The sequence below is a fragment of the Paenibacillus sp. Soil766 genome (assembly GCF_001428105.1).
GTDB lineage: Bacteria > Bacillota > Bacilli > Paenibacillales > NBRC-103111 > Paenibacillus_E.
Genome location: NZ_LMSJ01000058.1, coordinates 121,904 through 179,574, shown reverse-complemented (window position 1 = coordinate 179,574; position 57,671 = coordinate 121,904). Strand labels below are relative to the sequence as shown.

Sequence of the window (57,671 nt, the reverse complement as noted above, 5' to 3'; positions counted from 1 at the left end):
TGCCGAAAATGGACGGATTAGAGCTCTGTAGAATCATTCATGAGGAATTCCCGCAAATCAAAACGGTTGTGATATCCGGATACAGTGATTTTGAATATGCGCAAAAAAGTGTCAATTATGGTGTTCGTCATTATATGTTGAAACCCGTCACGACAGCGGATGTCCATGACATGCTGAATCAGTTAATCAAAGAGCCTTCCCGCGGCTACATGCCGCCATCGCGCTATATTGAGTGGATTGATCAGATGGAGCAGCAAATATGGGCTTTGCAAATGGAGGAGTTAGGCAGCTTAATCGACCGTTGGCGTGATTATTGTCTCTCCGTGCATCTCTCGTTGGCTGGGCTTAAAGAACTATTAGATGATTGCCATGCCCTGCTAGTCAAACGGTTCCAAGCGCGCAACTACTCACCTTCCATAACGCAAGCCTATCTGCAGGCAGATAGTGTGAAGGAAGCTTTAGATATGTTTAATAGGGGATTAATTCAAATGGCCAAGGGATTGCAAGCTGTTCGAAGCGGGAGCTTTAAAGACCCGATGGAAGAGGCCAAGAGTTATATTGACAGTCGATTATCGGAAGACATTACGTTAGATCAAGTTGCTGCTATGGTCGGATTGACTCCGACGTATTTCAGCTCGCTTTTTAAAAAAGTCACACATGAGACCTTCGTCCAGTACCGGATTAACAAAAGAATGATGAAGGCGAAGGAAATGCTAGCCATTCCTTATGTTCGAATCGTGGATGTCGCTGCAGATGTAGGGTACGACGATTACCCGCATTTTACCAAAACGTTCAAAAAAATTGTCGGCGTATCCCCTTCTGAATATCGTGCAGGACTGGGGATCAAATGAAAATTAGAGGGTTAACGAAGAAAATATTCGTTTATTTCTTGATTGTTATTATCCTTTCACTTAGTAGTGTCGGCATCTTCTCCTACATGACTTCTTCTGGTGAGTTAGCCGAAATGGTGGAGAACCAGATGAACCAAATCGTCGGCAATGCGGTTCATCATACAGATTTGTATTTGAAAGATTATGAACGCTCCATTGTCTCTCTCTTGACGAATAGGCAGGTTATGGAGTTTATCGATCTGAAGGCCGATCGTGAGGAATATGACTATTACATTGCTCGCAAAACGATTCTCGAAATGAGTGTCGATCCGTTATTTATTCGTAATCCGAAGTTGGCTTCCGTCTATGTGATCAGCGATCAACTGAATGCAGTCTACTACTATAACGGTGTGAGTGAGCCATCTTTTAATACAGAGGATAAACGGAAGCAGCGTGAATATTTTCTCGCCAATACTGCAGCTAATGGGAAATTAAGTATTTTGAACCATACGATCATTGAAGGTCAAGAGAATCAAATGCTTACGTTGGTTCGCCGTTTTCGCGGTTTTACCTCGCCTGAATTGAGTGGCATTCTCGCCATTGAGATGCGCTCTGCTGATTTATCTGCGTTATGGAAGGGGATTGATCTAGGCAAATACGGCTACTTGTTTATCATCGATAACAAAGGACGATATGTGTATCACCCGGATGGCCAAAAACTCGGAGCTGATGTGCCAAAAGCATTTGTAGACAAGCTGGAAAAGGCAGGACATTCTTCCTTCGTCGATACAAGTGAAGGTGACGAGCGCATGTATGTGAGCCGGAAGTCCGATTATTCGGATTGGCAGCTTGTCGTATCTATGCCGCTGCGTGAGCTGCGCAAACCATTGGCGAACATTCGTTCGACAACGTTAATCGTTGGTTTGTTTACGTTGGTGCTGGCGATTTTACTTGCCTACCGATTCGGTAAGTCGATTACGAAGCCTATCCAAGTGTTAAAAAACGGGATGAGAGAGACAGAGAAAGGGAATTGGGCGACAATTCCGTTACCCCCTCACAAGGATGAGATCGTGGAGCTCATGGTGCGCTACAATTTGATGGTTAATCGGCTATCCGAAGCTGTTGACCGTGTCGTTCAGGTTGAAATCAGCAACTCTGAGATTCGTATGGAGCGTCAGCAAGCGGAGTTTCAATCCTTGCAGTTGCAGATTAATCCTCATTTTATGTACAACACACTCGAGACGATTGTTTGCTATGCCACGATCCAAGAATCCGAGGAGATATCGGAAATTGTAAAGGCGTTGGCTTACATGCTGCGCTACTCAGTTCAAACCAATCTCGAGGAGATTACCGTTGCTAACGAATTGAAGCATGTTTTGTATTATATTGTTGTTCTGAAGCACAGAATTGGCCGCGAATTCGAGATTGATGTGGCGATAAAGCCGGAATATTTGCTTCATGTCATGGTTCGTTTGACCCTCCAGCCTTTAGTCGAAAATGTGTTCCAACACGCATTCCCAGACGGTTTGGAAGATTATCACTTCGTTCGTATTGACGGAGGCATCGTCGACGATATTTTCTGGATCAGCGTTGAGGATAATGGTTCAGGAATGACGGAGGCCAAATTAACACAGCTCCAAGAGAAATTGAGTGCCAATCGACTGGCAGATATGGAAACAGATGAAGCGGGCAAAAAGGGTGGCATTGGCGTGCTTAACGTCCATCGACGTATTCAAATGGTCTATGGCGAGAGCTATGGACTGCGGATTGAAAGTGTGGCTGAACAGGGAACGAAAATGATCATGGTGATGCCAGCATCACCTAAACAAGGTGATAAACCATATGTTGGATAGGGGGCGTATTCTTGAACAATCGTGAGAAATTGTGGTATGTGCAGCCTGCTAAGGTGTGGGTGGAGGCACTTCCGATCGGGAATGGTCGGTTGGGCGGAATGATCTTCGGTCACGTACAGGAGGAGCGAATTCAGCTCAATGAAGATTCTATCTGGTACGGAGGTCCTAAGGATGGACTGAACCCTGATGGGCCCCGTTATTTGGAACAAATTCGGGAGCTTTTATTTGATGGGAAGGTGGAGGAGGCTACGCGGTTAACGCGATTGGCCCTTTTTTCCACGCCTAAATATTATAATCCGTATCAGCCTTTGGGAGATCTGAGGCTTTATTTTCATGGTCAAAAGGGTGAAGTGGAAGCGTATCGCCGAGAATTGGATATCAAATCTGCTGTTGCTCGTACGAGCTATAAGGTAGACGGAGTTACCTACCATCGTGTGATGTATGCCAGCTATCCCGATCAAGTGATCATCATGCGGCTTACATGTGATCAGCCTGGGCAGCTGAACTTCTCGGCGAACCTCAACCGCAGGCCTTTCGAGGGGGAAACAGGCAGACTATCGGCTGACAGCATCTGGATGAGCGGCGAATGCGGGAAGCACGGTGTCGAATATGCCTGTGTGTTGAAGGCGAAAGCAGAGGATGGTTCTGTCTCCGTCATTGGGGATTTCCTGACTGTGGAAGGAGCTAGTTCGGTGACGCTGCTGCTTGCCGCAGCGAGTACATTTCGAGAGTCGGATCCATTAGCTGCATGCCAGCAGCATATCGCGGCTGCGGAGCCGTTTAATGCGGAAGAGTTGGAGAGCAGGCATATCCATGATTATCAAACCTTGTACAATCGGGTGAGTCTGCAATTGACCAAACAAGATCCGTTAGATGATTTGGCAACCGATGCGCGATTAAAGCGTGTGCAAGAGTCACATGCGAATGTGGATATTGGATTGACAGAGCTTTACTTTCACTACGGCAGGTACTTGCTGATCGCCAGCTCCCGCCCAGGCTGCTTGCCAGCGAATCTTCAGGGGATCTGGAACGACAGCTTCACACCGCCATGGGAGTCCAAATACACGATTAATATCAACACGCAAATGAATTATTGGCCAGCGGAAGTATGCGGACTATCCGAGTGTCATGAGCCATTATTTGATCATATTGAACGCATGCAAGTGAGCGGTCGGCAAACCGCAAGGGAGCTGTATGGATGCTCCGGTTTTGTCGCTCACCATAATACGAACCTATGGGGAGAAACAAGACCCGAAGGTTTGTTTCCGACTTGTGTAATTTGGCCAATGGGAGCGGCATGGTTGAGCTTACATCTGTGGGAACAATTTCTGTTTACGGCAGATAAGGATTTTCTACGGGGGAGAGCCTATCCGATCTTGAAGGAAGCAGCGGCATTCTTCGTAGACTATTTGGTGGAATCACCGAATGGTCAGCTTGTGAGCGGTCCCTCTGTTTCCCCAGAAAATCTATACATATTGGCAGATGGAAATAAAGGGGCATTGACCATGGGACCAGCTATGGATTCCCAGATCATCCATGAGTTGTTCACTGCATGTATCCAGAGCTGCGATCAGCTGCAGGTGGATGGTGAGCTGAGGGGACAGCTCGCAGCGATGCTAGAGCGGCTGCCTAAGCCTCAGATTGGCAGACACGGTCAGATCATGGAATGGTTGGAGGATTACGCGGAAGAGGATCCTGGTCATCGTCATATTTCACAGTTGTTTGCTCTGCACCCAGGCACGCAAATAAGCCCGCACCGCACGCCGGAATTGGCTGCTGCCGCTGCGGCGACCCTTCAGCGCAGATTAGCAAACGGAGGCGGGCATACGGGCTGGAGCAGCGCGTGGATCGTCAATATGTATGCGAGACTTGAAGATGGCGAACAGTCGCATGCGCATCTGAGCCACATGTTGCGGAAATCAACATATCCCAACCTGTTTGATGCGCATCCTCCTTTTCAGATTGACGGTAATTTCGGGGCAACAGCTGCTATCGTGGAGATGCTGCTGCAGTCACATGCGGGTGAGTTATCCTTGCTGCCAGCTCTTCCTTCTGCATGGCCACAGGGGGCTGTGAGCGGCTTGAGAGGGCGCAATGGATATGTAATTGATCTTACGTGGTCCGATGGCCAATTATCGGAAGCGGTTATCCATGCAGCCGAGTCTGGAATATGCAGAGTCCGTACTCGCGAAGCCGTTCTGGTGCGCTGTGAAGGTGGAGACATCCCTGTGAACAGGGATCATACAGTTGTCGAATTTCGTGTTGAAGCGGGCTACAAGTATGAGATTTTCAGAAAATAGGGAACATTGACCCCGATTCCTAGTCATTTCCATTTTCAAAATTGATCTGAGAGAATTCCGTGACAATTAAAAATTTCGGGCAAGTTATCCCTCTTGGGTGCATAGGATTGTAGTACACAATTCACCATCACGAGCTGACCTATTGCCATTAAAGGCAGCAGTGAAAGGAGGTACCCATGGACATATTCAAAAGAATTTCAGAGCATCGTACGGAGAAGGATTCATTGAGCTGGACCGGTACGTTCGCGGAGTACATAGAATTGCTTCGCAGTAATCCTGGACTCGCGAGAACTGCGCATTCAAGGGTCTATGACATGATTGCTTCCCAGGGGATTAACGATCAGAGTGGCCACAAGTCCTACAAATTTTTCAACCAAGAGATTTTCGGTCTAGATCGTGCCGTTGAGAAGCTGGTGGAAGAATACTTCCATTCCGCCGCCCGTCGATTGGATGTTCGTAAACGTATTTTGTTGCTAATGGGTCCTGTAAGCGGTGGGAAATCCACAATTGTGACCATGCTGAAGCGAGGATTAGAGCAGTTTGCCAAGACGGATTTAGGGGCTGTCTACGCGATCAAAGGGTGTCCAATGCACGAAGAGCCGCTGCATTTAATTCCGATGGAGCTGCGACCAGAGATCGAGCGCGAGTTGAATGTGAAAATCGAAGGCAGCTTATGTCCATCGTGCCAAATGCGTCTGAAAACGGAGTATAACGGTTGCATTGAAGATGTGCATGTGGAGCGTGTTTTTGTCTCCGAAGAAGGCCGGGTGGGGATTGGTACCTTCAGTCCTTCAGATCCCAAATCGCAGGATATCGCAGACCTAACGGGAAGCATCGACTTTTCAACGATTACAGAGTTTGGATCTGAATCGGATCCGCGGGCGTATCGCTTCGATGGCGAGTTGAATAAGGCGAACAGGGGGATCATGGAGTTCCAGGAAATGCTGAAATGTGATGAGAAATTCCTCTGGAATCTACTCTCACTGACACAAGAGGGGAATTTCAAAGCAGGTCGCTTCGCTCTCATCAGTGCTGATGAGTTAATCGTCGCGCATACGAATGAAACGGAGTATAAGTCTTTTATCGCGAATAAGAAAAATGAGGCCTTGCAGTCTCGGATGATTGTTATGCCGATACCTTATAATTTGCGTGTATCCGATGAAGAAAAAATTTACACCAAGCTTATCGGACAGAGCGATATGTCACACATCCATATTGCACCGCATGCGCTTCGTGTGGCCGCAATCTTCTCGATTCTCACACGATTGAAGGAAACGAAGAAGCAAGGGATGGATTTGATCAAGAAAATGCGTATGTACGACGGTGAAGTTGTCGAGGGTTACAAAGAGGCGGATCTGAAGGAAATGCAAAATGAATATCAAGAAGAAGGCATGAGCGGAATTGATCCGCGGTATGTCATTAACCGAATTTCAAGTGCCTTGATCCGCCAGGATCTCCAATGTATTAATGCCTTAGATGTGCTGCGTGCATTGAAGGATGGGCTAGATCAGCATCCATCAATTACCAAGGATGAGAGGGAGCGCTTCCTCAATTTCATCTCCGTTGCTCGTAAGGAATACGACGATATTGCCAAGAAGGAAGTGCAGAAAGCGTTCGTCTACTCCTTTGAGGAGTCGGCTAGAACTATTTTTGACAACTACTTGGATAATATTGAAGCCTATTGCAACTGGGGTAAAATTAAAGATCCATTAACCGGCGAGGAGATGGATCCGGATGAGCGCCTCATGCGTTCCATTGAAGAGCAGATTGGTATTTCGGAAAATGCGAAAAAAGCATTCCGCGAAGAAATACTGATTCGCATCTCTTCCTACTCACGCAAAGGTAGAAAATTTGACTACAGCAGTCACGAACGGCTGCGTGAAGCGATTGAGAAGAAGCTATTCGCTGATTTGAAGGACATCGTGAAGATTACAACCTCAACGAAAACACCGGATGAGAAGCAGCTGAAGAAAATTAACGACGTTTCGAAACAGCTCATCGACGAGCATGGATATTGCCCGGTTTGTGCCAATGAATTACTGCGGTATGTCGGAAGCTTATTGAACAGATAGGCTGATAGGATTGAAGCCAAAGACCTGAGTGGGTGACGACCCCTTAGGTCTTTTTCTCCGTGCAAGGGGTGCCGATTGTCGCCTAACACGTAATCTATTAATCTCTCATATACTACTTTAGCTTCATAATAGAGGAGGTGTAGAAGATCATGGCAGGGAACACAATGAAAATAACAGGCGCGTGTATTTTAATCGTTGTAAGTATTCTAGCTATCATCTTGACATGGGAGGCAACGCTTTTGTCACCTTTGGGGGGGATTTTCATTGCTGGTGTAAGCTTCATAGGGGCCGTACTGATGTGGCAGGATGCAGTCGAATCAATGCAAGGAGTTGGCAAGGAGAATGTCAACCGAGCCAAAGCCGATCGCTGATAAACACGAAGATAAAGACAATACCCCCCAGAAGTCGAAGTCTGAAACCGGGAAGTGGAGTGATTTATTTGGATTTGGCAAAATGATGGACAAACTCCCACTCCACAAACTATCAGCAAGAATGGCTTATTGCATGTTTTTTGATTTGGTTTTATTGTTTTTTGTTCTCATTCTCCGTGCGACAGATACCACCATGAATGAGTTTCCGAATGCTTGGGATTTCAGACTAATCGTACTGACAACCATTGTTATTTTCTTCGTAGGACTGTGCGATTTGATGAAATTCAAGAAATAATTGGGATGATATCCATATGAAATGCCTCTTTTGTAAAAAAAATTGGGAAGAGGCTTATTTTTTATGAGAAACACTTCAGAGATTTGTAAACTTAAGTTTACAGAAAATTCAACGTTTTTGGTATTTGTTGGATGATGTCGAAAATAAGAGGAATCTTTATCGGTTTTTGTCGAACTAAGTAAAAAGATGTTGCTGAATATATATTTATAATATGAAATGTGACTAAAGCTCGAATTTCATGAAAAATTCGGATATTTTACAAATATGTATTTTTGATAAATATTATATAAGAATAGCGTGGTGGATTTACTTTCCTAGGTTTTTTGGGTAGGCAACAATTTACAAATATGCTATACTTTCGTAAGACTTTCATGCAGAAATATGCCATTAATCCTATTTTTATGTCGAATGGTACGAGCTAGTCCTAAGGATTGGGGTTTACTATGATTGAAATACATAGTCATATACTACCAGATTTAGATGATGGGGCATCTGATTTGGACCAAGCTGTTCATATGGCAAGGGAAGCTGTGGAACAGGGTATACATACGGTTATAGCCACCCCGCATCATGAGAATGGTAGATTTACGAATGACGCAAGCAGCGTAGAACTGCAGGTTAAAGCGTTTCAAGAGGAACTAAATAGAAGAAATATCCCTCTACACATACATGCTGGTCAAGAGATTCGAGTGTACCGGGATTTAATTGAAGACCTGGAAGCACAACGTTCAACCACCTTAGGTGGTTCTCGTTACATACTACTCGAATTCCCATCTGACCAAATATCTAAAGGTATGAATGAGATTGTGTATGAATTGCAACTAATGAAGCTTGTGCCGATTATTGCGCATCCTGAGCGTAATCGTGAGATCGTCGACAATCCGACGAAACTACTCGAGCTAGTGCAACTCGGGGCGCTGACACAAGTAACAGCTCATTCGTTGTTAGGCCATTTTGGTAAATCCATTCAGTCATTTACGTTGGATTTGTGTAGGAGTAACCTCGCCCACTTTGTATCGTCAGATGCACACAACACGACGAATAGAGGGTTCGCTCTTTCCGAAGCCTATGATGCTTTGCGAAATGAGCTAGGCGATCCATATGTGAGTACCTTTCAAAACAATGCCAACAGGGTCATACATAATCTATCTATTGAAACGCAATCACCTGTTTGGATGAAGCCGAAATGGTTTCAGTTTTGGAAATCTTAATAAAGCAATACAACTAATTTGAAGAGGTGAAAGTTAGCATGACGATGAAAAAGAAATTAACCGTAACAACGCTAGCAGCAAGCATGCTGTTTGCATCCATTGCAGGACTTCCATTAAGCGAGAAAGGTTTGGCTAGCAAACTAGGCGTTACAGCTGGAGTGGCATCTGCAGCAACTGTTCAAGATCAATTGAATGGCCTACGCACCGAACTTGCAAGAGATACACAAGGAATTGCTGATGTAAGAGCGACTAGAGATTATATTAAGACTAATACGGATACACCAACATTTAATTCAGCTAAGAAAATAGAGCTTCTAGGGAATATTTGGACCAAGTTAAATGCTAAATCACCTGCTACAATTGATTTAAATCCAGTATTTACACTTTTCAATGGATTAGACTTGTTCTATGACGAGTCAGGTGCAACGATTGATGCTTTAATTAACGAACCTGCTAATAGAACTGTCATTAATGATTTGTTTCTAAATGTTGGTTTACCTGGAATTAATGATCCGCAAGGGTTGACTAAACAAAGAGTGAATGATTTCCAACAAGCTGCTCTTGCAGCCTTGCAACATGCGGATAGCAAAACAGCGCTTAAAATTAGTATCGCTGCTGCATTTCTAAGCGATGGCAGCAATTCACAAGTTATCAAGGACGCAGTAAATAATATCGTGACGAATAAAGTGTTGAATCAACCTGTTGATAAGACGAATCCAGATCTTTTGATTAGCAATTTCCTAAATCTCTATGGCATCACCTTAGGCGATCTGAATGCTTTTCAAAACAATGTAGCTAATGAAATTGCACGAGTAAACGCACCAGCTGGTGTAAAAGCAATAGCTGCTAGAGCAGCTCTGGAATCTGCTGGAGTAAGATACCTGCTTGCAGGAGACATTCAGCCAGCACCAGTATCTAGTACAGCGACTTATCTACAACCAGGACTTAAAGTTTTCACACAATCCATCAATAGCTATGTTACTTGGACTTTACAAAGTGAAACAAATGTGAACTTGACTAATGGTGTATTATCACTTAACAGTGGATCAACTACGGGGTCAGGTATTATTCAAGCGCGTGACAACAAATTCGGACTACTTCTATACATTTCCAGCCCAGTGACGTTTACAGAGGAAACAACAACCCCAGTTATTGGCGGTGGTGGCGGCGGTGGCGGCGGCGCTCAAAGTGATGCAGACAAAGCAATCTCAGAAATTACAGATCTTTTCAAAGACATCGCTGGAGCATCTGCAGAGAAAAAAGAAGCAATTCTCAAAGAAGCTCAAGAGAAAGTCAATGCAGCAATTGAAAAACTGTCTACCCTGAATCTTGCTTCATTAGTTACTGTAGAGAACGGAACTGCTAAACCGAAGCTAGATGTTGCTGGATTAGTTAGCAAAGTGAAAGATATTGCAGCACAGGCTAAATTACTAAATGATAAATTAACAGCATTGAATCCAAATGCTAAAACCAATCCAGTTACACTTACACTTAATTTTGGCACAATTAGCGCCAAATCAACAGAAATTCCATTCCCTAAAGATTTGCTTGCTGCTGCAGTTGCCGCTGGCGTTGACAAAGTTGCAGTTGGATTAAATGGTCTTACACTTGCTGTAGATCCAGCTGAGTTTGGTGCTGACACAACGCTTAAAGTAACAAGTCAAGATGCAACAGTTGCTACTAGTGTAACTACACTTGCTGTAGCATCAGGGGTATATGAATTCGAGTTCACTTCGGGCGGTAACAAAGTTGAAAGCTTCAATACTCCTGTTGAAGTAAGCATCCCAGTTCCTAACGGCAAAAACTTCGATACAGAGTTACTTACACTTGCCAAAATCGTTGACGGGAAACTAGAATTCTACGGTGGTAAATTCGAAGGTGGTGTGCTGAATGGAGTGCGTAACTCCTTCTCAACTTACACTGTTGTTGAAAATAAAGTATCCTTCGGTGATACAGCTTCTGTTAAAGCATGGGCTGGAAGACAGATCGAAGTAGCAGCGGCGAAAGGTATTCTTGAAGGTCGCGCTGATCAAGCCTTCGAACCGAATGGATTAGTAACACGCGCTGAATTTGCTAAATTGATTGTGAAAACTTTTAATTTGGAAAATGCGAGTGCAACAGAAAGCTTCAGCGACGTCAATGATTCGGATTGGTTCAAATCCTATGTAGCAGCAGCTGTGAAAAGCGGAATCGTTAACGGGAAATCCGATGACGAATTTGATCCGAATGGACAAATTACACGTGCTGAGATGGCGGTTATGTCTTCAAGAGCATTGGCACTTAAAGGTGCATCCCTTGAAGTAAGTAAAATTGACGATGTTCTTAAAGGCTTCAAAGATGTAGATGCAATTAATTCTTCATTGAAAAATGGTGTTGCTCTCGCAGCAAACGAAGGTATTATCGTTGGAGAAGAAGGCAATCTATTCAATCCTAATGCTAACTCCACTCGCGCTCAAGCTGCTGTTGTGATTTATCGTTTATTGAATAAATAAGAATAGATTTTTATTAGGAGGAATCCTCCTCTCTTCATAAAGGGGGGGATTCCTTGTATTGTCTAAGATGACCAATTAAACAATCGATGACGATACTCGACATCATAGCTACGGAGGGAAAGTAATGGAACTTGAGTTAAAGGATTACTTGAAAATTTTACAAAAAAGGATGTGGATGATAATTGCAATAGTTGTACTGGCGACAGTAACAACAGGAATTATCAGTTACTTTTTTATTCAGCCAGTGTATGAAGCTTCAACGAAATTAATTGTAAATAAATCAAATGACCAAGTGGGCGTAAGTAAAGTTGATACCGAATCGATTAACTTCAATATCCGACTAATTGACACTTACAAAGAAATCATTAAGACGCCGAGAATTATGGATAAAGTTGTTGCCGATTACCCAGAATTGAAAATTAGTGCCGAGCAATTAGTCAATGCGGTCAAAGTTAGCTCGGTTAACAATACACAAGTTATGACCCTGATTGTTCAAGATCCCTCATATGAGCGAGCAGCGAGCATTGTGAATGCTGTGTCCTTAGTATTCCAAAGCGAGATCCCGAAGATTATGAAAGTGGATAATATCTCCTTGTTGAATGAGGCGAAGAATATCGAACTCCCAGTACCCGTTAAACCGAATAAAAATTTAAACGTTGCTATCAGTTTCGTTGTGTCTCTCATAATTGCATTGGGAATTGCTTTCTTGTTGGAATATTTGAATGATAAATTAAAGACGGAAGAAGAAGTCGAGCAGTACTTAGGTTTACCAACCTTAACCATGATTATGAAAATGAAGCCAGAAGATTTTCAACATCATAGCAAGCAACAGAAAGAACAAAGGGTAGGGGAACAATCACATGTTAAACTCAGTCAATAAGAGACCAATTATTACACATCAGAATCCCAAATCACCAATTTCTGAGGCATATCGGACGTTGAGAACGAACATTCAATTTTCTTCAATCGATGAAGAGTTGAGAGTTATTATGGTGACTTCGGCAGGACCTGGGGAAGGGAAGTCAACGACGTTGATCAACCTTGCAGTCGCCTATGCACAAACGGACAAGAAAGTTTTGGTTATAGATGGGGATCTTCGAAAACCTACTATGCATCATGCTTTACAAGTATCTAATCGCTTGGGTCTAACTAATCTATTAACGAATCAACTCACTATTACTGATGTATTGCAGGTCTCAAGTGTTCCCAATTTGCAAATTATCACTTCGGGACCGATTCCACCTAACCCATCAGAAATTCTTTCTTCCAAAAAAATGTTGAGTGTACTCGATGAGTTAAAGCAGCAATTTGATATTATTCTTATCGATGCTCCTCCGGCAATTGCCGTAACTGATGCTCAGATCATAGCTACCCGCTCAGATGGCGTTATACTTGTTGTTAATTCAGACAAGACGAAGAGAGATGTAGTGCTCAAAGCAAAGCAAAACCTGGAAAACGTGCGAGCTAGAATACTCGGGGTTGTTCTAAACAATGTAGATCGTAAAAATAAAGATGCCTACTACTATTATTATTATGGTGAGAGTCAGTAAGATAAATGACTAGCGGGGGATTCCGGTGAAATTTGGCAGCAGAAAGACGATACTTGTTCTATTCGATATGATTTTGATTTGGCTAAGTGTTGTTATTGCCTATCTATTAAGGTTTGACTTGCATATCCCACAATCCTATAAGATACAATTCTATGAATATGCGATTGTATCTATGATAATAGGATCAGCCAGTTTGTTCTATTTTAAATTGTATCGGCGTGTGTGGGAATACGCTAGTATTGGTGAAGGGATCTCGATTGTCAAAGCAGTTCTAGTCACCTGTACAACGTCTTATCTCTATATGATCTTAATGCATGACCACAGAGTGCCATTCTCGATCTACGTCCGAGTAATGGAGAACATGATTCTCATTATTGGAGCAAGTCGTTTTATTTGGAGAGTAATTAGAGATAAGTATTATAAGAAGAAAACTGATCAACGGAAAGCCTTAATTATTGGTGCTGGTGATTGCGGTATTCTAATAGCCAAAGAACTGAAATTTAATTCGAATTCTCCTGTGTACCCTGTTGCATTTGTTGATGATGATCCTTCCAAGTTTAAGCATTTGATCATGGGCGTCCCTGTTCTTGGTGACCGTAATGCAGTTGTTCAAATCGTGGAAACAAATGAAATTGACGAAATTATTATTGCGATGCCTTCCGTTTCTAAAATAGAAGTGTCTGAAATTATCGCGATTTGTAAGCATACCAAAGCCAAAATGAAGATTATTCCTAAAATAAATGACTTGATTGAAGGTAAAGTAACAATAAATGCGATTAGAGACGTCCAAGTCGAGGATCTGTTAGGCAGGGACCCAATTAACATCGACCTAGAGGGTATTGCTAATTATGTCCAAGATAAAGTCGTTCTTGTTACTGGTGCAGGAGGATCGATTGGTTCAGAGCTGTGCAGACAAATTGCGCAATTTCATCCAAGCAAGTTAATTCTGCTGGGTCACGGTGAGAACAGTATCTATGGGATCGAGAAAGAAATACATAGACTATATCCTACTTTGAAAATAGAGCCAGTAATCGCAGATGTCCAGGATATAGATCGGATGAAAGAAGTTTTTAAATCTTTTCAGCCTAAGGTCATTTTCCATGCAGCTGCCCATAAACATGTTCCACTTATGGAGCGCAATCCTGAGGAAGCTATTAAGAATAACGTATTCGGAACTAGAAATGTTGCAGAATGTGCTCACCAATTCAATGCCGAGAGATTCGTCCTTATTTCAACGGATAAAGCTGTTAACCCTACTAGCATAATGGGGGCTACGAAACGAATTGCTGAACAAATCATTCAAAGCTTAGACCTGGTAAGTCAAACGAAATTCGTAGCAGTACGATTCGGAAATGTGCTTGGGAGTCGCGGTAGTGTTATACCGCATTTCAAAGAGCAAATTGCTCTAGGCGGACCTGTAACCGTTACCCATCCTGAAATGGTGCGCTATTTTATGACTATTCCTGAAGCAGTACAGCTTGTTATCCAAGCTGGTGCCTTCGCTAAGGGTGGTGAAATTTTCATTTTAGATATGGGTGATCCTGTTAAAATCATTGATCTAGCAACTGACCTTATTCGTCTGTCTGGTTTTGAACCAGGTGTTGAGATCGAAATTAACTTCTCTGGGATTCGTCCAGGAGAGAAGCTTTACGAAGAGCTGCTCCTAAGTGAAGAAAGGCTTGGAAATACAACGCATGATCGGATCTTTGTAGGCAGTCCGGTGAAAATTAGTCAGAGAGAGCTTGCTCTGGAAATCTTGCGATTGGAACAAGTAATCGCTGAGAAAAAAGGGGAAGTTCACGATGCTGTGAAGCATTTGGTACCGAGTTTTAGTAGTGTGGGATAAATGATCTTTACAGTAGTTTCTATACTACACAGGTTACCTGTAGTGGATAAACCTACCATTTAATATATTGTAAAAGAAGTAGTGGAATCTGGGATAGTATCTAGTAAAGGGAAAGACAATTGCAGAACACTTCAGTAATTCTTTTGAACTTGAACATAATCAGTTGGAATAAGGAAAACTTGAACTTCTAAATGAAGTTCAAAAATCATCCGAAATGGTTGAAATTTATTAAATTTGACAAAAGGAAGCAAAGGATTAGTCATGCTATATAGTCGCGAGGAAATTTATTGGAAATGAGCCTTTTGCTGTATTGCTCGGTGATGTTATCGTACAAGCGGTAAAACCTTGATTGAAACAGATTAATGGACATTATGATTACTACAAATCATCGATTATCGATGTACAGTGAATTACTGAGGAGAAGTTTATAGATGTGGTATTGTCGATGAAAGGAAATTCATGGCAGGCTGAACAGTGTAAATAACTCAGTGGAGAAACTCCTAAAAAAGAGGCCACATCAAATATTGTAATAATGAGACGATATATTCTTAGTCCAAAGATTATTGGAAATCTAGATAATCAAAATCCGAGGCTGGTGGTGAAATTCAGTTAACTGATGCTATCTCTGGGGGTAATGGGTTTTATTAAGACAACGATCGAATTTATATTACATCGTGAAGATTTAAGACGCAGTTTATTAGAGTATCTTTAGAAATTTATGGAACAAGAAATAAAAATAAAATATATTTAACTGTTAGTAGTGTGGGTATCAAATGCCTTTTATTCTTTTTTTATCCAATCATATTGAAAAATAAAAAAATATCATATATTTGGTGTTTTACAATGAACAGGTTAGCCTTAGAACGAATTAATAAAGAAATAAGCAGATTAAAGAAGTCGCTTAATTGCGAGTATTTCCATCATGTGGGATAAATTTGTTCAAAATGTGGTGTGATATCTAAAACTCGACTTTCATTTACTTCGAAGAACCAGTTAAGTGTAAAATAAAATTAAGTGAGGAAAATTAAATTGATTGATATAAAAGTGAGAAATATACCATTCTCTCCGCCAGATATTACAGATGCGGAAATTGAAGAAGTAATAAAAGTACTGAAATCTGGTTGGATTACAACTGGACCAAGAACAAAAGTGTTTGAAACGGAAATAGCTAAGTATGTGGGTACAAATAGAGCCGTTTGCTTAAATTCTGCAACAGCCGCGATGGAACTTACTCTTCGTATATTAGGGATTGGCCCTGGTGACGAGGTTATTACTTCAGCATATACTTATACAGCATCTGCTTCAATAATAAATCATGTTGGGGCTAAAATTGTATTGGTTGATACAGTTCCTGATTCTTTTGAAATAGACTATTCAAAACTTGCTGATGTTATTACAGAAAAAACAAAGGTAATAATCCCTGTTGATATAGCGGGGAAGATGTGTGATTACGATGCAATCTATGAAGCTGTTGAAAGTAAGAAAGAACTTTTTAAATCAAACAATGAACTTCAAGCGATATTTAATAGAGTAATCGTAATGGCAGATGCAGCCCATGCTTTTGGCGCTGAAAGGAAAGAAAAGAAATGTGGGCAGGTTGCAGACTTTACTTGTTTTTCTTTCCATGCAGTTAAAAATGTAACCACAGCTGAAGGTGGTGCAGTGGTTTGGAGGGATGATCTTGGATTAGATGAGGAATGGCTTTACAAGCAGTTTATGCTATATAGTATTCATGGCCAGTCTAAAGATGCCTTGGCAAAAACACAAAAAGGTGCATGGGAATATGACATTATCTATCCAGCTTACAAATGTAATATGACTGATATTACAGCTGCAATTGGTTTGACTCAGTTATCAAGATATGAAACTATGTTGAAAAGACGTAAAGTGATTATTCAAATGTATGATAAAGCACTATCATCAATAGGAATTCAAAGTATAGAGCATTATGGTAATGACTTTGCCTCTTCAGGACATCTTTATTTAGCGAGGATTCCCGGAATTGGTGAAATAGAGAGAAATGAAATCATTATTAGAATGGCTTTAGTTGGGATTGTCTGTAATGTCCATTACAAGCCGTTACCAATGTTGACAGCATATAAGAATTTAGGGTTTATGATAACTGATTTCCCAAATGCGTATGAAGTGTATAGCAACGAAATATCGCTGCCGTTGCATACTTTACTGAGTGATGAAGATGTGGCATATGTTATTGAAAATTTGAAAGAGATATTAGAAAACCTAAACATTGGTTTTAAACTATTCTCGTAATAGAGGGAAATTACGAATATGATTATGAAAGAATGGAATGATATTCCTCTTCACTTTAGAAATTCAAGCGTTAAACCTTACTATGACTCGCTCACTAGAAAGAAATATAGTCTAATCAGTAAACGAATATTCGATATCGTATTTTCGGCTATACTGCTGGTTGTGCTATTTCCTATTTTTTTAGTCATCTGTATCTTGATTAGATTGGATTCGGAAGGGCCTATTTTCTTTCGGCAGGTTAGGATCACACAGTATGGAAGAAAATTTATGATATTTAAGTTTAGGACTATGTTTAGGAATGCTGAAAATATAGGAAGTCAAATTACCCAGTTTAATGACTCCAGGGTGACAAGAATTGGGGCAAAACTAAGAGGTTATAGATTAGATGAGATTCCTCAATTAATTAATATTTTATTAGGTGATATGACGTTTGTGGGAACTCGTCCGGAAGTTGAAAAATATGTGAATATGTATAATGAAGAAATGCTGGCTACACTTTTACTTCCTGCAGGCGTAACATCTGAAGCGAGCATTCAATATAAAGACGAGGAAAAGTATCTAAAAGATGCCGTGAATATAGATAAAGTTTATGTAGAAATAGTGTTGCCTGAAAAAATGAAATACAATTTGGAGAGTACGAAGAAAATCAATTTTGTGAATGATTTTGCAATATTGCTTAAAACTGTTTTAGCTGTAATCAAGTAATAAGGAGTCAAGCGAGGGAATAGAGATGACGACAGTTTCATTTATCATAATAGCCCGAAATGAAGAAACTACGATCCATAATGTATTAAAAGATTTATCAATACAAGATTATCCCCATAATCTCATTGAAGTTATTCTAATAGATGGTAGATCATCAGATGATACAAAAAAGATAATGCAAATCTTTTCTGAAGAAAACAATGGATTTTCAAAAGTAATTGTTCTTGACAACCCCCGACAAATATTACCTTCTGGTTGGAATGTAGCCCTTTCTAGTGTAACAAACACATTGATAATAAGAGTTGATGCTCATTCAAGAATACCAATAAACTTTATTTCACAAAATGTAAAGTGTATTGAAAGTGGGGAAGATATCTGCGGAGGTTATCGACCTAATATTATCGATCAACAAGATCCCTGGAAAGAGACACTTCTTCTTGCTGAAAGCTCGATGTTTGGCAGCAGTATAGCTTCCTATAGAAGAAACAGCGAAAATAAATATGTGAAATCGGTATTTCACGGGGCATATAAAAAAAACGTATTTAATCAGGTTGGTGCATACAACGAAGCACTTGTTCGTACGGAAGACAATGAGATGCACTATAGAATGAGAAAGGCAGGGTATAAAATTCGTTTTGATCCTTCTATTATATCTTATCAACTTACAAGAAACACATTGAAGAAGATGCTGCTACAAAAATATCTGAACGGGTACTGGATTGGAAAAACCTTAAAAATATGCATGAAATGCTTCTCTGTCTATCACTTTGTACCAATGCTTTTTGTTCTCTCAATTGGATGTACTGGAATTTTAAGTATATTTAAACAACCGCATTTATCAATCCTATTATGGATATTATACGGATTTACTAACGTTGCAATGACATGTGTAGCAATAATTTCTAACAATAAGTTCCGTATGAGCCATCTTTTATTGCCAATTCTTTTTTTATTACTTCATTTGTCATATGGATTTGGAACTCTAGTTGGAATCGCAAGAAATTGGGTGAAGTATGAAGCCTGACATAAGTGTAATTATACCCGTATATAACGTAGAAAAATATTTACACAGATGCTTAACTTCAGTAATCAATCAAAATTTTCAAAATATAGAAATCGTTATCGTGAATGATGGTTCAACAGATCTTAGCGGTAATATATGTGATGAGATTGCAGGACGCGATTCTCGTATAACAGTGATTCATAAGGCGAATGGAGGCCTCTCATCTGCAAGGAATGCTGGAATTGAAGTTGCGAGGGGAAAGTACATCGGTTTTGTGGATAGCGATGACTGGATTTCGCAGAATATGTATGAGTATTTATACAAAATAATAAAGGATAGCAATGCTGATATTGCTCAGGTTTGCGAATATTCTACAGATCGAGAAACACTCTTGAAAAATAATCCTCCAAAGGAGACTATTTTATCGGGAAAATCAAGATTGAGTGATTATTTTCTTGAAGCGCAGTATTCAGTTTGTGTAAGGCTATTTAAAAGGGAAGTTTTTGAGGGAATACGATTTCCAGAAGGTAAAATTAACGAAGATATCGTGACAAATTACTTGTTGCTTATAAATTCAACGAAAGTCGTTAGAAGTAACCAAAAAATGTATTTCTATTTTAGAAATCCAGGTAGCATCACAAACAATAAATTGACAAATAGAGATTATGATTTATTTGATGCATGCCAAGAGTTGTGTAATCTTACTAATGATGATACTGAATTGGGTAAATTAGCCAAAATAAAGTTTGCTCGCTCCTATTTTTCCTTGCTCATGAAAGGTTATGTCTTTGGAATTGACAAAACGATAGATAAGAGAAAATTCGTAAAGAATTGCGTTAAAAATATCAGAAGAAATTATATATTACTTATAAATTCAAATATTGCATTGAATAGGAAGTTGCTAATTACTATAAGTGTACTTCATCCTAAATTATTGGAAATAATTACATCGTTTGCTTTAAAGATTAGGTACCATTACGGAGTGAAAAATGAATGAAATAATAAAGACAAACAGTAAAAAACAGTCAATCACAACTTTTTTGTATTCTATTGCTTTACTTTTTATGTTCACAAACAATCACAATGCTTTAATGATTGCTGATTATTATCAGATTTTTTTACTGGCAATTGTCGCTACGTTGTTATCGATTTTGGCGAGAAAACAAAAAATAATACTTAGTTTTAATCATATTGTGATTATTTCTTTTGCAATGAATTTCATTTTAGTAAATTTATTGACTTCTTTAGAAATTGATAGAGGCTATTTCTTGAGCTATTTATTGTATATTTGCTTGTATTTTGTCTTGACATTAAAGAAATATAATTCTAATGACATCTATAAATTTATTACTGCATATATACATTCAGCAGTGATCTTAGCTCTAATGATTATTATTATTAGACATACGTATGGGATGGATACATCATTTAGGTATACCATCAAATTTAGCAATAATGAAGCAATTGATCCAAACTATTTGGCCGCATATATCATAGTGCCTGCACTTTTTTCATTAAAGAGATGGTTAATGCCAGTTGATAGGAATAAGAAATTTTATTATGCAATTACAACATTGGTAATCTGTTTCGGCACATTATTAACAGGATCAAGAGCAGCATTGATTGCACTTGTAGTTGGAATACTTTGTGTTATGTATTATTACCTTATTAAATTTAAAAAAGTTACGGAAAAAACAATATTAAAAATTTATGCAAGTTTAATTGTTTTATTTTTTATTTGTATAATATCATTGTTTGCACTTCCGAATGTAGTTGAGTCCAGGTTATTTGAATCGTCTTATAACGATGGAAGCAATAAATTAAGATTTGCACATTGGATTGCATCACTAGAAAGCATTGGTAAGAATCCTCTTTTTGGGTATGGTTCAGTTGAGACTAAAAACATTTTGATGAGTTCCGTACATCATTATGGCGATGTACATAACACAGTATTAAGTTTCTGGCTTCAGACAGGCCTGGTTGGTTTAACTTGCATGATTATTTTGCATATTAGGATTTGGAGTTTATTGAAAAGTGGTTTTATATTAAAAAGTATATTAATCTGCAATGTTATTACAGCGCTCATTATTTCATGCCAATTAACTATCGGATTTTGGACACTTTTAATCTTACTTGAGATGATCGTTCAGGTGCAAAAGGAAAATAAAATTCAGGTTATTGACCTGATATAATGTTACAAATAGCGAGGCGATGAAATGAAGCCCAAAAGAATTCTAGTTGTTGGATTATCAAAAAACATTGGTGGAATCGAGAATTTATTTATCAATATCTTAAACAATAAATCAATAAATATGACTTTTGATTTTTTGATATTTGATAGTGTGTGCGAATATGAGGATGTTTTGACGCGACATAATTGCAGAATTTACTATTGCACAAGAAGAGGGAAAAACCCTTTAAAAAGCGCACTTGTTCAAAGGAAGATTATTATCGAAAATGGAGATAAATACGAATATATTTGGAACAACATCTCCAGCGCGAGTGATATTCTAATCTATTATCTTGTAAAAAAATATACAAATGCAAAAATAATTACCCATAGCCACGGAGAGAATTTTGAATCGGATAACTTTGTGGTAAGGTTCATTCACCTTTTTTTACATAACTTGCAAAATAAGTATTTGGGTAAAAAAACCGATTATTATTTCGCATGTTCTGAACAAGCAGGAAGATGGCTTTTTCCTTCATGTTTAGAAAATCAAATATTAGAAATAAAAAATGGGATCGATGTTGAAAGATTTAAATTTGATTTAACGACAAGGAAAGCTGTTCGTGAGAACCTAGGTATAAGCGATAAACTCGTGTTGGGTCATGTCGGAAGACTATGCAGGACAAAAAATCAAAGATTTTTGATAGAAACATTGGAGGAAGTCGTTAAGTACAAACAAAACGTGGTCATGTTACTAATCGGTAATGGCGAAGATTATACGATGCTTAAAAACATGGTTCAAAAAAAGAACTTAGAACAATATATAAGATTTTTGGGCGCTAGAAATGATGTTCATGAACTTTTACAAGCGTTGGATGTATTTTTGTTACCTTCATTATTTGAAGGGTTCCCATTATCGATCGTCGAAGCACAAGCTTCTGGGTTAAATTGTATTGTTTCAGATACGCTTACCACTGATGTAGATTTAACTGATTCAGTCAAATTTATTAGCTTAGACTCGAATGAAGGATGGGAGAATTCTATCGCTAATATAGTTCTGAATCAAAATAGAAACGAATTTACTGAGAAAGTTAAAATTAGCGGTTATGATATTAAAGATACTGTTAAAGAAATTGAACGATATTTAACTTGAAATGCAAATAGAATTTGAGCTTTATTTTATTAAGATGAGGCACAACTACTGAGGAGAATATTTGGTGAAAAGACTACTGATTGTAACAGATTTTTACAGTCCAGAAAATTGCATTGCAGCAGTTAGGCCAACAAAAATTTCTAAATACATAAATCAAACAGGCATGTATGAAGTTACAGTAATTTCTAAAAAACTTCACGAAAATATTAAGGACTATGAGTCAGAGAAAGATACAACAGGTGTTAATGTAGTTAGAATTGGCAGTTGGGGTTTTACAGAATATATTCGTAGGTCAGTATTCTCTAAAAAAAAGAATAACAATAATAAATCAATTGAGAACGATAGTAAGCCGCAAAAGGGTAGCAATAGTAAGATTAAAGAATATTTGGTTATTTTCTTTGAAGTATTAGAAAATTTCGGTTTGGCATATCATGCAAATCGATATTTGAAAAAAAAAAATGTGAATTATGATTACATTTTTTCTACATATGGACAATTCAGTCCTCATCTAATTGCAAAAAGATATAAAAAAGATAATCCTAAAGCTAAATGGATTGCAGATTTTAGAGACTCTGTAATGCAAGAAGGAATGCCCGAGTTCTTTAACTCATTTTGTAAGATATATTCTAAAATGATTGTATCTTCTGCGGATATTATTACGGCCGTTTCGAATGGAGTAATCGATACATTACCAATTACTAAGTCCAACAGCTTTGTTATCTCAAATGGATTCGATGAAGAAGATTTACCAAGTACTACAAAGGCTATTAATACAAAGCTTACGTTTACTTATACAGGATCTGTTTATAAGGGAAAACGCGATTTATCTTATTTTTTTAAAGCTATATCTGAATTATCCAAATCCAGAAAATTGAATTTGAACAATATTATTATCAAATATGCTGGTGATGGATTTAATTACTTTTATGATCAGGCTCTACAATTTGGATTGGATGGAGTGATTAATGATTGCGGTTATATGTCAAGAAGCGAATCGCTTAGATTACAATTTGCAAGTGACATATTATTGCTTGCCTCTTGGAACACGAATGGTGCTACGGGAATACTTACTGGTAAATTTTACGAGTATTTATTAATGAGGAAGCCAATTATTTGCTGTATATCTGGAGAATTACCAGAAAGTACCTTGAAAACATATATTCATGGCGGAAGTTTTGGAGTATGTTTTGAGGAAGCAAGTAAAGATGATGATTACGAAATGTTAATGAATTACATTAATGAAATATATAACGAATTTATTAACAATGGCGAAATCAAAGAGTCCTATAACGAGGATTACGTAAAGCAATTCGATTATAAATATATAGCTAGAAAATTGCTTTCAATCTTCGAATCCTCTGATAATAATTGGAAATAAGAAAGGGAATATTAAATGAAAATAATTACAATTGTTGGGGCACGTCCTCAATTTATAAAGGCAGCACCATTTTCGTCTGTATTCAGAAAAGAGAACGAAGAAATATTAGTACACACAGGTCAACACTATGATTCAAATATGTCCGATGTTTTTTTCGAAGAACTAGGCATTCCTAAACCAAATTATCATTTGGGTGTAGGTTCTTCAAGACATGGATTGCAAACAGGGTCCATGCTCGAGAAGATTGAAGAGATTATTTTAAAAGAAAAGCCTGATGGGCTGCTAGTGTATGGCGATACGAACTCTACTTTAGCAGGAGCTCTAGCAGCTAGTAAATTGCATATTCCTGTGTTTCATGTGGAAGCTGGATTACGTAGTTATAATAAGCGAATGCCAGAAGAACAGAACAGGGTTTTAACGGATCACATTTCGGATTTACTATTTTGCCCCACTCAGACTGCTGTGGATAATTTAGGTAAAGAAGGTATTACTTTAGGAGTCGTTATTACTGGGGACGTGATGTATGATGCAGTACTTCGAAATATCGATATTTCAAGGAACCGTTATAAAGACGGTGTTTGGTTGAAAATATTAAAAGACGAGAATATTTGTGTTCCAGATTTAATTGGTAAAGATTATTATCTTGCCACTATTCATCGTGCTGAGAATACAGATGACCATAATAAATTAATCAATATTTTTTCTGCGTTTGGAAAAATGGACAAGCCAGTTCTTATTCCACTTCATCCAAGAACCCGCAAATTAATTGATGAGTTAGGTATTCAATTTAAGAATATTACAATTCTCAATCCTGTTAGTTATTTGATGATGCTGTACCTAACAGCTAATGCTTATATGGTGGTTACGGATTCTGGCGGGTTACAAAAAGAATCATATTTACTTAAAACCGCTTGCACTACACTGAGGGATCAGACAGAATGGGTTGAAACCTTAGAAAATGGATGGAATGTTTTATGTGAGATAGATGTTGATCAGATATTAAAGACCGTTACAAGAGATTTAGACTGTCTGAATTTTCCGCAACCGCTGTTGTTTGGCGATGGTCATGCAGCAGAGTACATTTGCGATGCCATACTAAAGGTGGGAAATAAGAATGTTTAGCGTACAACAAAAAACAGACATCGGAGAGTTGAAACAAAAGATTTTGAATAAAACAGCCACGCTTGGAGTAGTCGGTTTAGGGTATGTTGGTCTACCTCTTGCTGTAGAGAAAGCAAAAGCTGGTTATAAAACCATTGGTTTTGATATTCAAGAATCAAGAGTTGACATGGTTAATAAAGGGATAAATTACATAGGCGATGTTATCAATGAAGACTTGGAAATAATTGTAGACTCTGGTCTCCTATCTGCCACGACGGATTTTGCACATGTGGCAAAATCAGATTGCGTGTGCATCTGTGTTCCGACGCCTCTTGATGAGCATCAACAGCCTGACATCAGTTATGTTAAAACTTCTGCAGAGAGCATTGTTCCTTATATGCATAAGGAAATGCTAATCGTATTAGAGTCAACTACGTATCCTGGAACTACAGAGGAACTTCTTAAACCAATTCTCGAATCATCTGGCCTTAAATGTGGTGTTGATTTTTATCTTGCTTTTTCGCCAGAACGAGTTGACCCAGGAAATTTGATTTATAAAACTAAAAATACTCCTAAGGTTGTTGGAGGAATTACTGATGAGTGTACAGAAGTTGCAGCCCTTTTATACGAAAGTATTTTAGAAGCACCGATTCATCGCGTGTCTTCTCCAGCAATTGCCGAGATGGAAAAGATTCTTGAAAACACCTATCGTAACGTTAATATCGGTCTGGTAAACGAGCTTGCTATCTTGTGCCATAAAATGGGCATAAACTTCTGGGAAGTAATTGATGCAGCAAAGTCGAAACCCTATGGGTTTCAGGCGTTTTATCCAGGGCCAGGATTGGGCGGGCATTGTATTCCCTTAGATCCATACTATCTTTCATGGAAAGCACGTGAATACGGATTTCACACGTCCATGATCGAATCCTCGATGATGGTGAATGATCGAATGCCTGAATACTGTGCTGAGAGAGCTAGTAAAATATTAAATAGATATAAAAAATCAATTAATGGCTCAAAAATTCTTGTATTGGGAGTAACTTATAAACAAGATATCGACGATTACAGGGAAAGTCCTGCTATTAGAGTGATTAATGAAATAGAAAAACTAGGAGCGGAAGTTGTATACTTTGATCCTTTTGTAAAAGTATATCATGAGCATGGGAAAGTAAAAAAAGGAGAGATCGAGTTAACTTCCGAACTGATTGCCGGCGCAGATTTGGTAATTATTACAACTGCACATACAAAAATTGATTATTCTTTTGTACAACAACATGCAAAAATGATATTTGACACTAAAAATGCAATGAAAATAGTGATGAACAGAGGGAATATTGAATTATTATAACCCAAAACCCGCTTACTAGCTAAATATCAAGGAGGAGCATCATGAATTTACGTTTCGCAATAATCGGTTGCGGGAGAATTTCTCCGAATCATATTGCTGCCGCCATAGAAAACAAGCTCGATATTGTTGCCTTATGTGACTTGGTGCCGGCTAATATAGAGGATAAGATCTCGCAGTTCAATCTACCGCAAACCGTTGCTCAATATGAAGACTATAAAGAATTACTTGCAAAAGAACGCCCGCAGTTAGTGGCTATTTGTACCGAGAGTGGTAAGCATGGTCAAATTGCTCTAGATTGTATCGAAGCAGGTTGTAATCTGATTATTGAAAAGCCAATCACCCTTTCAATCGAAGAAGCTGATCAAATCATACAAAAAGCAAAAGAAAAAAATGTAAAGGTTAGTGCTTGCCATCAAAATCGCTTTAATAAATCGATTCAAAAAATCAGAGAAGCTATCTTAGAAAAACGATTTGGTAAGTTACTTCATGGAGCAGCTCATATTCGTTGGAACAGGGGAGAGGAGTATTATAAACAAGCGCCTTGGAGAGGCACATGGGAACAAGACGGTGGTGCATTGATGAACCAATGTATCCATAACATCGACCTATTACGTTGGATGATGGGGGACGAAGTAATTGAAGTTGTTGGAATGTCTGACAACTTAAATCACAATTTTATAGAAGCAGAAGACTTAGGATTGGCCCTTATTAGGTTTGCCAACGGAAGTTATGGAGTTGTCGAAGGTACAACAAATATATATCCCAAAAATCTTGAAGAAACTCTATATATCTTCGGGGAAAATGGCACAGTAAAAGCAGGTGGTAAATCTGTCAATCTTATTGAAGAGTGGCATTTTGCTGACAAATTAGATAATCCAGATGAAATTAAAGAAAAGTACCAAGAAAATCCACCTAATGTATATGGTTTTGGACATAACCCCTTATATGCTGATGTAATTAATGCAATTCGTAATGATAGAGATCCATACGTTACAGCAGATGATGGGAAAAGAGCTCTGGAGCTTGTACTTGCAATATACAAATCGGCCGCGGAAGGTAAAAGCGTGAAGTTACCATTGGAAAAATGCAATTCGTCAGATTTTAAAGGCAGGTTCAAATAATGAGTTACTTCGTCCATGAAAGTAGTTATATAGATGTAGGTGTAAAAATAGGTGCAGGGACAAAAATATGGCATTTCAGTCATATTCAAAAAGGGTCCCAAATCGGTGAGAATTGCTCTTTAGGCCAAAATGTTAATATTTCTAATAATGTTATTATTGGTAACGGAGTTAAAATACAAAACAATGTCTCAGTTTACGAAGGTGTTGAGTTAGAGGATTATGTATTTTGTGGACCTTCTATGGTTTTTACAAATGACCTAACTCCAAGAAGTAAATATCCGAAAGGAACTGAAGGATATAAACGGACACTTGTTAAATTTGGTGCGAGTATTGGTGCGAACGCAACGATCGTTTGCGGCAATACGATCGGTCGATGGGCGATGATTGGCTCAGGTGCAGTTGTAACCAATGATGTACCTGACCATGCTTTAATGGTTGGTGTGCCTGCTAGGCAAACAGGTTGGATGTGCGAATGCGGCATGATTCTGAAAGCTGAGTTGCACTGGCACTGCAATGAATGTGGTAAAAGTTACAATCTGTATGATGGGAATTTGATTGAGAATTCGAATTGATTAGAGAATAAGCTCAAGGGATTGATACACTATGGAATTCAGAGATCTAAAGAAGCAATACCAGAAATATAAACTTGAAATAGATGCTGCTATTCAGAATGTTGTCACAAACGCAGATTTCATCAGCGGTAAAGAAGTAGGAGAGTTAGAGAAGCAGTTGGCTGAATATGTCGGCGTGAAACATTGTATTTCATCTGCTAATGGAACTGAAGCAATGACTTTAGTGATGATGGCCTGGGGGATCAAAGAAGGAGACGCAGTATTTGTTCCTGACTTCACTTTCTTTTCTACGGGTGAAGTTGTTTCATTTGTTGGCGCTACCCCAGTTTGTGTAGATGTAGATAGAGATACTTTTAATATGGATACAGACAAATTAGAAAGGGCAATAATTCAAACAATAAATGAAGGAAAAGTTATACCTAAAGTAATTATTCCTGTGGATCTATTCGGCCTTCCTGCGGAACACAGCAAAATAAGAGAAATTGCAAATAAATATAAATTATTAATATTAGAAGACGGCGCACAGGGATTCGGTGGTGCTGTAAATGGTAAGAAAGCTTGCAGTTTTGGGGATGCAGCAACAACTTCGTTCTTTCCAGCTAAACCTTTGGGATGTTTTGGTGATGGCGGAGCTATTTTCACAAATGATCATGAACTGGCAGCTTTGCTAAACTCTTTGAAAATTCACGGAAAAGGCGAAAATAAGTACGATAATGTCAGGATTGGTGTTAATTCCAGATTAGACACGATCCAAGCTGCTATACTAAAAGTGAAATTAAAAGCATTTATTAATCACGAGTTAGATGACGTCAATCAGGTGTCACAAATATATAATGAACGTTTATCAGGAATTGTAGAAATCCCATATATACCTAATGGGTATTATTCGAGCTTTGCACAGTATACGATTAAGCTTAACAATAAGAAAATTCGAGATGGACTTCAAGCCAATTTAAAGGAACAGGGTATACCTAGTATGGTTTATTATGCTAAGCCTTTGCATAAGCAGCAGGCGTTTTCATATTTGAATTATGAGGATCAAGATTTTGAAATAACTAATAAGCTTTGTGATACAGTGCTCTCATTGCCAATGCATCCTTATTTGACTGAAGCCGAAGTGAATAGGGTGTGCGGGATAATTCAGAATTATATACTACAGTTGAAAACTTGATTTTTTTAGGGGAATTTAGCGTATGAGGATATTGTTATTTGGAACTTCTCAAATTCACAATGTAAGAAGATTGTTGGAACACAACGGAAATGAAGTCGTTTTTTTTACAGAAGAATATTTTAATATGCCAAAATACATGAAACCTTTTTTATTTTTGAAAATGCTCAAAAATATTGATCTTGTTTATAGAGTATACAGCCATCCCAAATATGATTGGCGATTACTCCTTAGTAAATTGGCTGGGAAAAAGACGTTAACACATTGGATAGGAACAGACGTATTAGATGCGATGCGGGAATATAGGAAGTTAGACATTACCACAAAGTTGTCCAGAACATTAATTGACCTCAATTTAGCTGGCTCCCCCCTTCTAAAAGAAGAACTAAAAGAGATAGGGGTTGAGGCTGTAGAAATCCCGATTTTACCGTCAATGAAATTTCCCAATATGGCTTCGATGCCAAGAAAACATGCAGTATTAGTTTATGCACCTGAAGGAAAAGAATTTTTTTATGGTATGGACTATGTGAAAAACTTAGCCAAGGAGTATACAAACATCATTTTTCATATTGTAGCAAATTCACAAGATAATCTTTTATTGCCAAATGTTATTTTTCACGGCAAGCTTTCTTTGGATGAGATGGGCAAACTGTATGATGAAATAACTATACTATTTAGATTCCCAGAGCATGACGGTTTATCAATCATGTTACTAGAAGCACTTTCTAGGGGGAAATACGTTATTTATCCATACCGCTTTCCTAACGTTTTTACACCGAAGTCAAGAAACTTTGAAGATGTACTTTCATGCTTTGTAAGCATAATCACAACTACGCCGACAATAAATAATGATGGAGCAAGATTTGTTCGAGATGTTTATAACGAATCAAATATACTAAAGATGTACAATAAAGTTTTTATAGAAATAATGAAAGCTGGATTTTAATGAATAATGCTCTTGAAAAAACAAAAGAAATTGCAGGCAAATTAATTAATACGGGATTTTTTCACATTTTTAGCTCCAGCATTATCAATCAGAGTGTTACATTTTTGAGCGGTATAATACTTATCCGGGTATTAACAATAACCGAGTATGGTGCTTTTTCTTATACTAACAATATTATGTCTTTGTTTTTATTATTTAGCGGGTTGGGAATGGCGTCCGGTATTATGCAAATAAGCAGTGAAAACTTTAATATGCCAGATCGGGCTCTATCAGTATTTAAGTATGGCTCGAATGTAGCAGTAGGCTTCAATATATTCTTAAGCATGATCATGCTTTGTTTTGGGGTAATTGTTCCTCTACCCGTTAGTGGGGCAAATGACTTATTGCTCTTTATGTTTATGGGACCTATCGTCATCGTTGTATTCGAGTTAATCCAAATTTACAACAGATATAATAGGTTAAATAAAAATTACTCCTATTTTACGACTACGAATACCATCATCATCCTTGTGTTCTCAATTATCGGCGCTTGGATATACCAAGCAAAAGGTCTAGTCTTGCTTAGGGACTTAGGATATATTTTATCAATATCTCTTGGAATAATCGTTTATAAGTTTCCTTTGAGCAAGATTAGAAAGGTTGCTTCATTAACGAAAGATAATAAATTAGATCTTTATAAAATATCGTTGATTTCCATGGCCAACAATGCAACTGGTCAATTAATATTTATATTGGATATCTTCATTATCGGATTAATTATACCGGACGAATCGGTTATCGCTACATTTAAAGTAGCAACCATAATTCCTAATGCTTTATTTTTTATTCCTGGAGCGTTAATGCTGTACGTATACCCTTATTTTTCATTAAATATTACGAATAAAAAATGGATAAAAAAGAATGTTTACTTGATAATAAAATACTTTGGGCTGTTTAATTTGATTTTGACTGGTGTGTTGATCCTATATGCCCCAATAATTGTGAAGTTGATTTTTGGTGCGCAATATTCGGATGCAGTAGTTCCATTTAGGATTTTAGCGATAAGTTACTTTTTTTCTGCAACGTTTAGAAAGGTTGCAGGAAACCTGCTCGTTACTCAGCGGAAGTTGATTTTCAATTTCTGGCTAGGGGTCTTTGAGGGAATAATCAATATCATTTGTAGCATTATTCTAGTCAATAATTTTGGATCAATCGGCGCTGCGTATACTAACCTAATTATTGTAATTATATCTTCGATTATTAGCGTTAGATATCTTATCAAAGTAATAAATAACCAATAAATGCGACAAATACAAGAGATAGGTGATGTTATGTTAAAGGTTAAATATTTAATTATCGGGGCCGGTGTATCAGGACTTGGATTTGCAAATTTTATTAGAGACGACAACTTTCTTGTTCTTGAGAAAGAAAGTGAACCAGGTGGATATTGTCGAACGATCTATAAAGACGGATTTATTTGGGATTTCGCGGGACATTTTTTTCATTTTGCGAATCCAGAATTGAAGGAGTTTTTCAATTTAAAGATTAATAAAGAGGATGTTATATATAAAAAGAAGATAACGAAGATTTATTACAAAGGCGAATATATCGATTATCCATTTCAAAAAAATATTCATCAGTTATCGAAAGAAGAGTTCATTGACTGTTTATACGATTTGTCTATTAAAGAGGAAAAAGATAGGTACTTAAGCTTTCAAGATATGCTTTATGGCAAGTTCGGTAAAAGTATTACAGAAAAGTTTCTTAAACCATACAATGAAAAATTGTATGCTTGTGACTTAAATGACCTAGATGCAGATGCAATGGGGAGATTTTTCCCGTATGCGAACCTAAAAGATGTTATTCAAAATATGAAGTTGGAAGAAGATAATTCATATAATCAAGAGTTTTTATATCCCAAAAAAGGAGCAATTACATTCATTAATGCTCTATTAGAAGGATTGGACCCGGAGAAAATCCTATTAAATCAAGAAATTACGCAAATTGATATTGATAAGAAAGTAGCAAAAACAAAGGATTTAGAAATTCAATATGAGTATTTAGTTAATTCATCTCCGTTTGATAGGTTAATAGAGATGATTGATAAAAATGAATATAGCCGAAATAAAACTAAGTATACATATAATAAAGTATTGGTTCTTAATTTAGGCTTTAACAAAAAGTCAGCAATAAAAAATATGCATTGGGTGTACGTTCCTGATAAAGAAACAAATTTTTATAGGATTGGATTTTACGACAATATATTGGATAGCGACAGACTAAGCATGTACATAGAAATCGGATATAGATCAAATGAAGAGGTAAACATTGATTACCAATTAAACTTAACTTTGAAGAATTTGAAGCGGATGGGCATCATTGATAACCATGAATTAGTAGCTTATTCTAGTATAGTAATGATACCTGCATACATTCATATTTCCGAGGAAGGTCAACGTGTTAAAGAAAATAAGAAAAAAGAGTTAACACAAAAAAATATTTATACAATTGGCAGATACGGCGACTGGAAATATTGTTCAATCGAGGATTCTATTACAGATGCTATCAATTTAGCTAAAGTATTTAACAATAAGTAGCTGATAGAAGAAAGAGGTCGTGTAGAACTATGAATATTTTGGTGACCGGAGGTACTGGCTATATTGGATCACACGCCTGTGTTGCTTTGCTTGAAGCAGGACATGATTTGATCGTTGTCGATAATCTTTATAATAGTAAAATTGATACACTTGAAAAGATGATGCGTCTAACAAATAAGGAAATTACATTCTATCAAGTCGATCTAACCAATGAACTGGCGGTTGATAAGATTTTTTCAATTCATTCCATCGATGGAGTAATTCATTTTGCTGGCATGAAAGCAGTAGGGGAGTCTGTCGAAGTACCTCTAACTTATTATTACAACAATATCGTCAGCACGATGGTCTTAGTTAAAGCCTGCCTAAAATATAACGTTTATCGCTTTGTGTTCAGTTCATCAGCAACTGTATATGGAGATAATACCGTCCCTTTCGTTGAAACAATGGATCTTCTACCGACGACAAATCCATATGGTGAAACAAAAGCGATGAGTGAACGAATTCTTATTGATATCGCAAAGGCGAATCCGACTTTTTCGGTCTCTCTTCTTCGATATTTCAACCCAGTGGGAGCTCACGAAAGCGGTTTGTTAGGCGAAAGACCGAATGGAACTCTCAATAACCTTATGCCGTATGTAACTCAAGCAGCCAAAGGTGTAATTAAAAAATTAAAGGTATTCGGAAGCGATTATCCAACAGTTGACGGTACTGGAGTACGCGATTACATTCACGTCATGGACTTGGCCGGAGGTCATGTAGCCGCTTTAAATAATATTAAAAAGGGAGTGCAAATCTATAACTTGGGAACGGGCAAAGGAACTAGTGTATTGGAGTTGATACATGCATTCGAAAAGGAAAATGGGATAGAAGTTCCATTTGAATTTGTAAATAGACGTCCTGGAGATATCGCAATTTGCTATGCCGATGTCTCGAAGGCTAATAAAGAACTAAATTGGACGGCCAAACGCGATATTTTCGCCATGTGTAGAGATACTTGGCGTTTTGAGCAAAATCTCGTCAAATAAGCAAAATCTGTTGAAAACAATCATATGATATTGCAAAAATCTGATGATAAAAATGTGTCTTTAATATAATAGCGAAGTAGAAATTCCATTGGAAAAAAATTTGTACTGTCTTGGGTGTCTCCAGCCTGTCGTAGTGAATTTGACGTTGCCGTATTTTATGTTGACGTTTAAGGCGAAAAGAGAGTTAGAATGGTGGTTGAAAGAGGAATTGAAGAAATGTGTACAGTTGTTTGGGGATGGCAGTCAATTAATCAAACTGTTATGTATAAAAATGCAGTTAGAATATTGTAGTCTACAGGTGCTGAAAGCTGATTCATTAAAGGAGACAAACTTTCATGATTTTTCTAATATTATCCTTTCTGATTCCTGTAAAGCTGTGAATGCAAATACTGTCTTTGGTTTTTGGATGTTCTTAGGCTTCGCTTCTAGTCCTCAAAAAATAATAAGCTCAACCAATTAGTTCTTTCTACCCCCTTCATCTAACCAAAACACGAAAAAAAACCATTACCGCAAATTTTTCATTTACTACAATAGGTACATAAGTCAATCATATAAATCAGACGATAATGGCAAAACTGATGAAAATCAGTGACGTAAAGCTATAGGTACTAAGGTGGGTCAATCCAGTATGTCAGCCAGCTTCCGAATTGTGCCTCCGCCGTGGGTTTATGTGAATTCGGGAAGGAATAGCATGGATAAGTATTGGCATTCTTTCTGGCTGCGGTTAAATGAAATGATCCAGGATAGCTGTATCTTTTGATATTGAGCGAAGTTTAAGATTTTTGATGAAATTAGTTATCACCGAACGAAATTGCATACATATGAGAAAGCACCTAGACAAGGTGCTTTCTTTCTTGTGCGCTTGGCAGCACAACAACTAAGGAGTGAAAGTCTCCAGCATACCGCTAGGTGGCGGAAGTGTATAGCTAACCCATAGTGCTTCGTCCGTGAGGAGAGGTGTGGAGGATGGGAAGGCAAACCCTGGAACAGGCGACATCAACCAAGTTGGCTGTCGAGATCGGACAACCCTGCAAGGAAAGGGGACGTCCCATACCACCATTGGTCTCGAAAGTTAGGAGGACTGGATTCAGGGGAAAGTTGTTGATGTGACCCAAGGAGATCTCATCGTTCCCGCAAAGCGGTAACTCTTGAGCAAGATCGTGAGGATCAAGGCGAGACTAAGAATGGTGAGAAGTCAGACGTAGGGATAGTAGTGAGGAAGCTTGCCAGAAAGGTCGCAAAGGCAAGCGAAGCGGTGCGGAAAAAAAAGTCACCGTTACAAACTCCGACCCAAAAGGCGGGGATTTGTGTGAAGCCCGAAACCATGAAAGAAGAGAGATTGAGTGAAGCCATGTCCAGACAGGAGCCGAGGAGCCAAGAAGTGCGAAGATTCGGGGAATGAACATAAGAAGAAGCCGTCTGGGGCGAGTACCGAAAGCGAAACGGAGATTGCGCAAGCTACAAACCGTGGAACTGAAAGGGAAGGATAAACGAACATGGGGAAACAAGAGCAACACAATCGCTCTCGTGAGGGAGTAAATATGCAAGAAGAACGAAAATGGTACAGTCTAATCGATAAGATATGGGCGAAACCAAACATGGAGGAAGCCTTCAAGGAAGTCAAGCGAAATCGAGGTGCGGTAGGGATAGATCGAACGACCATCAAGGCGTTTGAATCAAAGTTGGAACACCATCTAGAAGTGCTCCAGCAAGCGTTGAAAGCAAGGCATATCGCCCTAAGCCAGTTCGACGTGTATACATCCCGAAAGCAGATGGAACGCAAAGACCCCTGGGCATACCTACCGTGGGAGACCGAGTTATACAAGCCGCGGTAAGACGCATATTGGAACCGATCTTTGAGTCCAAATTCATGGATTGCAGCTATGGGTTTCGTCCAGGGAGAAACGCACACATGGCATTGAAGAACATCCGCAAAGATATAAACGAGGGGTTCTGCTATGTCATAGATGCCGATCTCAAATCGTATTTTGACACTATTCCTCATGGTAAGCTTATTGAGAAGGTGAAAGAAACGGTGGTGGATGGAAGCGTGCTGTCATTGCTGGAAAAGTTTCTAAAGGCAGGGGTTATAGAAGGCGGAAACTACTATGTAAATGAGCATGGAACTCCGCAAGGAGGAGTCATAAGCCCCCTGCTAGCCAACATCTATTTGCATCCACTGGACAAGATCATGACCGAGCGAGGTCATCGAATGACCCGCTATGCGGATGACTTTGTCATCTGTTGCCGAACACAGAAAGGTGCACAGCGAGTGATGAAATCTGTTATACGTCTCCTTGAAAGGGAAATGGGGCTGAAAGTGCACCCAGAGAAAACAAAGATTGTTAACAGTGCAAGGGAAGCATTTGTGTTCTTAGGGCATGAATTTAAGCCTGGAAAGAGAATGATCCCCTCACAGAAAGCATTAACGAAATTCAAGGAGCGAATTCGGGCAATCACGAGAAGGAACCAGACGGTACATGTGCAACAGTTGGTGAAGAAGGTGTTAAACCCTTACGTGCGTGGATGGGGGAATTATTTTGGGACGGGTGAAGTATTTAACCGATTCCGAGAACTAGATAGATGGATACGAAGACGCCTCCGATCGGTTCAACTGCGAAGTTGGAAGAAAGTGAGAAAACTCCACCGAGAAATGCGAAAGCGAGGGTGGGACAACAAAGACATGCCTGGGCTTCGAATGACAGCATGGCGAAGTTCACATTCAACTTACGCACGTATGCAATGCCAAATAAATGGTTTGAAGAAATCGGATTAAGTAGTCTTCTAGCGATTTACAAAGAACATCATCCCCAAAGGGGATAAACATGGAGGAGCCGGATGCGAAGAGCCGCAAGTCCGGATCTGTGAGAGGCCCATGCATATGCGCATGGGCCTACTCGATTTGATAGAAAAGGAATGTGTAGCGAACCGTAAATAAGTATATGAGAGGTGATTCAGTAGTGATTGAACAATGTGTGTAGGTGCTATTAAGTATTATGAAGTCTGCTGACGAGTTAGATGGACTGGTATACTCGACCTTTCATTATGCCTAAATAAAGCAAAAAAACGACATAAAAACGCGGAATATGCAATATACAGAAAGCCGTGAAATTTGGTAATATAGGCGTTAGGTCCTAACAATCACGAATAAACAAAAGACAGGAGAATTAACAACGAATATTATTCGACAAAAAAGAAGTTTTTCTATTATACTTGCGTTCTTGTTGTTGCTTTCCAGCTTTGGTTTGGGCAATCTTTCATTCTTTATTCCAGTTGCATCGGCTTCAACGGATGTGAAGGCGATGGTATCCGGCGGATATAACCATGTATTAGCTTTGAAGTCGGACGGCACGGTTTGGGCCTGGGGCGACAATACGAACGGACAATTAGGCGATGGTACCTCGGAAGGGCAACAGCCCAGCCCGAGGCAAGTATATGATGCAGATGGCGATCCATTAACGGATATCGTCAAGGTGGTCGCAGGCGGAGATCATTCTATGGCTCTGAGAAGCGATGGTACCTTGTGGGAATGGGGAGGCTGGGTTCGATCAGACAACCAGATGGAGAATATTCTCTCCCCGCGGCAAGTGTCACTCCCTAAGGTGAAGGACATGGCAACAGGCGGGCTCTTCTGCTTGGCTTTATTGGAAGATGGAACTGTCTGGGGATGGGTCAAGAATGATTGGGGACAAATGGCTACTGGCGTTAGCGGGTTACTTGTAAGCTTTTATAGTACGCCCGTGAAAGTGGTGGGTCCACTTGGAATTGGTGATCTAACCGATGTTGTGAAGCTCGTCTCTTCCGATTCATCTCCCGTCACCCGCATTCTTTGCGGACATCGAGAAGAATGATGGCGGCTTTCTTTCGGAAGGTGTGAATTCCACCTGGGCTTATGAGACACCGAATTACAACAAAGGGCCTGCGAGCGCGCATTCGGGGACAGCGGTTTGGGGAACTAACTTAACCAGCAATTATTGTGATGAAGAGAACAGTTATCTCATCTCGGGTCCCATCGACGCATTCGGTGACATGTAATCTTTGTTGTAACCTATTCAGCTGAGTCTCACGCTTGTCTTCGGTGGCAGTTGGATCTTCGTTAACCTGCTGAGCAGTATCATACGCGCTTTGCAGCATGCTGCGATCGCCGTATCTGTATTGCCCTCCTTACTGACATCGATGTAGCTAAAGTCACAATTCTTTTCGGTTTGTTCCCACACGTAGGCAGAAACGACTACCTTTTGAACGCTATTTCCGAGGATAGTATACTTCACCCTCACCTTCGCCTTCATAAGAATGGTTGCCGCCTGTAAACTTATGCAAGGTTTCCCAGGATTACCTGCAAACAGCAGGCTCACTTGCTTATCAGCTGAATCATTCCTTCATGATGTCTCTTGAAAACTCAAATTGGGTGCAAGAGCATGTATGGGACGTAAGCGGTTTAGACGGCCGTATTTGGAACGGGACCGGGTCGGTATCCGCCAAAGTGGGTCTACTTTCCGCAAACGAATACTTGCAATACGGGACCGTCTATCCGGGCGAAAGCGGTTTGCAGGATCACCTTGGAAATGTTTGGACATTGACACCTGCTACCTTTATTGGTGCAGAGTTGGGGACTATTAATCAGGGATTGTATCAAGTCAATGATTACGGCAATTTGAGTAGTGCTGCTCCCAGAGCTTACATACACATAAGGCCGGTCATTTATTTAAGGACAGACCTTGTACAGGCTGCAGGCAGCGGATCGGATGAAGATCCATAAAATGGCAGCGCGTAACGTGAGTTTCGACTTGGTGGTAAAAGGGGGTCTAATCACGGAAGCTGAGATTGTGGCTGCAGACATGTCGGCGCTAACGTTGGCTTCGATCCTAGAAAACAACGTGGACGAAAGCAACGTCACTACGAACCTAGTATTGCCGACGACAGGAACACTCGGTTCCACCATCGAGTGGACGAGTAACAACACGGCGATTGCACCATATACGGCGTCTTTACGGCCGATCAAGCGGTAGAGCCTGTTGCGAATCCGGCAAGCGGTTCAGTATTACAAGTCGGTAAGTCCATTTCTCTAACGTCAGCCACTGATGGTGTGAATATTCGATATACGATCGATGGAACTGAGCCCACATCGGAAAGCATGCTATACGATACTCAGAATCAACCAACTGCCGTTGCTGGAGGCAGCCTAACAGTTAGAGCTATCGCACAGAAGGACGGAATGATCGACAGTAATGCGCAAACCTTCGTATATACGATTTCGACTCTGAGCGACAACGCCAATCTGACTGGTATTCTTGCAAGCACAGACAGTTCATTCTCGAATTTGTTCGCGGTAACCCCAGAGGGTTCGGCTGGAACTACTATATATGCGGCTACAGTATCCAAAGTCGTAAACGCAGTGTACGTAAATGCTTTGACAGAGCATGTTGGCGCTATGGTAAGTATGTTTAAAGATGGACTGCCGGTAACAGTAAGCAACGCAGTTTACTTGAATGTTGGCGTAAATCCGGTTCATATCATCGTTATTGCCGAGAACGGGAATCGGCAAGCGTTCACGTTGAACATCAACAAGCTGGGCTCTGGCAACGCGGATATCAGTGGCATTCGATATGGAAATGAGCCGCTCCTGCAATCAGGCAATACATTTATGCTGAATGTGGGATGGGACATGGCAACCGTAAATGTTCTTGTGGATTTATCGGATCCGACCGCTCAAATGACCGTGACGGGTGCGACCTACGACATGACTGTTATTCATATTAAAGATCTTAGCTTTGACGCAAGCCAGAACATACCCGATTATCGTTACGGCGCAAGACGGAACGGTTAAAACGTTCAGTCTCCAAATTGTGCGGAGCTCTGAGCCATCGAAAGAAATTCTAGACACTAATCATGACGGCTTCATCTCTATCGATGACGTGTCTAAGCTGGTGCTCGAACAATTTGATGTCGACGGAAACGGATTTGATTCGAACGACGTAATGTACTTACTTCGCCAAATTGAACCGAGGTTCGTGAAAATGAAGTAGGCTGTTCAATAAGAAAGGCTTCCCATCAGTCTGAACTTGACTGTGGGAAGCCTTTTTGTTAAGAATCTGCGAAGAAACGGCGCTTTCCAGGTACTGGGAGGAAATTAGTACTTTAGACATGCCGTCTCCAGAATTAACACGACGAAAAGACCATTGCCGCAAGTTATGCATTTGCTACAATAAGTATATAAATCAATTACATAAATCGGACGATAATGGCAAAACTGGTGAAAATCAGTGACGCAAAGCTATAGGGACTAAGGTGGGGTAATCCAGTATGTCAGCCAGCTTCCGAATCATCGTGCCTCCGCCGTGGGTTTATGTGAAATCGAGGAGGAATTAGAATGAATAAGTATTGGCATTCTTTCTGGTTGCGGTTTAATGAAGTGATTTTGGAGAGTTGTATCTGTGAGATCGAGCGAACAAAGATTTTCGATAAAATTAGTTATCACCGCACGAAATTGTATACATAAGCGAAGGCGCCTTGACCAGGTGCTTTTTTCTTAAATTCGTTTGCGACTAAAACCCCAATATTTGATCCAAATCATTCCTTCATCGTCTTTGAATAGCTTAATACCTACTAATTTCAATGGCGTCCAAACCTCTGTAAAGTAATAATTAGGCATTGCATCGCCTCCCGTATGATGTAGCTTTCTTAACTATAACTGCTATCTTCTAAAAAGGTTGTCGAAATTCGTAATTCAAACTCTCTTGATGATCTATATATTTACGCTAAAGCACCCTCAGGGTGCTTTTTTCTGTGATATTCCCCGACAAGATGTGACTTCAAGGCTCAAAAAGCATATAATAGAGTTATCCAGTATGTGACTTGTGTGGTGATGAAATGGTAAAGAAGAAATGGAAGAAGCGATTATTGTGGTTAGGAAGCAGTCTGATTGTTTTGCTTGCTATTGGGTATTATGGCATGAACATAGCTATGTCGTATGTTATGCAATCGATGATACCGCAGGTTCCTTTTGAAATTAGTGGACAACCTTTAGATAGCGATAGTCAAATGACAGGTTTGATAGGCGTAAGTGAGGAGGCTGAAAGTGGTGTTGTACCTACAGATAAAGCGGCAGATTCTTCGGTTGCTAATGTTAAGCAGGTTGAAGCGAACTCCCAAGGTAGTCAGTCTCAGTCTACCACTGCACCTATTAGATCTAAAAGTAGCGAAGCCGTAGTCACTGGCTCTAGTGTCGTCAGTGAACCTAGTGTAGCTAAGCAAGCTGGGCAGACTGTTCCTCCAACACCACAGGCGACAAAGGATAGTTTAGCTTATCAGGCTCAAATTTCAACGGAGAAAGCGAAAGCGGTCCAAAAGGCGATCACGCTCAAGGAGAAGGCGGCTGTAAGTTCAGTCCTGTTGAAAAAATTGAGTGCTTCAGATCTTCAACTTTTTGCGAAAATGGCCGGGAATGGCTTGTCTATGGAAGAGAAGAAGATTGCTAAGGAAATTATTTTAAAGAAGTTATCGGAGAATGAATATAACCAGTTGATTGGGATCGCAGCGAAATATGGATTGAGCGAGGGAAAGTCGTATAAAGACACGCAGAAGTAATCACAGATTATATATAGGCAGAGGTGATTTTTTGAGAAAGCGACTCATTCTAGTTTTGGTTGGTATAGGTATTTTAGGTGCGGGCGGCTATTCGGCCTATACCTATGGTTTGAATGTGATAGGGAATAAAATTGCTGATCGGCTTGTTGTTGAAGCGGAGAATAATCAACAATTGTTGGAACAAATAGATATACCTACAATACCTGAATCCTTCATATCTTCTGAGACATCTGTGCAGTCTTCTGAGCCTGGTGTTACAGATAAGCAAGTTGGTAACTCGAATGCAGTTAATTTGGATCAGGGACAAGCAGAATCGAAGTCTGTTCAGAGCAAGCAAACTCAGCAAGTTGCGGCCAATGACCAAGAGAAACAAACTGCAACTGAGAAGAAGGATGCTGTATCATTTGGCGGTAAGCAGGAAGCTGTGAAGTTCGTGATGAGCCGGTTTTCGGCGTCAGAACTCAACAAACTAAGGCAAATAGCTAGCGGGGGATTGACAGCTGAGGAGAAGGCAGAGTTGAAGAAAATTGCCTATACGAAGTTTACATCAGCAGAAATTGCTGCAGTACAGAAAGTGGTTTCTTCCCAATAATACATAGAAGAGGTGTTCAGGAAATGAAAATAAGTCAACGAATGAAAGCAATAACAGGATTATCCTTAGCTGTGATGATGGGGATTACTGCACAAGCGTCAGCAGCACAAGAACCAATGGATGTGGATGTGTATCAGGTTCCGATGCATTTTACGTTTGATGGGAAGGAATATGCACCACCAGAGGGTCAGCAGGGTTTTATTTATCAAGGTACGACCTATGTTCCCATTCGATTCATCTCCTACTCGCTAGATAAAGCGGTCAACTGGGACCCGAATACGTATACGGTGACGATTGTAGAGCCTAAGGCAACAGATAAAATTAATATTAGCGAATATAAATTAAACACACAGATTTTTTCGAAAAGTACTGAGAAGTTCGATAAATCGAAGTTGGCTCCAAGTAGTTTGAAGGTATATAAAGAGAAGATTAATTATGTTTTTGATGGTGTAAAAAAGAGCCCAGCCGATGAATTACCAGGGTATATTGTGGATGGCAGTTTGTTTGTTCCAATCCGTTTCTTCTCGGAGTCTGTTGGGAAAACGATTAACTGGAATCCGGAAACTTATACGGTGTCCGCGGATACGAAGGAAGAGACGAAACCTGAGGTGAAATTGCCGGAGACGAAACCAGAGACGAAGCCTGTTGAAACGCCGCCAATTGGTGGCGGGGCTGGTGGTGGAGGCGGTGGCGGTGGCGGTGGCGGATCCACCATTAAAGCATCTGAAGCTTCGATTAAGGCTGATGCTGAGGCACAAATGGCCCAGCTAAAAGCAGATGCTAAAGCTGCATTACAAGCGCTATATGATCAGTATAAAGAAAATCCAAGTCCAAGTTTGATCGCGGAAGGCTTAGCGAAAGTAGAGCAAATTAATAATCAATTTGAGCAAATTAACAATGACACGAAAGCAAAGCTAAGTGAAAACGGTTATGATACTTCCATTACGGATTCATACAAAGAACAATATGAGCAAATGAAGGAAGATGAACTGGCTAATATAAATAAGTAATCCGCCCATTTTTGGGCTTTCATTCACCGAGTAGGCAATCGCACACATACAGTATAGAAGAAAAACAAACTATACAGAGATTGTGAGTGATTCCGATATGACGAAGCGTGAAGATCAAGAATTTCGTCCACCGCTCGGTGGGCATGGCGGCGGTATTGGCCATGGACCTGGAGGCATCGGGGGACCTGGAGGTATTGGCCATGGACCTGGAGGCATCGGGGGACCTGGAGGTATTGGCCATGGACCTGGCGGTATTGGACACGGCCCAGGAGGCATTGGAGGACCTGGCGGTCCAGGGCACTTCCCAGGTGGCCCCGGCGGTCCAGGGCATTTCCCTGGAGGCCCAGGCATTGGTCACGGACCAGGCCATGGGCCAGGTTGGCATCCGCACGGCGGCGGCTTTAATAACTTACTGCCGTGGGTAGTGGCTCCATTGTTATACGGTGCTGCGACGCAGCCGTATTATCAATATCCGCCTTATTACCCATACCCTTATCCATACCCGCCATACTATCAGCAATATCCACCGTACCCGCCATATCCAGTTGTACGGGAGTAGGTTTTCTAGCATTAAACAAAGAGCTGCTAAACAAGTAGGAAATCCCACTTGTTTAGCAGCTCTTTTGCATGAGTAACACTCAGGCAGAAATTTGAATATGTGTTTTGCGTCTACGTGTTAACATGACAGCTAAATAAGTGCCATACAGCAAGTAACAGATATTCAGCACAGCAACAACGAAAACTTCGTTCTCAGTTGTTGTTGCATTCGTCAACTGGGCCATGGCATCGAACATAAAATGAAAAATGATTAGCGGGAGAATACGAGCCGTCATTTCAATCAGTAAGGCTAAAATGAGTCCGATGAGAAATGCGTTAATGATCTGTAGTAAAATTGACAACCAGTCTCGGCCATTCAGGGCATTGGCCATATGTAGGATACCAAAGAAAATGGAAGAAAACAGGATGTAAAACAGAGAGCCTTTATCCTTCAATTTTTCCCAAATGATCCCCCGGAAGATTGACTCTTCGGTATACCCCACCACAAGTGAAAAAAGGACAATCAAGACAACCTTGCCTAAAGATAGTTCGATATTTATTCCACCAATCGCAGGTTGAACAAAGACGATGATACCAAGCGGAACATAGTACAGCGCCGCTTTATTGTCCCCTCCTGACAACCGCTTGAAGCCATACACGGCCATCGTTCTATCTTTCCTTCGCATATATAGGGTAATAGCTATCGCCATAACGAAGAATGCGCACCCTTGTGCAACCATTATGCCTGTATCTCCCAAGCCTTGTACAGTGGCTACAGCTGATGCTACAGAAACCAATAAGGTAAGCACAATGCCTAGGAATAGCGAGAATAGTACTGGCCGACCTTTGTAAGGTTGATCAGACATTATACGCATGCCATACACCTCTTTCAACTGAATGTAAACAAATTCCATTATAGCGGTAAATGGATAAAAAAGGAATATCAATATAACCCATGGTTGCATGAATGAAGTACAACTACGTGCTTATAAATTTCTGTTATTTCATTTGATTCGACAAAATCTATTATTAAATTAATACTTTACTAAAGATTGAATGATAGAATACCGGTATAACCATACACATTTCGACAAATTTCTACAATTAGTAGTTTAGGATGGGTATGCGAGAACTACCTTTGTGTAGCTCTTGATGAAAACTAGGAAAAGAGGGGAAAAGTTGAAAAGACGATGGAAAACCGGCTGGGCCAAACTATTAATTGCTGCACTGCTATTTCAGTACATACCGTTCTTACACGGCGGGTCGAGTATAGCACAGGCAGTAGGTGTGGCTAACGGTACCAACACAGTGCTGCAGAATACATACGGTCCTTCAACAAGCATTATGAATTATACATGGAAGAGAGTAACAACGAATCTCTCGCCGCATGCTAGACAAGGGGCATCCATGGTCTTTGACGAGATGGCTGAGAATGTGGTCATGTTCGGAGGTAATGACAATACCGATTTTTTCGATGAAACGTGGATTTGGAATGGTATAGAAAAAACTTGGCAGGAACAGCTGGATCTTACTTCTCCGTCTAAACGCAAAGGCGCAGCCATGGCCTATGATCCAGCCACGGGGAAAGTTCTGCTATTCGGAGGCGAGGAGAAGTCCGGCGCGCTGCTGGGTGATACTTGGCTTTGGGATGGTATGAATGCCGAATGGGAGCAAGTTACAGGGCTTCCTAGCTCCCCGATAGCTCGCGGAGGTGCTCAGCTTGCCTATAACGGCGAACAGTTGGTTCTGTTCGGCGGATATTCGGGCAGCGGAGGTTCTAAGAATCTTCAAGACGATACCTGGTTGTGGAATGGAACGAGCTGGACGGAAGTTAATCCTGCTGTGAAGCCGCCTGCTGCCTATGGCGGGCAGATGGCTTTTGATGGCCAAACGGCTGTGCTTTACGGTGGAAATGCAGGCTCTATTACGAAAGAGTATACGAGTGAAGGTACGAAAGTAACGAAGACGGTCACGCACGATGACAGCTCTCCATTATTGTGGAAGTGGGACCGTGAGGCAAAGTCATGGAGTTCGACGAATGGTCCAGAGGCTTACGGCCGATGGGGTCAGGCGATGGCCTATGATGGGCGTCGAGTTGTCTTTTTTGGCGGAGAACGCGACTATGTCCATAATTACAATAACGAATTGGTTAAACAATTAAAGCTGCCAACGACCACGTACCCTCCGACGTTTGGGAGTATGGCCTATGGCTGGAATAGAAGTGATTGGGAAAAAGCTCCATTAACAGTAACCTTGGAAACGATGTATCAAAGCAATATGGATGATACTGGAAAGGTCTTTGTGGTCCAAGGGGTTCCTAATCAGCTTCCTTTCCCGCTAAGCTATGCGAACATGGCTTTTGACGGTAAAAATTTCGTTATGTTCGGCGGGAGCCGTGCTGAAATTGACATTATGGATAAGGTATTCGGTTCTAAAGTCAGTTCTGTGGCCGCAGGCAATATGAACGAAACTTGGCTGTACGGGTATACGCCGCCGACAGCACCTGGTGTTAAGCTTACGGTGGATCCGATTCTTCAGTTTGATCCAGAGCATAAGGATGATACCGTCAGTGTAGTTACAAATGTCTATGATGATGGAACGAAAGACATTACAGCTCGAGGGGTAGAGTACCGCACGTACTCAGCTGAGGGAGTCGGCAATTGGGTTCAAGTACCCTATACATCTACAGAAGAAGGAACAAGCTCCTTTACGGTTATTTTAAAAGGTCTTACATGGCATCAAGAATATGAAACCCGTGGCTATGCTACGAATGTAATAGGGAAAGGCTATACGGAAATAAAACGATTTATTATGAAAGATGATCCGAGTATGTTAAAACCGGATGTCGATTATGACCGCGTAGGCGCTTCGGTTCTGCATGTGAAAGATAAGAAGCGATTAGTCGCAGTTGGTACAGGTATTCCTAATTTGCTTCGTAAGCCTCTAGGAAATATTCATTACTATTTACAAAGTAAGGACGGTACCCAATACAACCTTAATTACAATGTTATTAATGAACGTCAGTTAGAATTGACATGGAAGGATGAATTGCCGCCAGGCAAATATGATGTACGCTTGGAGCATGATTTCTATGAAGATTATATATTTACAGAAGGTTTGATGATAACAGCACAAGACTTCTACAAACCAAGAAACTTCGCCAGAATAGATGTACCTAGTACATCTGCCAGCAATGAAGTAAACAGTCTTGGTCTGCAAGGACCGTTCACGGAAGAGCCGGATGAGGATAAAGTTGGCATCTATGTTCTTAATGACACGTCGGAACCGGTAATCATCAACGACTCGGTGATGTTCAAGGGGACCAGCCTTGTCGTGAACAAAAGAAATAACCCAGCCACAATAACCGGCAATGGCCGCTTATATGTCAATGGCGGTGGAGCACTCGGGTCCAATCTGTCTTACACGATTCAAGAGGGGCCGTTCACCATCACGTCAGACAAGTTCTCTTTCGATTTGAGCGGCTCGGAAGCGACGGACTACTTGAATATGGATATGCCCGTTCATGCAAGCTCGCTTATTTTTACAAAGGATGGCCTGCGTCTAACCGGTGATCTGGAGATCGGCTTGCAGGTAGGGAGTCAGAAGGTTAAGGAAACTGTGCCGTTTGATGGCCTGAAATTCCGCAATAACCGCTTTGATTTGTCGGGTACCTTTATGATGAAGAATAGCTTTCAGGTGGGCCCGATAAAAGCAAGTGATACCAAATTCGTCGTGGAGAGCCGCATTCCTTATGTCGGGGTTCAGGGAACAGGCAGCTTGCCGGATACGAACTTAAGCTTCGATTTGAATATGAAAACCAAACAAGGACGTTTGGATGGCGTAAGCTTCGGCATGTACCGGAAATTGAAACTTGCATCAACAGGACTTCAAGTCAACTATCTATTCGGTAATGTGGACAAACTTGCGGAGAAGTCTCAGATTCCTCAAAAGTTTAGTGTCACCGGATCTGTGAACGATGTCATTGTCCCTGAACTGAAACATCCACAGGTAGATTACAAATTCAATCTGATCGGTACCGATTCCATTGATATGGACCTATCGACCTACGGCTTTAACGGCAGCGGAACCGAATACTACTATTGGCTGCCTGTGAAGAACATGAACATGCAAACGGTCGTTAATCCAGCAACGGCTGGAATTAAAGGGTTCTCTTCACCGGGCTTTGCAACGAAAGGCGACATCAATCTTTTTGAAGTCGTCAAAGGAGCAATTGGCACGTACTCTTTTAATCAAAAGGGATTCAACGGAGCTATTAAAGGAACGGTTTATGTTCCAAAAGGGATTCCGCGTATTGGCGGAGCGACTGTGAGTAACGTTGCACTCAGTGTAAATGAAACAGGTATATACGGCACTTTCAGACATAACGGCGTAGGCGCTAATCTGAAGTATACATTTAAAAACAATACGATTCTATTCGAAGTAGAAGCAGAGCCGCCTAAGAAGGCTTGGTGGGAAAAAGGTCTGGATTTTATGAACAATGTTTCTGATTTCATGGACGCAGCAGAACCATGGCTGGACATTGCGGAAGAATTGTTCTTAAGAAATACAGATTCGGGCAAAAAGCTTAATGATGTCAGAATTGCTTCTGCGAATCCGCTGAAGCGAGTCTTTGATCTAAAACCGGTCAGCTTGACTTTCCAACCGGAGGAGCCGGTCCACACCGATGCGAAAGCGCGCTTTGTGAATGGACAACTTACGTCACTGGATCAAACACCTCTGATCACAACGGAAACCAATGCTTCAAGTGGTAAGTCGACGTCTTCTTTTACAATGGAACGTTCTTTCAGGGCACTTATTGCCTTAACGGGAGATCAACGAGCTGCTATTCTGAAAGGCACTGCATCCGGACAAAGTTCTGAGCAGATCGTACGTCCAGAAATCAGCTATGATGCTGCCAGCCAAACGACCTATATGCATGTGTCGCTGCTTGCAGGCAAATGGAGTCTAACGACAAGCAGTAATAGTCGCATTCAAGTAAATGAACTGTTATTTGCCAACGAATCGCTGAAGTTGAATGAGTTGGCTGAGCTGTGGGCGCAAACACCGGACCGCTCGGTTACCTCACTCACAGTGAAAGAGCGTGGAAGCTACGTACTTAAAATTGGTGAAGCTCAAGACGATATTATTGTTTACAAACCAGATGGACGGCCTTATAGTCTACAAACGGCACAGAAGGAACCGGATTGGAATGCTTTCCGTGACGCCGATGGTTACGTGTACACGTTGGTGGATGCGGTCGAGGCAGGAACTTGGATGATCAGCGCAGGCACAAGTCCAAGCGTCGTATTAAGCAGCGTACCGTCTACAACGAAAATAGCGGATGTTATGCAGTGGGTGCAGGATCAAGTCTATCCTACTGTGTTTGATATGACTCGGACAGATAATGGCCAAGCGATTGTAGAGATTTACGGGGCGAATGAGCAGACAAAGCTGTATGCGCCAAACGGTGATCTTTACAACCTTCAACCTGACCCGAGTTTGCCAGGTATGAATGTTCTGTATGATAAATCACAGCAGAAGAAAACGATTTTTCTGGATGATATTAATTTGAATGGACAGTGGAAAGTTGTAAGCAGCAGTTATACAAGTGTTGTTGCCTACAAGTCATCAAGGAAGTTCAAGTCGATTAAACCATTGACGATGGAAGGCCGATTCAGCAAATATTTTGAAATCGCCGAGAATGGCAATTACATGATGACGGTTAGCGGCGGTAATGCGAACACCGTACTTCTAGCACCTGACGGTTCGCCGTACACGCTGAACTTCGATGCTCCTGCTGGCAACGCTTATTTACAACCGGCGTCAGATCGAGTTTCAAGTGCAAGCCCAAGTGGAGATCCACTTGAACAGACGAAGATCTCGACACCAAATCCAGTGAACGACGGCAGGGATACACTTTACGTTTCACTCCTTAACGCGCCAGCTGGCAAATGGATGATTCAGAATGCGAAAAAAGTTGATTTGCAAATTCAGAAATTAATTCCTCTACCAGAGATGAAGGCTTCCGCAAAAGCCGTCACTGGTGTGGAAAATCGTATTCAAGTAACGTGGGCCATGGAGAATGCGTCGTCAGATGCGAAAGTAACCATGATGTTAACGGACAGCGCCGATCAATGGGTAGGAGAGGTTATTCAAAGCGGTCTGCCAACTTCCGGCAGTAAAGCTATTGATCTTCCGACTTCCATGCTGCCCGGAACTTATTATCTTGCTGTTGTAGGTAAAAGTGCTGATAAAGCACCGACCTATGCCATTGCGGATGCAACCGTAGAGGTGACTGCGCCTATTTCGTTGAGTACACCTGAGCAACCAGAGGTGCTTTCTACTGGAAATGGAGAAATATCCTTGCGCTTTGCTTCTATTGCAGGTGATGTGACAGCTTATCGCATTTGGGCTAGTGAGAGCACGAGTGGTAAAGCTGCAGTTCCGATCATGGATCTACCGCCTCAAATGGGAAGTGAGCAGAATGCTGTTATTACCGAATTAACTCCTGGTAAAAACTACGAGATCTCTGTCTCAGCTATTGGTAATGAGCAAGGACGTATTGTGCTCAGCCCAACGTCAGCGAGTGTGTCGACGGAACTGCCAGTTCCGCAACCTCCAACGTTAGCAGTGGTGCTTGACGCTAGTGCGCAAGCCGTCATTGAACAAGCCTATACGTCATATGACGGGAATGATGAGACGCTACTGCTTACAACAGCCGAACAAGCTACCTTGAAGGTGACTGCGGATCACAACGCAGCAGTTACTTTGTTCGTAAATGGACAGCAGCTTGGCAGCAGCGAGCACGTATCAGCAGGTGGAACTTCCATGTTTGTTCTGCAAGATCTGCTTGGAGTTGCTGTATTGAAAGAACGGGAATATAACGTGCTGGTTGAAGCCGTGAATGAGCGCGGCGACCGCTCTACGGCATACCGCAAGGTGTTCATTGACCGCACCGGACCGATGTTAATCGCTTCCGGAGGCAATGATGCGCAAGGCAAGCCGATTTCACTGAATGGTACTGTCACAAATATCAGCAGGATTTATATAACCGGTCAAACAGATGCGGGAGCTAAGCTTGTTGTGAACGGTACGAATGTCCCATTGGATGATAAAGGGAAATTCGATTATTACGCACCATTGGAGTGGGGCGCATCGACGGATCGACTGCAGATCTCGATGACGGCTACTGACGGGGTTGGAAATAAGACCGAGTATGGCTTTGAAGTCATTCGAGGTGTACCTGAAGCAATTCCGGCAACCCTTAGCGATCTTGCGGCACTGACAACAGGCAACGCCCAGATGAGTGCTCCTTATCAATTCGGAACAACTGCTTATCAAGCGGTAGCTTATTCAGAAAAAGTTCGCGTGTATGCAGTTCCGATGGCTGCTGCTTCTGTCGTGACCATCGATAACACAACAGTACCTGAGAGCGGGTATGTCGATATCGAGGTACCTGCTACGGGGAAATCGGTATCTATCAAAGTACATTCCGTTAGCGCAGGAGATAAGTCCTATACGCTGAATCTTGACGGAACGGGCTCCAATGAAGCACTATTGCTTACATTGAAGCTGAATAATGCCACGGCTTCGCAACCGGGAGATGAGATTAAGGCGCAACCTTTCACAGGGACGGAAGAAAGCTATACCGTCTATGTGGACAACACAGTCGACAGTGTGACCTTGACACCTGGCGCACTGAAGGCAGGATCCAGTATTGAAGTCAAAGACCAATCCGTACAGAGCAGACAAGCTTCCCAGGCGATTCAGCTGCAAGTAGGCGAGAATCAAATCCCTGTGGTTGTGACCTCTCCGGACGGCTCGGAAAAACGTAAGTACCAAGTGGCCGTATGGCGGGAACCAAGCGGCAATGCGCAACTGCAAAGCTTGGGGCTTGCTACAGATGGAGCTGAGCTGTTAGCTGATTTTAACCCGGCCGTACTAAATTATGAGGCACTCGTGCCTAACACGGCGGGCGAGTTCAAGCTTCTGCCAGTTCCCGCACAGTCGAACGCAGCTATTCGTATCGATAGCCAAACGGTAACGAGTGGAACGGTCTTATCGCTTCCATTTACGAACGATGCACAAACTTTTGCCATTGAAGTAATAGCTCAAGATGGTACCGCGCTCACATATAAGGTTTCTGTACTACGTAAGCAGACAGTGCCTGGACAGCCGCCATTACTGGCGAGTTTGCAGGTAGATCCCATCTTGGACGGTGCTTTTACGCCATACAAGCTTAAATACGGAACGATTTCAACAACTGAAGACCCCAGCACGACAATCAAGGCGATTACCAATGATCCAGAGGCAACTGTAACGGTGCAGCATGTAAAATATAAAGGTGGCGGTACTTTTACACCTACTATAGGAATTGGAAGCAATACCATTATCGTAGATGTGGAGTCGGCCGACCTTAAGTCTTCACAGACTTATTCCATCGATGTAAAACGTGTAGAGGAATCAAGTAGACCTAACATCCGCCAAACGACGGTAGCTGGAAGTATCGGAGGCTGGACTTTCCAAACCAACATCGTGCGGACCCAATCGGTAGAAGGCAAAGCGCTTGATACGGTGAAGTTAGGTGCCAAGGATGCACAAACGATCTTGGAAAAAGCTGCACAGAATAAAGACTATGTCGCTCGCATCTATGTAACGGACTTGCCAGACGAGCCTGCAGAAGAGCGAATTGTCAGCTTAAATGCCGAAACGGTAAGTATGCTTGCAGATGGAGGAATGTCGCTACAACTGGCGCTGCCTGATGGGCAGATCACGGTATCAGCGGAATCCCTTCAGCAAATGGGCAATGACGGAAAGGATGCTTACTTCCGAATTGTTCCGGTCCGCGCTGAGGCTGAACGTAGTGAAGTTACAACACGCGTGCAAGCAGCTGAGCTTGTACTCAAAGATGCAGGAGGCCGATCTGTCTCCGTTATTGGCAAGCCGGTCAAGATTGAGACAAACTACTCGGGATACAAGACGGAAGTCGTGTTCCCGCTGGATACCCTCAACCTGCCGGATAACGCAGCAGCGGCTAAACAAATTTTGGATGAACTTGCCGTGTACATTGAACATAGCGACGGCGAAAAGGCGCTTATGCAAGGAGAAATCCGTTATGATGCGGATGGCAAACCAGTAGGTATTGCTATAGAGATCAGTAAGTTCAGTACATTTACCATTATTCAGAAAAATGGAGCGGGAGCACTGGAACCTTATTTATCCGGTTACCCTGATGCTACATTCCGCCCTTCACAAGCCATTTCGCGTGCGGAATTAGCGATGATTTTGAATCGTATTGGCGCCGGCAAGTCCAACAATGATTCGTCTACGGCACAACCTAGCGGTTATCCGGATGTTGCCAAAGGACACTGGGCCGCAGAAGCCATCACCAATATGCAGCGCGCAGGTGTGATGCTAGGCGATGACACAGGCTTCCGCCCTGATGACGCGATTACCCGCGGGGAGATTGCCAGCATTGCTGCTAGGCTGCTTCCGGTTGGAGCAGCTGGAAGCACCTCCTATGCGGGGTACAGCGATACACAAGAGCACTGGGCTTTCGAAGCGATAAAGCGAGCTTCGCAAGCAGGCATTTTGCAGGGCTATTCCGACGGTACCTTCCTGCCGGACAATCAATTGAATCGTGCGGAAGCAGTGACGATTCTAAATCGAATTTTCGGGCGGCCGACCGCTGACGTTAAGTCTTCAAGCTGGCCGGACGTACCGCAGGAGCATTGGGCACTGCGTGAAATTGAATCAGCCTCTGGCACCGTACAAGTGTTGTCTGATGGCAGTGTATATGTAGTACCTAAACATTAATAAGATGTAAGATTAAAGCCCATGAGTTTATTAAGCTCATGGGCTTTTTGTATCGATGAAATACGTGCGTAATTTGAACAATGAAGGTATCATGAATAAAGACCTCGCCTATGTAAAGCAAAATCAGATTGATGAAATGATGCAGAAAGGCTTGGTCGGTACTTGAAATGATTAAAACCTTTCAAGCAAACGGAACGAGCAAAACGCTGATCGTGAATCCGACGGCCGGGTTGATTTCTCAAACCAACAACGAAAACGGAACTTCATAATTAAGATGTCAGACAACGTGATTAAGGAGAGAACGCCATGACAAAACCCAATTTACTGCTGATAACGGTCGATCAGATGCGCTTTGATTGTCTAAGTGCGCTTGGTCATTCCATCATCGAGACGCCAAATTTGGACGCCTTGGCCAGCTCAGGGGTTATCTTCACGAATGCGTACTCGGCTACACCAACCTGTGTACCGGCGCGTGCAGCGATTATGACGGGAATGAGTCAGCGGTCGCATGGCCGTGTGGGTTATCAAGATAAAGTGCCATGGCAGTATGAGCATACCGTGGCAGGGGAACTTGCCAAAGCAGGCTACCATACACAGTGCGTAGGCAAAATGCATGTATATCCAGCTCGTAATCTATGCGGATTCCATAATATCGTGCTGCACGATGGTTATCTTCATCATAATCGCTCCAAACACGATAATACCGTCGATGGTCATTTCGATCAAGTTGACGATTATTTGCAATGGCTGCGCCGGACAGCGGGAGCTGAGCTCGACATCATGGATAATGGCCTTGACTGCAATGCTTCGACGGTGGCTCGGCCCTGGCATTTGCCGGAGATGCTGCATCCGACCAACTGGTGCGTAACCGAGTCGATCGATTTCCTGCGCAGGCGCGATCCCTCGAAGCCATTCTTCTTGTGGACTTCCTTCGTCCGGCCGCATTCACCGTTGGATCCACCACAGGCATACTTCGATATGTATAAGAATCTGGAGCTTCCGGATCCGCCTGTTGGAGGATGGGTAGACGAAGCAGCGGCTGGTGCCAATGCCAATGATCCGACAGCAACCTTTGCCCGTATGCCAAAAAGAAGGCTGGATCGTGCGCGCGCTGCCTACTACGCGCTGATTAGCCATCTCGACGAACAAATCGGCCGTCTAATTAATGCCATGCAGGAATACGGTGTACATAAAGATACGCTAATCGTGTTTACCTCAGATCATGGCGAGTTGATCGGGGACCATCATCATTTTAGAAAATCGTTGCCGTATGAAGGAAGTGCGAAAATTCCATTTATCGTCTGCGATCCTAGCGGAAGGTTCGGCTTTGCTAAAGGAAGCCGGGTCGAAGAGGTGATTGAGCTGCGGGACATTATGCCAACGCTGCTTCATGCAGCGGACGTGACGCGCCCGCAGACAGTTGAGGGAGAAAGCCTCCTCCCGCTATGCCGTGGCGAGCATCCTGAGTGGCGGCCTTATATCCATGGCGAGCACTTGTATGGCGTGCTCTCGCATCAATTCGTAACCGATGGCAAGGAGAAATTTATTTGGTTTACCCAAACGGGCGAAGAGCAGTATTTCAATCTTGAAGACGATCCGCAAGAGTTAGCCAACGCCGTTGCAGATGAACGCTTCACGAGCCGCGTCGCCACTTGGCGCAACCGATTGATCGAGGAACTTGAGGGGCGTGAAGAAGGGTATGTCTTTGACGGGAAGCTTGTGGTTGGTAGACAAGCCAAGCCGTGTCTGGATCATTTATTCAAAGCGACGCTTGCACAAGACTCATAATAAAAAGCAAAAGACTTGGACTGTTTCGTCCGAGCCTTTTGCTTTTGTCTTTCCCATCGTTTTTCCTGATAACGTAGATAGAACCAAATCGCAAACAAAGTTAATAGATGTAGATGATATAGTAGAACTAGTAGTTTCTAATAAGCTGCTAATTAGAATTATTATAAATAAGCTTGACTTTATCTTTCTTTTATTTATAATAATTATTATCTGATATCTATTATCAATGAAAAACAAGTATAAATATCCGTATGAAAGGAGTGCATCACCGATGTACGATGTCATTATTGTTGGAGCTGGTCCTGCTGGAGCTTCTGCGGCGATTTATACAGCACGAGGGAATTTGAAGACGTTAGTTATTGATAAAGCACCGAATACAGGAGCACTAGCCATTACGCATAAAATTGCGAATTATCCCGGTGTCATTGGGGAAATGTCGGGTAAGGATCTGCTGGATACGATGCGTGACCAAGCCAAAGGCTTCGGAGCTGAATTCATCCAGACGACGATTACGGATGTGGATGTGGAAGGCGAAACGAAGTATGTGTTTACCGCTGACGGGATGTTTGAAGGCAAGTCGATCATTATTGCAACAGGCTCTAAGGGACGTAACCGCATGCTGCCTGGTGAAGAGAATCTGATGGGACGCGGCGTGAGTACGTGTGCGACGTGTGATGGTGCTTTTTTCGAAGGGAAGACGGTCGCAGTGATTGGGGATTCGGAAGAAGCGCTAGAAGAAGCCCAAGCGTTGAGTAAGTTTACGAAATCTATCCATTTCGTCGTTCCTCGGCCTGAATTGCAAGGTGTTCACGACGTTCCAGAGTTGAAAGGCACGAACATCCTCTACAAAACGAAGCCGCTCGAAGTTCTGGGCGATAAGCAGGTTCAAGGTCTTAGAATTCGTACAAGCTCTGGCGGCGAGGAAGTGCTGGATGTGGATGGCGTCTTCGTTTTCCTATCTGGCAGTAAGCCGGGTACAGACTTCTTGCAGGGGCAAGTTCCTCTGGATGAAGATGGCTTTATGATCTTGGACAGCTCGATGCAGTCGTCGGTTGCGGGTGTATTCGGTGCTGGAGAAGTTAGACGCACACCTGTTAAACAAGCGGTTGTTGCCGCTGCAGATGGTGCGATAGCCGCCATGGCCGTCGACAAATTCATAAATAAACGGGCTCAACTGATCCCGCAATACAAATAATTCAACCTTTTAGGAGATGACCAACTATGTCAAATGTAATCGTATATTCCAGTACCAACTGCCCTTATTGTGTCCAATTGAAAAAATATTTAACAGAGCAGGAAGTCGGTTTTGAAGAAAGAAACATTGATCTGAATGATCAATTCGGACAAGAGCTGCACGATATGGGCTTAATGTCACTGCCAGTCACCGTCATCGGTGAGCACAAAATTCTAGGTCTCAACGTCACCAAACTCAAAAAAGCACTAGCCGAAATCGCTAGCTAATCCCATACATCAAAGGAGATAACAACCATGACACAACATTTAACCGTTCAATCTCAAGCTGCTACTTGGGCTAAAATAGGGCTGCCAGCACCGAGCTTCTCCCTGCTCTCCACGAAAAATATGGACACGCTCGAGGAAAAAATCTCGCTCGAGGACTACCGCGGCAGATGGCTCGTATTCTTCTTCTGGCCTTTCGATTTCACTTTCGTGTGTCCGACGGAAATCACCTCGTTCAGCGACCATTACGAGCAGTTCCTGGACCTCGATTGTGATATCGTAGGCGCATCTGTAGACAGTGTCTACACGCATCGCGCCTGGACCCAAACACCGCGCGATCAAAGCGGCATCGGCCCTGTGAAATTCCCATTGGTCAGTGACTTCTCCAAAGAAACAGCACGTGCCTATGGCGTCCTAGATGATGAGACAGGTGCGGCACACCGCGGTTTGTTCATCATTGATCCGGATGGTGTGCTTCGCTATCAAGTGGTCACGGATATGAATGTTGGCCGCTCGGTTGACGAGACACTTCGTGTACTTCAGGCATTGCAAGCTGGCGGTCTCTGCCCAGCGAACTGGAAACCAGGCGATCGCACGTTGTAAGCCAAGAAGCCTCGCCGTCCGCGGCAAGCTAGCGCACAAAAAATGTGCGCAAGGGCACCGGCCCGCCGTCCGAGGCGAGCTAGCGCACAAAAATTGTGCGCAAGGGCACCGGCCCGCCGTCCGCGGGAAGCTAGCGCACAAAAAATGTGCGCAAGGGCACCGGCCCTGCCGTCCGAGGCAAGCTAGCGCACAAAAAATGTGCGCAAGGGCACCGGCCCTGCCGTCCGAGGCAAGCTAGCGCACAAAAAACGTGCGCAAGGGCACCGGCCCGCCGTCCGCGGCAAGCTAGCGCACAAAAATTGTGCGCAAGGGCANTTGAAAAATACAACGGTGCAGCCTCAAGGGCACCGGCCCTGCCGTCCGAGGCAAGCTAGCGCACAAAAAACGTGCGCAAGGGCACCGGCCCGCCGTCCGCGGCAAGCTAGCGCACAAAAATTGTGCGCAAGGGCACCGGCCCCGCCGTCCGCGGGAAGCTAGCGCACAAAAATTGTGCGCAAGGGAAGCGGCCCGCCGTCCGCGGGAAGCTAGCGCACAAAAATTGTGCGCAAGGGAAGCGGCCCGCCGTCCGCGGCGAGCTAGCGCACAAAAATTGTGCGCAAGGGCACCGGCCCGCCGTCCGCGGGAAGCTAGCGCACAAAAATTGTGCGCAAGGGCACCGGCCCGCAGTCCGCGGGAAGCTAGCGCACAAAAATTGTGCGCAAGGGCACCGGCYCYGCCGTCCGAGGCAAGCTAGCGCACAAAAAWTGTGCGCAAGGGCACCGGCCCGCCGTCCGYGGGAAGYTAGCGCACAAAAATTGTGCGCAAGGGCACCGGCCCGCCGTCCGTGGGAAGCTAGCGCACAAAAATTGTGCGCAAGGGCATCGGCTCCGCCGTCCGMGGSAAGYTAGCGCATATGGAAGTGCATATTATAAAAAAATCTATTG

At 41.8% G+C, this 57,671-nt stretch carries 49 protein-coding genes and 2 riboswitches (1 of these 51 cut by a window edge); of the genes, 46 read left to right on the top strand and 3 right to left on the bottom strand.

What is annotated here, in order from left to right; all coding sequences use genetic code 11:
- The 32 genes from ASG89_RS31850 to ASG89_RS38035 form a co-directional block, all read left to right on the top strand.
- Positions 1–851 carry the 3' portion of a response regulator gene (locus tag ASG89_RS31850; RefSeq protein ID WP_057315362.1) on the top strand. Its footprint begins 169 nt before the window's first position, so 851 of the gene's 1,020 nt are visible here — the last part of the coding sequence; its start codon lies beyond the left edge, outside the window; it ends in the stop codon at positions 849–851.
- On the top strand, positions 848–2,683 hold the full coding sequence (locus tag ASG89_RS31845) for a sensor histidine kinase (RefSeq protein WP_057315361.1): 1,836 nt from the start codon (positions 848–850) through the stop codon (positions 2,681–2,683). The genes ASG89_RS31850 and ASG89_RS31845 overlap by 4 nt, the downstream gene beginning before the upstream one ends.
- 11 nt (positions 2,684–2,694) lie before the next feature.
- On the top strand, positions 2,695–4,983 hold the full coding sequence (locus tag ASG89_RS31840; protein WP_157276886.1) for a glycosyl hydrolase family 95 catalytic domain-containing protein: 2,289 nt from the start codon (positions 2,695–2,697) through the stop codon (positions 4,981–4,983).
- 176 nt (positions 4,984–5,159) lie between these two features.
- Positions 5,160–7,055 (top strand): PrkA family serine protein kinase, encoded by a 1,896-nt coding sequence (locus ASG89_RS31835; protein WP_057315359.1) that lies wholly within the window; start codon positions 5,160–5,162, stop codon positions 7,053–7,055.
- A 149-nt stretch (positions 7,056–7,204) separates the two neighbouring features.
- The gene (locus ASG89_RS31830) at positions 7,205–7,426 is read left to right on the top strand and encodes a hypothetical protein (protein WP_057315358.1); all 222 of its coding nucleotides are present in this window, start codon (positions 7,205–7,207) and stop codon (positions 7,424–7,426) included.
- Complete coding sequence (locus tag ASG89_RS31825; protein ID WP_057315357.1) at positions 7,398–7,721, top strand: hypothetical protein; 324 nt, start codon at positions 7,398–7,400, stop codon at positions 7,719–7,721. Before ASG89_RS31830 ends, ASG89_RS31825 begins: the two co-directional genes overlap by 29 nt.
- Positions 7,722–8,164: 443 nt before the next feature.
- The gene (locus ASG89_RS31820; protein ID WP_057315356.1) at positions 8,165–8,932 is read left to right on the top strand and encodes a tyrosine-protein phosphatase; all 768 of its coding nucleotides are present in this window, start codon (positions 8,165–8,167) and stop codon (positions 8,930–8,932) included.
- Positions 8,933–8,976: 44 nt separating this feature from the next.
- Positions 8,977–11,424: an S-layer homology domain-containing protein gene (locus tag ASG89_RS31815; protein WP_162259751.1), complete on the top strand. Its 2,448-nt coding sequence runs from the start codon at positions 8,977–8,979 to the stop codon at positions 11,422–11,424.
- Between the two features lie 124 nt (positions 11,425–11,548).
- Complete coding sequence (locus ASG89_RS31810) at positions 11,549–12,304, top strand: YveK family protein (RefSeq protein ID WP_057315354.1); 756 nt, start codon at positions 11,549–11,551, stop codon at positions 12,302–12,304.
- Positions 12,285–12,974, top strand: coding sequence for a CpsD/CapB family tyrosine-protein kinase (locus ASG89_RS31805; protein WP_057315353.1), 690 nt, complete (start codon positions 12,285–12,287; stop codon positions 12,972–12,974). Before ASG89_RS31810 ends, ASG89_RS31805 begins: the two co-directional genes overlap by 20 nt.
- Positions 12,975–12,999: 25 nt before the next feature.
- The gene (locus ASG89_RS31800) at positions 13,000–14,820 is read left to right on the top strand and encodes a polysaccharide biosynthesis protein (RefSeq protein WP_414813311.1); all 1,821 of its coding nucleotides are present in this window, start codon (positions 13,000–13,002) and stop codon (positions 14,818–14,820) included.
- A gap of 1,029 nt (positions 14,821–15,849) precedes the next feature.
- On the top strand, positions 15,850–17,091 hold the full coding sequence (locus ASG89_RS31795) for a DegT/DnrJ/EryC1/StrS family aminotransferase (RefSeq protein WP_057315352.1): 1,242 nt from the start codon (positions 15,850–15,852) through the stop codon (positions 17,089–17,091).
- Between the two features lie 18 nt (positions 17,092–17,109).
- The gene (locus ASG89_RS31790) at positions 17,110–17,796 is read left to right on the top strand and encodes a sugar transferase (RefSeq protein WP_200963590.1); all 687 of its coding nucleotides are present in this window, start codon (positions 17,110–17,112) and stop codon (positions 17,794–17,796) included.
- A 25-nt stretch (positions 17,797–17,821) separates the two neighbouring features.
- The gene (locus ASG89_RS31785) at positions 17,822–18,820 is read left to right on the top strand and encodes a glycosyltransferase family 2 protein (protein WP_057315351.1); all 999 of its coding nucleotides are present in this window, start codon (positions 17,822–17,824) and stop codon (positions 18,818–18,820) included.
- Positions 18,810–19,796 carry a glycosyltransferase family 2 protein gene (locus tag ASG89_RS31780; protein ID WP_057315350.1) on the top strand — a complete coding sequence of 329 codons (987 nt, stop codon included), beginning with the start codon at positions 18,810–18,812 and terminating at the stop codon, positions 19,794–19,796. The genes ASG89_RS31785 and ASG89_RS31780 overlap by 11 nt, the downstream gene beginning before the upstream one ends.
- Positions 19,789–20,991: an O-antigen ligase family protein gene (locus ASG89_RS31775; protein WP_057315349.1), complete on the top strand. Its 1,203-nt coding sequence runs from the start codon at positions 19,789–19,791 to the stop codon at positions 20,989–20,991. The genes ASG89_RS31780 and ASG89_RS31775 overlap by 8 nt, the downstream gene beginning before the upstream one ends.
- 24 nt (positions 20,992–21,015) lie before the next feature.
- Positions 21,016–22,122, top strand: coding sequence for a glycosyltransferase (locus ASG89_RS31770; protein WP_057315348.1), 1,107 nt, complete (start codon positions 21,016–21,018; stop codon positions 22,120–22,122).
- A gap of 64 nt (positions 22,123–22,186) precedes the next feature.
- Positions 22,187–23,500 (top strand): hypothetical protein, encoded by a 1,314-nt coding sequence (locus ASG89_RS31765; protein WP_057315347.1) that lies wholly within the window; start codon positions 22,187–22,189, stop codon positions 23,498–23,500.
- A gap of 15 nt (positions 23,501–23,515) precedes the next feature.
- Positions 23,516–24,622, top strand: coding sequence for a non-hydrolyzing UDP-N-acetylglucosamine 2-epimerase (wecB, locus tag ASG89_RS31760; protein ID WP_057315346.1), 1,107 nt, complete (start codon positions 23,516–23,518; stop codon positions 24,620–24,622).
- Entirely contained in the window at positions 24,615–25,949 is a 1,335-nt protein-coding gene (locus tag ASG89_RS31755; protein WP_057315345.1) for a nucleotide sugar dehydrogenase, read from the top strand. Before wecB ends, ASG89_RS31755 begins: the two co-directional genes overlap by 8 nt.
- Before the next feature lie 41 nt (positions 25,950–25,990).
- The gene (locus ASG89_RS31750; protein ID WP_057315344.1) at positions 25,991–27,070 is read left to right on the top strand and encodes a Gfo/Idh/MocA family protein; all 1,080 of its coding nucleotides are present in this window, start codon (positions 25,991–25,993) and stop codon (positions 27,068–27,070) included.
- Entirely contained in the window at positions 27,070–27,642 is a 573-nt protein-coding gene (locus ASG89_RS31745) for an N-acetyltransferase (RefSeq protein ID WP_200963589.1), read from the top strand. The genes ASG89_RS31750 and ASG89_RS31745 overlap by 1 nt, the downstream gene beginning before the upstream one ends.
- A gap of 31 nt (positions 27,643–27,673) precedes the next feature.
- Positions 27,674–28,813, top strand: coding sequence for a DegT/DnrJ/EryC1/StrS family aminotransferase (locus ASG89_RS31740; protein WP_057315342.1), 1,140 nt, complete (start codon positions 27,674–27,676; stop codon positions 28,811–28,813).
- A 22-nt stretch (positions 28,814–28,835) separates the two neighbouring features.
- Positions 28,836–29,756: a hypothetical protein gene (locus ASG89_RS31735; RefSeq protein WP_057315341.1), complete on the top strand. Its 921-nt coding sequence runs from the start codon at positions 28,836–28,838 to the stop codon at positions 29,754–29,756.
- Positions 29,756–31,036, top strand: a complete 1,281-nt coding sequence (locus ASG89_RS31730) for a lipopolysaccharide biosynthesis protein (protein ID WP_057315340.1) — start codon at positions 29,756–29,758, stop codon at positions 31,034–31,036. Before ASG89_RS31735 ends, ASG89_RS31730 begins: the two co-directional genes overlap by 1 nt.
- Positions 31,037–32,332, top strand: a complete 1,296-nt coding sequence (locus tag ASG89_RS31725; RefSeq protein WP_235550002.1) for a protoporphyrinogen/coproporphyrinogen oxidase — start codon at positions 31,037–31,039, stop codon at positions 32,330–32,332.
- Positions 32,333–32,361: 29 nt separating this feature from the next.
- The gene (galE, locus tag ASG89_RS31720) at positions 32,362–33,357 is read left to right on the top strand and encodes a UDP-glucose 4-epimerase GalE (RefSeq protein ID WP_057315338.1); all 996 of its coding nucleotides are present in this window, start codon (positions 32,362–32,364) and stop codon (positions 33,355–33,357) included.
- A 157-nt stretch (positions 33,358–33,514) separates the two neighbouring features.
- Positions 33,515–33,817, top strand: a complete 303-nt coding sequence (locus tag ASG89_RS38045) for a hypothetical protein (protein ID WP_157276885.1) — start codon at positions 33,515–33,517, stop codon at positions 33,815–33,817.
- Positions 33,818–33,915: 98 nt separating this feature from the next.
- A riboswitch (cyclic di-GMP riboswitch) is annotated at positions 33,916–34,004 on the top strand.
- A gap of 849 nt (positions 34,005–34,853) precedes the next feature.
- Complete coding sequence (locus ASG89_RS38040; RefSeq protein ID WP_235550001.1) at positions 34,854–35,192, top strand: hypothetical protein; 339 nt, start codon at positions 34,854–34,856, stop codon at positions 35,190–35,192.
- Positions 35,117–36,133: a group II intron reverse transcriptase/maturase gene (gene ltrA, locus ASG89_RS31700; protein WP_235550012.1), complete on the top strand. Its 1,017-nt coding sequence runs from the start codon at positions 35,117–35,119 to the stop codon at positions 36,131–36,133. The genes ASG89_RS38040 and ltrA overlap by 76 nt, the downstream gene beginning before the upstream one ends.
- 448 nt (positions 36,134–36,581) lie before the next feature.
- Complete coding sequence (locus ASG89_RS31695) at positions 36,582–37,208, top strand: RCC1 domain-containing protein (RefSeq protein WP_057315333.1); 627 nt, start codon at positions 36,582–36,584, stop codon at positions 37,206–37,208.
- A gap of 22 nt (positions 37,209–37,230) precedes the next feature.
- Positions 37,231–37,392, top strand: a complete 162-nt coding sequence (locus ASG89_RS38035; RefSeq protein WP_157276883.1) for a hypothetical protein — start codon at positions 37,231–37,233, stop codon at positions 37,390–37,392.
- A gap of 17 nt (positions 37,393–37,409) precedes the next feature.
- On the opposite strand, the gene ASG89_RS36865 is transcribed toward ASG89_RS38035, so the two are convergent.
- On the bottom strand, positions 37,410–37,628 hold the full coding sequence (locus tag ASG89_RS36865; RefSeq protein WP_157276882.1) for a hypothetical protein: 219 nt from the start codon (positions 37,626–37,628) through the stop codon (positions 37,410–37,412).
- Positions 37,629–37,654: 26 nt separating this feature from the next.
- On the opposite strand from ASG89_RS36865, the gene ASG89_RS31690 reads away from it, so the two are divergent.
- From ASG89_RS31690 to ASG89_RS38330, 5 genes are all read left to right on the top strand, one after another.
- The gene (locus tag ASG89_RS31690; protein ID WP_057315332.1) at positions 37,655–38,116 is read left to right on the top strand and encodes a hypothetical protein; all 462 of its coding nucleotides are present in this window, start codon (positions 37,655–37,657) and stop codon (positions 38,114–38,116) included.
- 1 nt (position 38,117) lies between these two features.
- Positions 38,118–38,366: an immunoglobulin-like domain-containing protein gene (locus ASG89_RS31685; RefSeq protein WP_057315331.1), complete on the top strand. Its 249-nt coding sequence runs from the start codon at positions 38,118–38,120 to the stop codon at positions 38,364–38,366.
- A complete protein-coding gene (locus ASG89_RS31680; RefSeq protein WP_268795691.1) occupies positions 38,333–39,184 on the top strand; it encodes a chitobiase/beta-hexosaminidase C-terminal domain-containing protein in 852 nt (283 codons plus the stop codon). The genes ASG89_RS31685 and ASG89_RS31680 overlap by 34 nt, the downstream gene beginning before the upstream one ends.
- A complete protein-coding gene (locus ASG89_RS36860; protein ID WP_157276878.1) occupies positions 39,129–39,383 on the top strand; it encodes a hypothetical protein in 255 nt (84 codons plus the stop codon). Before ASG89_RS31680 ends, ASG89_RS36860 begins: the two co-directional genes overlap by 56 nt.
- Positions 39,384–39,590: 207 nt before the next feature.
- Positions 39,591–39,679: riboswitch (cyclic di-GMP riboswitch) on the top strand.
- A 48-nt stretch (positions 39,680–39,727) separates the two neighbouring features.
- Entirely contained in the window at positions 39,728–39,856 is a 129-nt protein-coding gene (locus ASG89_RS38330) for a hypothetical protein (protein ID WP_268795687.1), read from the top strand.
- Between the two features lie 30 nt (positions 39,857–39,886).
- Here the strand turns inward: ASG89_RS38330 and ASG89_RS38325 are convergent, their stop codons facing one another.
- The gene (locus ASG89_RS38325) at positions 39,887–40,009 is read right to left on the bottom strand and encodes a hypothetical protein (RefSeq protein WP_268795686.1); all 123 of its coding nucleotides are present in this window, start codon (positions 40,007–40,009) and stop codon (positions 39,887–39,889) included.
- A 218-nt stretch (positions 40,010–40,227) separates the two neighbouring features.
- Between ASG89_RS38325 and ASG89_RS31675 the strand changes: the two genes are divergently transcribed.
- The 4 genes from ASG89_RS31675 (at position 40,228) to ASG89_RS37250 (ending at position 43,105) form a co-directional block, all read left to right on the top strand.
- A complete protein-coding gene (locus ASG89_RS31675) occupies positions 40,228–40,944 on the top strand; it encodes a hypothetical protein (RefSeq protein WP_057315329.1) in 717 nt (238 codons plus the stop codon).
- Between the two features lie 31 nt (positions 40,945–40,975).
- Positions 40,976–41,536: a hypothetical protein gene (locus ASG89_RS31670; RefSeq protein ID WP_057315328.1), complete on the top strand. Its 561-nt coding sequence runs from the start codon at positions 40,976–40,978 to the stop codon at positions 41,534–41,536.
- A 23-nt stretch (positions 41,537–41,559) separates the two neighbouring features.
- A complete protein-coding gene (locus tag ASG89_RS31665; RefSeq protein ID WP_057315327.1) occupies positions 41,560–42,546 on the top strand; it encodes a copper amine oxidase N-terminal domain-containing protein in 987 nt (328 codons plus the stop codon).
- Between the two features lie 82 nt (positions 42,547–42,628).
- On the top strand, positions 42,629–43,105 hold the full coding sequence (locus ASG89_RS37250; RefSeq protein WP_235550000.1) for a hypothetical protein: 477 nt from the start codon (positions 42,629–42,631) through the stop codon (positions 43,103–43,105).
- Between the two features lie 79 nt (positions 43,106–43,184).
- On the opposite strand, the gene ASG89_RS31655 is transcribed toward ASG89_RS37250, so the two are convergent.
- Positions 43,185–43,958 carry a CPBP family intramembrane glutamic endopeptidase gene (locus ASG89_RS31655; protein ID WP_057315325.1) on the bottom strand — a complete coding sequence of 258 codons (774 nt, stop codon included), beginning with the start codon at positions 43,956–43,958 and terminating at the stop codon, positions 43,185–43,187.
- A gap of 304 nt (positions 43,959–44,262) precedes the next feature.
- Here ASG89_RS31655 and ASG89_RS31650 point away from each other — a divergent pair, with 304 nt between their 5' ends.
- From ASG89_RS31650 to ASG89_RS31630, 5 genes are all read left to right on the top strand, one after another.
- Complete coding sequence (locus ASG89_RS31650) at positions 44,263–52,899, top strand: cadherin-like beta sandwich domain-containing protein (protein WP_057315324.1); 8,637 nt, start codon at positions 44,263–44,265, stop codon at positions 52,897–52,899.
- 306 nt (positions 52,900–53,205) lie between these two features.
- Complete coding sequence (locus ASG89_RS31645) at positions 53,206–54,687, top strand: arylsulfatase (RefSeq protein WP_057315323.1); 1,482 nt, start codon at positions 53,206–53,208, stop codon at positions 54,685–54,687.
- Between the two features lie 271 nt (positions 54,688–54,958).
- Positions 54,959–55,882 carry an NAD(P)/FAD-dependent oxidoreductase gene (locus ASG89_RS31640; RefSeq protein ID WP_057315322.1) on the top strand — a complete coding sequence of 308 codons (924 nt, stop codon included), beginning with the start codon at positions 54,959–54,961 and terminating at the stop codon, positions 55,880–55,882.
- A gap of 26 nt (positions 55,883–55,908) precedes the next feature.
- Complete coding sequence (locus ASG89_RS31635) at positions 55,909–56,148, top strand: glutaredoxin family protein (protein ID WP_057315321.1); 240 nt, start codon at positions 55,909–55,911, stop codon at positions 56,146–56,148.
- 27 nt (positions 56,149–56,175) lie between these two features.
- Positions 56,176–56,748, top strand: coding sequence for a peroxiredoxin (locus tag ASG89_RS31630; RefSeq protein WP_057315320.1), 573 nt, complete (start codon positions 56,176–56,178; stop codon positions 56,746–56,748).
- The last annotated feature ends 923 nt before the right edge of the window (positions 56,749–57,671 follow it).

Bases quoted from the DNA above. Each gene is read 5' to 3' on its own strand.
- ASG89_RS31815 (WP_162259751.1), top strand. From the start codon at position 8,977: ATGAAAAAGAAATTAACCGTAACAACGCTAGCAGCAAGCATGCTGTTT.
- ASG89_RS31835 (WP_057315359.1), top strand. From the start codon at position 5,160: ATGGACATATTCAAAAGAATTTCAGAGCATCGTACGGAGAAGGATTCA.
- ASG89_RS31830 (WP_057315358.1), top strand. From the start codon at position 7,205: ATGGCAGGGAACACAATGAAAATAACAGGCGCGTGTATTTTAATCGTT.
- ASG89_RS31730 (WP_057315340.1), top strand. From the start codon at position 29,756: ATGAATAATGCTCTTGAAAAAACAAAAGAAATTGCAGGCAAATTAATT.
- ASG89_RS31785 (WP_057315351.1), top strand. From the start codon at position 17,822: ATGACGACAGTTTCATTTATCATAATAGCCCGAAATGAAGAAACTACG.
- ASG89_RS31640 (WP_057315322.1), top strand. From the start codon at position 54,959: ATGTACGATGTCATTATTGTTGGAGCTGGTCCTGCTGGAGCTTCTGCG.
- ASG89_RS31770 (WP_057315348.1), top strand. From the start codon at position 21,016: ATGAAGCCCAAAAGAATTCTAGTTGTTGGATTATCAAAAAACATTGGT.
- ASG89_RS31755 (WP_057315345.1), top strand. From the start codon at position 24,615: ATGTTTAGCGTACAACAAAAAACAGACATCGGAGAGTTGAAACAAAAG.
- ASG89_RS31845 (WP_057315361.1), top strand. From the start codon at position 848: ATGAAAATTAGAGGGTTAACGAAGAAAATATTCGTTTATTTCTTGATT.
- ASG89_RS31675 (WP_057315329.1), top strand. From the start codon at position 40,228: ATGGTAAAGAAGAAATGGAAGAAGCGATTATTGTGGTTAGGAAGCAGT.
- ASG89_RS31740 (WP_057315342.1), top strand. From the start codon at position 27,674: ATGGAATTCAGAGATCTAAAGAAGCAATACCAGAAATATAAACTTGAA.
- ASG89_RS31685 (WP_057315331.1), top strand. From the start codon at position 38,118: ATGGCAGCGCGTAACGTGAGTTTCGACTTGGTGGTAAAAGGGGGTCTA.
- ASG89_RS31790 (WP_200963590.1), top strand. From the start codon at position 17,110: ATGATTATGAAAGAATGGAATGATATTCCTCTTCACTTTAGAAATTCA.
- ASG89_RS31810 (WP_057315354.1), top strand. From the start codon at position 11,549: ATGGAACTTGAGTTAAAGGATTACTTGAAAATTTTACAAAAAAGGATG.
- ASG89_RS31635 (WP_057315321.1), top strand. From the start codon at position 55,909: ATGTCAAATGTAATCGTATATTCCAGTACCAACTGCCCTTATTGTGTC.
- wecB (WP_057315346.1), top strand. From the start codon at position 23,516: ATGAAAATAATTACAATTGTTGGGGCACGTCCTCAATTTATAAAGGCA.
- ASG89_RS31750 (WP_057315344.1), top strand. From the start codon at position 25,991: ATGAATTTACGTTTCGCAATAATCGGTTGCGGGAGAATTTCTCCGAAT.
- ASG89_RS31665 (WP_057315327.1), top strand. From the start codon at position 41,560: ATGAAAATAAGTCAACGAATGAAAGCAATAACAGGATTATCCTTAGCT.
- ASG89_RS31825 (WP_057315357.1), top strand. From the start codon at position 7,398: ATGTCAACCGAGCCAAAGCCGATCGCTGATAAACACGAAGATAAAGAC.
- ASG89_RS31655 (WP_057315325.1), bottom strand. From the start codon at position 43,958: ATGCGTATAATGTCTGATCAACCTTACAAAGGTCGGCCAGTACTATTC.
- ASG89_RS31735 (WP_057315341.1), top strand. From the start codon at position 28,836: ATGAGGATATTGTTATTTGGAACTTCTCAAATTCACAATGTAAGAAGA.
- ASG89_RS31645 (WP_057315323.1), top strand. From the start codon at position 53,206: ATGACAAAACCCAATTTACTGCTGATAACGGTCGATCAGATGCGCTTT.
- ASG89_RS38330 (WP_268795687.1), top strand. From the start codon at position 39,728: ATGAATAAGTATTGGCATTCTTTCTGGTTGCGGTTTAATGAAGTGATT.
- ASG89_RS31820 (WP_057315356.1), top strand. From the start codon at position 8,165: ATGATTGAAATACATAGTCATATACTACCAGATTTAGATGATGGGGCA.
- ASG89_RS31775 (WP_057315349.1), top strand. From the start codon at position 19,789: ATGAATGAAATAATAAAGACAAACAGTAAAAAACAGTCAATCACAACT.
- ASG89_RS31630 (WP_057315320.1), top strand. From the start codon at position 56,176: ATGACACAACATTTAACCGTTCAATCTCAAGCTGCTACTTGGGCTAAA.
- ASG89_RS38325 (WP_268795686.1), bottom strand. From the start codon at position 40,009: ATGCCTAATTATTACTTTACAGAGGTTTGGACGCCATTGAAATTAGTA.
- ASG89_RS38045 (WP_157276885.1), top strand. From the start codon at position 33,515: ATGTTGACGTTTAAGGCGAAAAGAGAGTTAGAATGGTGGTTGAAAGAG.
- ASG89_RS38040 (WP_235550001.1), top strand. From the start codon at position 34,854: ATGGGGAAACAAGAGCAACACAATCGCTCTCGTGAGGGAGTAAATATG.
- ASG89_RS31780 (WP_057315350.1), top strand. From the start codon at position 18,810: ATGAAGCCTGACATAAGTGTAATTATACCCGTATATAACGTAGAAAAA.
- ASG89_RS31745 (WP_200963589.1), top strand. From the start codon at position 27,070: ATGAGTTACTTCGTCCATGAAAGTAGTTATATAGATGTAGGTGTAAAA.
- galE (WP_057315338.1), top strand. From the start codon at position 32,362: ATGAATATTTTGGTGACCGGAGGTACTGGCTATATTGGATCACACGCC.
- ASG89_RS31805 (WP_057315353.1), top strand. From the start codon at position 12,285: ATGTTAAACTCAGTCAATAAGAGACCAATTATTACACATCAGAATCCC.
- ASG89_RS31725 (WP_235550002.1), top strand. From the start codon at position 31,037: ATGCGACAAATACAAGAGATAGGTGATGTTATGTTAAAGGTTAAATAT.